Source organism: Empedobacter sedimenti (genome assembly GCF_030005555.1).
Taxonomy (GTDB): Bacteria; Bacteroidota; Bacteroidia; order Flavobacteriales; family Weeksellaceae; genus Empedobacter; species Empedobacter sedimenti.
In genome coordinates this window covers 57,672-115,342 of sequence record NZ_JASCQG010000003.1, presented here as the reverse complement: position 1 = coordinate 115,342, position 57,671 = coordinate 57,672, and the positions used below count along the sequence as shown (strand labels likewise).

Genomic DNA, 57,671 nt, shown 5'->3' with positions numbered 1-57,671 from the left:
AACATGGAAAATCAAGTGAATTGGTTTTACTTAATCCTTTGGTTGATGTTTCGTTGAAATATGAAGATAATTTTCCTGAAAATCTTTCTCATTATTTAGTAGACATGAATAGATTTGAACATACAAAAGTATTTATAAGTGTACACGATGAGGTTTTAGATGCAGAAAAATCAAAACAGTTTTTTGAGATTCAGCAAAAGATTTTTCCTGATCAGATAGAGCTTATTGAAGTTGATGATAATCACCGTATAGCGAATTTTGAATCATTGTTAACGTTAATTTAATTTATAGTTTACAATTATTTAATTTAAATCAACGCATTTTTGCACACGAATCAAGAAACAAACAAACATGAGGCAAATTTTAACTTTATTACTTATTGTATTTTCTTTCAATTCGTATGCACAAGTTAAAGATTCGACAGAATCTAAAAAGAAAACTGTACAAGAGTTTAAAAATATGATGTCGCCATATTATAGTTATGGTAATGGATTGGGAATTACTTCGCCCGATAGTCTTTATCAGGTAAACATCAGATTTCGTATGCAGAATCGCATCAGTTATAATCACAATGACGGAGAAGAAGATAATATAGATGGACAAATACGTCGTTTAAGACTACGTTTTGATGGTTATATCGGTGATCCAAAATTTGGATATTCGATGCAATTATCTTTCGCAGCAGGTGATGTAGGAAAAGCAGAAGAAGGGAAGAATACGAATATTATACGTGACGCGATGATTTTCTATTATCCAAATAAACACTGGAGTTTAGGATTTGGTCAAACAAAACTTCCTGGAAATAGACAACGCGTAAACTCATCTGGAGCTTTACAGCTTACAGATCGTTCTATTAATAATGCAGATTTTAATATTGATCGTGATTTTGGATTTCAGGTTTTATACAATAAAAGAAATGGAGATAAATTCTCATATGTTTTGAGAGGAGCTGTTTCTACTGGTGAAGGACGAAATTGGACAAATTTTAAAGATACAGGATTAGCATATACAGGTAAAGTAGAATTGTTTCCTTTGGGAGAATTTACGAAAGGAGGAAGCAATTACGAAGGAGATTTAGTTCACGAACAAACGCCTAAATTAATGCTTTCTGGTGCGTATAGTTACAACGACAGAGCGCATAGAACGGCAGGAATGTTAGGAGATGATATTGTAGGAGGTAAGACTGCAAATATTAGATCTTTATTTTTGGACGCAATGTTAAAATACCGTGGTTGGAATGTGATGTATTCTTATATGAATCGTAATTCTGATAATGTCTTGTTTTATAATCCAACAGATGTTTCTGATTTTAATTATATCTATAATGGAGAAGGAATGGATTTCCAAGGTTCATATACATTCCCGAAACATTGGGAAGTAATTGGTCGCTATTCTACTCAAAAAGTAGACAAAGATATTTTTGAATTTACGCCAAATACAAATCAATATACACTAGGATTGACAAAATACATTTGGGAACACGCTTTCAAGTTACAAGCAGAATTTACCTATGAGCAACAAAAATTCTATAACTTAGAAAAGAAAAATAATTGGTACGCTCGTTTACAAATAGAAATCGGAATTTAAGATATCTTATTGTAGATTAAATATTTTACAATTAAATAATGGTTTGATATTTGATAAATTTATATAAATTTGCAGTACAAATATCTACTCATGCAAGCCAATAAAAAAAGAAAAAGTTTAAACCGAAATGTTGAATTCGGAACAAAAAAAATTCAGTTCAAAGATGTAATAGTAGTAATTGCAATACTATTTATTGTTGTGCTGATTATTTTAAAAACGATAAATTAAAAACGAAGATAAATTAAAAAGCCACTCAAATTTGAGTGGCTTTCTTTATTTTTTAATGATCGAAACTAATTTTGAATCTTCTTTACAAACATCAAAAGTAAATTCGTAGTTCTTTGTTTTATCTTTACTCTCGTAAGTAGCAAAATACTCTCTACACGGAACTTGATCTTTTTTCGATTTATCAAAATCAACTTTACTTTTTGCAAATAATTCTTTTTTTAAGAAAGTTGAATCTAAATTCTCTGCAGTCAAAAAAGCTTGTGCTTCAGGCGAAAATGATAGCCTTTTTGAATGTGCTTCATCTAAAACTCTCGCATTTGGGAAATAATTACAAGAAAAAGCTCTTGGTCCGAATGCCATTGCTATAAAAACCATTCCGATCCCAACACCCATTCCAAATTTTATAAATCTTTGCGTTAATGTCATATAATCAATAAATTAATATCGTGAAAAGGTAAATCAAACCAATCACATAAATTCTTTTTTACAATTCTACCTTTGTACAAATATACACCATTTCTTACAGATTTATCAGATTGTACCACATTTGCAAAGCCTGATTCTTCTGAAATTTGAAGTAAGTATGATAAAAAATAATTACTTAACGCTTTGGTAGACGTACGTGCAACGCGAGAAGTGATGTTAGAAACGGCATAATGAATTATATCATTCTTTATAATTATTGGATGATCATGTGTTGTTAGTTCAGAAGTTTCGAAACAACCACCCTGATCAATACTTACATCAATAATAACAGCACCAGGTTTCATATTTTGCACCATTACTTCTGTTACAACACATGGTGTTCTTGTTTCCCCACGTAAAGCACCGATGGCTAAATCACAACGACGTAATGCTTTTCCTAACTCTTTAGGGTCTATTGTAGAAGTAGAAACGCGTTGCCCTATATTTTGTTGCAAACGTCTTAATCTTGTTAATGAATTATCAAAAACACGAACCGAAGCTCCTAAGCCTAATGCTGTTCTTGTAGCATTTTCGGCAACAGTTCCAGCACCAAGAATAACAACTTCTGTAGGACGTACACCTGTTACACCACCCATCAAAATTCCGTTACCACCATTTGAAGAAGACATTAATTCGCTTGCAACTAATATTGCAGTTGTGCCAGCAATTTCACTTAATAAACGAACAACTGGTAAGTGATTTTGTTCATCTCTAATGAATTCAAAACCAACAGCATCTACACGTTTTGTAATTAATTTTTGAAAATATTCACGTTTTAATGTGTTTGTGGGAACAGAAGAAATAATTAGAGCATTTGGTTTTATCCAATCTATTTCATCCAAAGTTAATGGACCAACTTTTAGAATGACTGGTTTCTCAAAAACAGCTTGTGTGTTATAAGAAATTTGTGCACCTGCTTCTGAATATTCTTTATCTGTATAGTTTGCACCTTCTCCAGCTCCAGTCTCAATCGTCACTAAATGACCATTGTTTACCAAAATTTCTACTGCATCTGGAGAAAGACAAACCCTTTTTTCTTGATTATTTGTTTCTTTTGGAATACCAATATCAAAGCGTTCTTTTTTTCGAGGAATCTCTAATCGTTCTGGTTGAGGGATTAAATCTTCCTGTGAAAAAGGCGTGAAAATATTTTTTCCTTCCATATTGTTAATTGAAATTTAAATGACGAACGCCATCTACATTTTCGATTGTGATGGTATGGTGCTCGTCTGGTATAAAGTTAGCAATTTTATTTGGCCATTCCATTAAACAATATTGATTTGAATATAAATACTCTTCAATTCCGAAGTCTAAAGCTTCTTCTTCATGGTTTAAACGATAAAAATCGAAATGATATACTTTTCCGTTATCTGTTTCGTATTCATTTACAATCGAAAAAGTAGGGCTTGAAACTTCATCATTTGTTCCTAATGCTTTTACAAACTCTTTAATAAAAGTTGTTTTTCCAGCGCCCATTTCTCCTTCAAAAGTGATTAATTTATACTGAAGTTGATTGATTATTTTGTTGGCAACTTCTGGTAATTCGTCTAAACTATTGATGATAAATTCCATTAATTTTTTGGTGTTAATACAACCATCGGAATTATTACTTCTTCTAATGAAATTCCACCATGTTGGTAAGTGTTTTTGTAATAATTAACGAAATGATTGTAATTTTTTGGATACGTTAAAAATAAATTTTCTTTTGCAAAGATATACTTTGACGTAACATTAACCTTAGGTAAAAGGAACTTTTCTGGCTGATCAACAGCTAATACATCTTTCGGGTCATATTGCAATTGTTTTCCTAATTTGTATCGCAAATTTGTACTTGCTTCTTTGTCGCCAATTACACGTGTAGGCTCTTTTACGTAAATAGTTCCGTGATCGGTTGTTAACACTATTTTCATACCTTCTTGTGCTGCTTTTTTTACGATTTCCATTAAGTAAGAATTTTCAAACCAATGTTTAGTAATTGAGCGATATGTTTTATCATCACGAATTATTTCTCCAACAATTTTGTTGTCAGTTTTGGCGTGCGAAAGAATATCAATAAAGTTGTAAACAATTACATTTAAGTTATTGTTTTTGTAATTATTAAAATCGTCCGCAATTTTTTTCTCAAAATCAGAGTTTAAAATCTTGAAATAGTTGTAAGATAAATGTCCTAATCCAAGTCTTTTCAATTGTTCGCCTAACAATTCTTTTTCGTGCATGTTTTTATTTCCTTCATCAGTATCATTTAACCAATATTGAGGATATTTTTTTTCTATTTCTAAAGGCATTAAACCTGAGAAAAAAGCATTACGAGCATACTGTGTTGCAGATGGTAAGATACTGTAATATAAATTTTCGTTTTCTGAATTATAATAACGATTGAAAATCGGTTCGATCACTTTCCATTGATCAAAACGTAAATTATCTACCAAAATTAATAATACTTTTTCGTCTTTAGAAAGTAGGGGTTTTACTAATTCTCTGAAAATAGTATGCGATAATATAGGGCGATCTTCCTCATTATGTAACCAATCTTCGTAATTACGTTCAATAAATTTGAAGAAAGCTGCATTTGCTTCACTTTTCTGATTTTCAATAATTTCAGATAGTGCTGTGTCTTCTATGTTCTCAAGTTCTAATTCCCAAAAAACTAATTTTTTATAAATTTCTTGCCAATCTTCAAAATCTCTTGCGTTCATCATTTCCATTGCAATATTTCTGAACTCTTGTTGATAGTTGATGACCGTTTTTTCTGAAATAATTTTAGAGGAGTCTAAAATCTTTTTCAAACTCAATAATATTTGATTAGGATTAACAGGTTTAATCAAATAATCAGCAATATGAGAACCAATTGCGTCTTCCATAATGTGTTCTTCTTCACTTTTAGTAACCATAATTACAGGAAGATTAGGACGCAATTCTTTAATCTTTGGTAGCGCTTCTAAGCCACTAAGACCAGGCATATTTTCGTCAATTAAAACAGCTGAAAAGTTTTCTTTTTCTATTTCTTCTAATGCGTCAGTAGCATTATTGATCATTGTTGTAGTGTAGCCTTTTTTTTCTAAAAAAAGTTGATGTGGTTTTAATAAATCGATTTCGTCATCAATCCATAATATTTTTATTGCCATGTAGTTTGTTTTTTATAATGATGCTTCTTGTTTTAAAGCCTATTTCAAATATAGCGATAACAAAAATGTTAAAATCTAAATTGTATGTTAAACAAAAATTTGAGAAATGCTAAAAATTTTCTGCCATTAAATAGCATAAATAATTCCAAAAATTTGAAATCAACTAAATAATTTGAATTTAACAGCGCTTTTCTTTGTTTCTGAAGTATTTTAATTACTATATTTCGTATCTTTGTAGTCAAAATAGAACGTTTGAATTCATTAAACAATAATAAGTTAAAGATAGTAAATGATCCAGTACATGGATTTGTAACTATACCTAACGAGCTTATTTACCAAATTATTCAACATCCTTACTTTCAGCGTTTACGTCGAATTTCTCAAACAGGATTGACGGAAATGGTTTACCCAGGTGCGCGACATTCAAGATTTCATCATGCTTTGGGATGCATGCATTTGATGCATAAAGCATTGAATATCCTGAAGCGAAAAAATGTAGAAATAACTCCGGAAGAAGAAAATGGAGCTTTAATTGCAATACTTTTGCATGACTTAGGTCACGGACCATTTTCGCATTCATTAGAACATTCTATTATTAATGGATCTCATCATGAAGAGATTTCGTTGCAATTGATGGAAGAGTTAAATCAAATTTTTGGTCAAAAATTATCTCTTGCTATTCAGATTTTTAAAGGAGAATATTCGAAAAAATTTTTATCTCAATTAGTATCTAGTCAGTTAGATGTAGATCGGATGGATTATTTGAAACGAGATAGTTTCTATACTGGAGTTGTTGAAGGAAATATTAATCCAGAACGAATCATTTCGATGATGAATGTAGCTGATAACGAATTAGTGATTGAAGCTAAAGGAATTCCTTCTGTAGAAAAGTTTTTGATGGCGCGTATGTTTATGTATATGCAAGTGTATATGCACAAAAAGTCTTTTACAGCAGAAAATTTTTTGATGAGTGTTTTGAGAAGAGCAAAAGAATTAACACAGCAAGGTGAAAATTTATTTGCAACTTCTGCGTTTAGTTATTTTCTGAATGACAATGAAAAAGGGAGTTTGTCTAAGAAAGGATTAGAGATTTTTACACGTTTGGATGATTCGGATGTTTTATCGGCAATCAAAGAATGGCAGTTTCATGATGATTTTATTCTAAGTAAATTATCAAGAAATATTATTCAGCGCGAATTACCAAAATCATTTTTGATGGATAAATCGTTGTCAGTTGATGAAATTATTGTTGAGAAAGCAAGAGTTCAAGAGTTATTTAATATAGATGATGCAAGTTATTTTGTTGAGCAAACTCCGATAAAGATTGTACCATATGAAAAGTCAAAAAGTCCAATCAAAGTTTTGTTCAAAAATGGAGAAGTAAAAGAGATTTCTTGTTCAGACAAAAGTTTGTTGACACAGTTTTTACAACAAGAAATTACAAAATATCATTACCATAGTATATAAATTGGATAGACAGAATTTGACAAAAAAGTTAAATTACTTAAATATTCATTTTAAAAATTTAAGAATAATTATTAGTTTTGCAGACTATGAAATTTAAAGCTGCGGAGATAGCGCAATTATTGCAAGGTACCGTAAAAGGTGATGCAAATGTAGAGGTTTCGACTTTGTCGAAAATAGAAGAGGGTACAGCAGGAACGATTTCGTTTTTGGCTAATCCTAAGTATGAACAATATATCTATACAACAAAAGCATCTATTGTTATTGTAAGTAAAGATTTTGTGGCTACAGATTCTATTTCGTCTACATTAATAGTTGTAGAAGATGCTTATCAAGCATTTACGCAGTTATTGCAACATTATAATACAATAAAAAATAATAAAGTTGGGATAGAAGAATATGCGAAAGTAGATTCTACAGCTCAACTTGGTGATAATGTATATATTGGAAGTTTTTCTTATATTGGAGCTAATGTAACAATAGGGAATAATGTAAAAATATATCCTAATGTAACAATTTCTGATCATGTAAAGATTGGAGATAATACAATTCTATTTTCTGGCGCTCAGGTATATAATGAGTGTGAGATTGGTAAAAACTGTATTATCCATTCTAATGTAGTCATTGGAGCTGACGGATTTGGTTTTGCACCAACTGCAGATGGATCTTTCGAGAAAATTCCTCAAATAGGAAATGTTTTGATCGAGGATAATGTAGAAATAGGAGCAGGATCAACAATAGATAGAGCAACAATGGGATCTACAATAATTCGTAAAGGAGTTAAGTTAGATAACCAAATTCAGGTTGCGCACAATGTTCAAATAGGAGAGAATACTGTAATCGCTTCTCAAACAGGAGTTGCAGGTTCTACTAAAATTGGACGAAATTGTATGATTGGAGGTCAAGTAGGTATCGTTGGTCATCTTACAATTGGAGATTTTGTACAGATTCAAGCACAAAGTGGTGTAAATAGTGATGTGCAAAGCAACGTACAATTGTATGGTTCGCCAGCAATGAATGCAGGTGATTTCAAAAAATCATATGTGTATTTTAGAAAGTTTCCTGAAATAATGAAACGTATCGATCAATTAGAAAAAGATAATAAACAAAAGTAAAAGTTAATGTCTGATAAACAAAAAACTTTAGCGAATGAAGTGGTTCTGAAAGGTGTTGGTTTGCATACAGGTAATTATGTTACCTTAACGTTTAAACCTGCCGATGCAGATACAGGTTTTGTATTTGTAAGAACAGATTTAGAAGGTCAACCTCAAGTAGAAGCTGATGCACAGTATGTTGTGAGTACAGCTAGAGGGACAACTTTGGAGAAGAAAGGAGTTAGAGTGCATACAACAGAGCATGTTTTGGCAGCTTTAGTTGGTATGGATATCGATAACTGTTATATAGAAATTGACAATGCAGAACCACCAATTATGGACGGTTCTTCTAAGTTTTTTGTTGAAGCAATAGAAAACGCAGGTATTGTTGAGCAAGATAAAGAAAGAGAATATTACAGAATTAAAGAAATTGTAACGTATGTAGACCCAGAAACAGGATCTGAGATTACTGCAATTCCTGCTGATGATTATCAAGTAACAGCAATGGTAGATTTCGGAACGAAAGTTTTAGGAACTCAAAATGCAACTTTATCATCAATCAAAAATTTTAAAGAAGATATTTCTGAGGCTCGTACATTTTGTTTCTTACACGAATTAGAACAGTTGTTAGAAGCTGGTCTTGTGAAAGGTGGTGATTTAGACAATGCAATTGTTTATGTTGACAAAGAAATTACACCAGAAACAAAAGATAAATTATGCAAAGCATTTAACCGTGATAATGTATCAATTCGTCCAAATGGTATTTTAGATCATTTGACATTGCATTATCCAAACGAAGCTGCTCGTCACAAATTATTAGATGTTGTAGGAGATTTAGCCTTGGTTGGTAAAAAACTGAAAGCAAAAATTATTGCAACAAAACCAGGTCACCATACCAATACTAATTTCGCAAAAAAATTGAGCAAACAAATTAAATTAGCACAACGCAATAAAGTGCCAGAATTCGATTTGACTGTCGATCCAGTTTATGATATCAATGATATTATGAAACTGTTACCACATCGTCCTCCGTTTTTGTTAATTGATAAAGTCATTTCAAAAACACCAACAGGACTTGTAGGAGTGAAAAATGTAACGATGAACGAACCTTATTTTGTTGGTCATTTCCCGAAAGAACCTGTAATGCCAGGTGTTTTACAGATTGAAGCAATGGCGCAATTAGGAGGTTTATTAATCTTAGGAGAATTAGAAAACCCACAAGATTATTCTACTTATTTCATGAAAATTGAAAGTGCTAAATTTAAACGAAAAATTATTCCAGGAGATACAATCGTTTTCAAATTAGAGTTAGTAGAACCAATAAGAAGAGGAATTGTACACATGAATGGCTACGGATATGTAAATAGCCAACTTGCAGTAGAAGCTGAAATGATGGCTGTCGTACAAAAGAATAATTAAAGAAATGGAAGTTATGAATTACCCGATGGCATACGTTCATCCAACTGCAATTATAGGTGAAAATGTTACGATTAGTCCTTTTTCTTCAGTATACGAAGATGTAGAGATTGGCGATGGGACTTGGATTGGTCCTAACGTAACAATTATGCCAGGTGCACGTATTGGAAAAAATTGTAAAATTTATCCAGGTACAGTAATTTCTGGTGAACCTCAAGATTTGAAGTACGAAGGTGAAAAAACTTTAACATATATTGGTAACAATACCACAATTAGAGAATGTGTTACCGTAAACAAAGGAACTAATGCTTTAGGTTATACTAAAATTGGTGACAATTGTTTAATTATGGCAACAGCGCACATTGCACACGATTGTGTAGTAGGTAATAATGTAGTTATTGTAAATGCAGTAGGTTTAGCTGGACATATAGAAGTAGGAGATTATGCTTTTATTGGTGGTTATAGTGCTGTACATCAGTTTACGAAAATTGGAGAACACGCGTTTGTAGCAGGAGCTACTCAAATTCGGAAAGATGTTCCTCCTTATGTAAAAGCTGCTAAAAATCCGGTAGCATATGCTGGTGTAAATGCAATTGGTTTGAGAAGAAAAGGTTTCTCTTCAGAAGAAATTTTTGAAATTCAAGGTATTTATAGAATTTTATATCAACAAAAAAATAATGTCTCTCAAGCTGTAGAACAAATCTTAGAAAAATTTCCAGAATCACATTACCGTGAGGTAATTCTTGATTTTATCAATACAAGCGATCGTGGAATTATGAAAGGGTATAGCTCGGGAGTTTAATAAAATAACAATAGAATAAATGGCAACAACTTCTGATATCAGAAAAGGTTTATGTATTATTTTTAATAATGATACGTATAAAATTATCGAATTTTTACACGTAAAACCAGGTAAAGGACCTGCTTTCGTTCGTACAAAATTAAAATCATTAACAAACGGAAAAGTATTAGATAATACATTTTCTGCTGGTCATAAAATTGAAGAAGTTCGTGTAGAAACGCGTAACTACCAATATTTATATGAAGATGATAATGGTTTCCACTTCATGAATAATGATGATTTCTCTCAAGTTTATTTAAACAAAGATTTGATTGATAATTCTCAATTTATGAAAGCTGGTGACGAAGTAAAAATCTTGTTCCGTGCTTCTGATGAAACAGCTTTAGCAGCTGAGTTACCAACTACTGTTGTAATGGAAATTACATACACAGAACCAGGTCTTAAAGGTGATACAGCTACAAATGCTACAAAACCTGCAACAACAGAAACTGGTGCTGAAATTCGTGTTCCTTTATTCATCAACGAAGGTGATAAAGTGAAAATCAACACAGAAGATGGTTCTTATGTAGAAAGAATTAAAGAATAATATATTCTGAATAATTATAAAGTAAAGTAGCTAATTTAGCTACTTTTTTTATTGGGTTAAATCAAGTTAATCATGTATTTTAGCTAAATATCAACCCAATTATTTTATGAAAACCAAAGCTAAAAATATCATCAAAAAAACATTTCTTTACGGAACAATTATAGGTGTTGTAAGCCTTTTATTCACAGCTTTTGCAAATTATAAAATAGAAAATTCGACTAAAGACTTTGTCACAGATAAATTAGAAATTTTACCCAAAACTAAAGTTGCGGTTGTATTAGGAACTGCGCCAAATTTAGTCAATGGTTATCAGAATTATTATTTTACATATCGTATTGATGCTGCAACAAAATTGTATCAATCTGGGAAAGTAACTCATTTTATTTTGAGTGGCGATCATGGTAAAAAAAATTACAACGAACCCGAAGCGATGAAACAAGCGTTGATAAAAAATGGAATTCCAGAAAATGTAATTTATTTAGATTATGCAGGTTTTAGAACATTAGATTCGATGATACGAGCAAAAGAAATTTTTGGTCAGAAAGAATTTATTGTTGTTTCGCAAGAATTTCACAATCAACGAGCGGTTTATGTTGCTCGTCAAAACGGAATTAACGCGTTTGGATATAATGCGAAAGATGTCAATAAAAATGCTGGATTAAAAACAAATATTCGCGAATATTTTGCTCGTGCTAAAGTTTTTATTGATAGCTTTTTTGGTATTCAACCAAAGTTTTTAGGAGAGAAAATTGAGATAATATGAGAAGGTTTTTGATTATATTTTCTGTAATATTTTACTCAAATTTATTTGCTCAAGAATTGATTGATACTGATGGAGATGGAATTACTGATATTGAAGATCATTGTCCGACTGTAAAAGGTCCAAAAGAAAATAATGGATGTCAGTGGCAAGAAATGATTTGTTATTCGACTCCGACAATTTATTTTGAGAAAGATAAAACTAATATTAATGAATCTGAATTAAAACAACTTGATAATTATATTTCATCATTTTTAAATTCTTTAAAAAAAGAAGAACTTGAACAATTATCAATTATTAGTTATACAAGTTTAGATTCAGATAAAAATAAGTTGAAAAAATTAGCAAAGAAAAGAGCTGAAAATGTCAAAAAAATTATGATTAAGAAGAATAAGATTTTTAGAAAAGTAACTATAGAGCTTAAAATTGATTCTGATTTAAGATGGAAAGAATGTGCTGATGAAGAATGTCCAGAATGGAAAATTAATGAAGAAAATAGAATTTCATTTGGAATTAAAAAGAGAAACCAAACGAATTGATTTCTCTTGTAATATTTTTACTTCAAACTACTAAAATATCCTCTTAAAATAGCATCGTTAGAAGAATTTCGTGTATCAATTTCTAAAATTTTCGGACGATTACTTTCTGCATAAAAATCGTTGAAACAACTTTCTAAATCTGTTAAATTTGAAACTACGTTATACTCAAAATCATACATTTTAGCTAAATGTTCGGCAGTAAAATGATGTTTTGTTTCAAAATAATCTTCAACAACATCTGTTTCAGATGGACCAGGAATAAATTTGAAAATATTTCCTCCACCATTATTAATCAAAATAATTCTGAAATTATTCGGCATATTCACATTCCATAACGCATTCGAATCATAGAAAAATGAAATATCTCCTGTAATCATCACCGTATTTTGCTCAGAAGCGATGCAAGCCCCAATCGCTGTAGACGTAGAACCATCAATTCCGCTTGTTCCGCGATTACAGAAAACAGGATTCGAATTGTTATGATCGAACAATAATCCATATCGAATAACGGTAGAATTTCCGTACTGAATTTGCCAATTTTCTGGATAATTTTTGATAATAGAATCAAATGCTTTCAAATCACAAAACGGAATCACATTAATGTAATTTTTGTGTTTGATATTATTCGCTTCACGTATCGAATTCCATGTGTTGTAATATTCAGATTCTTTTGGATTAATAAACGGAACAAACTGTTCTAAAAACAATTCAGGTTTTGTTTCAATTTTATCTGTTAACGCTTGAAAAGTGTCTGGTTGCCAATATTCATCTAAATGCCAATGTTGCGTTTGTTTTTGATCACGTAAGAATTTTTTAATCTTTTTCGAAACGACATTTTGCCCAATTGTCAATAAAATATCAGGTTTCAACGCTTCTAATTCTTCTTCTGAATAAGGGAAAATAACTTGATCAATTTTATTGAAAAATCGTTCATCATGAATATTTGACGTTACTTCTGTCAATACAACTACCGAATCATCTTGCGCCAATTGTTTTACAAAATGATCAAATTTGGCATCAGGATGATGTAATCCGACCAATATCATTTTACGCGAAGAAGTATTCCAACGTTTCATCAAATCAATTACATCAATTTCTGGATAATCTTTTGCAGGAATTGTAATTGTGTCAATTTCAATATCTGGCGTTGTTACAGATTCGTACAAAGGTTCAGAAAAAGGCATGTTGATGTGTATTGGCGCAGATTTTTGCATACAATCAATCAACGCATATTTCGTCAACAACATATTTCGCGTTAAATCATCTGTTTCTTCACTTTCAGAAAGCTGAACATTATGAACCGAATGTTTCTCAAAAATATCTTTTTGGCGAATGGTTTGTCCATCAAAATTATCAACTAAATGTTCGGGACGATCTGCAGAAAGGACGATTACAGGAATATTTTGAAAAAAAGCTTCTGTAATTGCAGGATAATAATTTGCCGTTGCCGAACCAGAAGTACAACAAACCACAACAGGTTTCTGAATTTGTTGAGCCATTCCCAAAGCGACAAATCCAGCCGAACGCTCGTCGATTACACTATAAGTTTTGAAACGTTTGTCATTCGCAAATTGCATGGTTAATGCTCCATTTCGAGATCCTGGCGATAATACGATATGGTCAATTCCGAAAGCCAAAAAAGTTTCGGCAATCAATTGAACATTTAATTTATTTGATATTTTTCTCAACGTAGTTGTCTTAAATTATAAAAGGTTTTGATTAGCAAATTTACTAAACAAAACCTTTCAAAAAGTATGATATTTTTAAGAATTAAGTATGTAAACCACCGTCTACACTCAAAACTTGTCCTGTTACATAACTTGATAAATCTGAAGCTAAGAATAAACATGCATTTGCAACGTCTTCTGGCTGTCCCCCACGTTTTAATGGAATACCATTGCGCCATTCTTCAACTACTTTTTGATCTAAAACTTCTGTCATTTCAGTTTCGATAAAGCCTGGTGCAATTGCATTACAACGAATGTTTCGAGAACCTAATTCTAATGCAACAGACTTAGAAAAACCAATTAAACCAGCTTTAGAAGCTGCATAATTTGCTTGTCCAGCGTTTCCTTTGATTCCAACAATAGAAGACATGTTCACGATAGATCCAGAACGTTGTTTCATCATTGGTTTGATCACTGCTTTTGTTAAGTTGAAAGCCGAATTTAAGTTTGTTTGAATTACATTTTCGAAATCTTCAGCAGACATTCTCATTAATAAATTATCCTTTGTAATTCCTGCATTATTGATTACAATATCAATTTGTCCAAACTCAGCCAAAACATCTTCCACTAATTTTTGAGCAGCTTCATAATTTGAAGCATCAGATTGATATCCTTTTACTTTTCCGAATTGACCTAGTTCTTCTTCCAAAGCATTTGCTTTTTCTACAGAAGAAGCATAAGTAAAGGCAACGTTAGCGCCATTTTTTACAAAAACTTCTGCAATACTTTTTCCAATACCGCGTGTTGCGCCTGTTACGATTGCTGTTTTACCTTGCAATAAATTCATGTTTATAGCTATTTATTTATCTTCAAAAATACGATTTTTTGCGAGAGTTAAAAATGTTAAAATTTATTTGATAGATATTAATTAACAATTTGTGGTATTATAATTGAAAATATCGATTATATAACCAATAAAAAAATAGAAAACATGAAGAATTTATTAAAATTTTTGGCAGTAACTTTTTTTGCATTATTTGTATTTACAGCTTGTAGCAACGATGATGATCCAGCAAACAACGATTTTTTTGCAGGGACATACAAAGGAAGTGTAAGTTATGTTGATGGAGATAAAACAGTTTCTAATGATAATGGAAGTGTATTTGTTACAAAAATTGCAAGTGGAACAAAGTATAATTTTGCTTTTTCTGATAAAATTCCAGATTTGAATGGTATTGAGTTTGAGAAAAAAGGTGATAACTCTTTAGTTAGTGTAGGATCTAGTGCTTCGTCTTTTATTACAATTGATAGCAAAAAGCTTACAATTCTTTACACAAAAGATGGTAAAACTTGGAGAGCAAACGCTACAAGATAATAGTATAGATTTTAAGATTGATAAATTTAAGGCGCTATTTATAGCGCTTTTTTTATGCAATAAAAGGAGTATTTTATTAGTTATTATTAAAACCTAAGCCATGAAGTATGTTTTATTATTCGTTTCAATTTTTTGTGTTTTATTTTCATGTAATAATGAAGATGATGCAGAGAATTCTGTTTATAGTTCAGAATATCAACGTCATATTATTTACAAAGATTCGATTTCTAGTTATGAAGGAAATGGAGTCGTAAAAATTTCGCAGAAGAATAACTCGTATAATTTTGATTTTGAAGTTCAAAATGGAAAAGTCGCTTCAATAAAGGATATTAAGATGGAAATGACGGGTGCAAATACATTAAGAAATATTGATTGGACACCAACAAGGTTAATTATGATGACAAAAGATAGTCTTAATATTTCGTATAATTTATCTAATCAAACTTGGAGAGTAAATGGGTTGGTTAAATGATTTTTGATAACAATAGTTCAACAAAAAAGTCGCTTTTTAGCGACTTTTTTATTATGATGTATTTCAGATTATAATCCGAAAGCTTCTTTTACTTTGTCTACGAAATCTAATTTCTCCCAAGTAAATAACTCAACTTCAACTTCTACAACGTCTTGTCCATTTGCAGATTCAAAACGTTTTGTTACAGTTTCTGGTTGACGTCCTAGGTGTCCGTAAGATGCAGTTTCTTTGTAAATAGGATTTCTTAATTTTAATCTTTGCTCGATAGCGAAAGGTTTCATATCAAAAATCTCAGAAACTTTTTTCGAAATTTCACCTTCAGTTAAATTAACTTTTTGTGTTCCGAATGTATTTACTAATAAAGAGACAGGAGCAGCAACACCAATTGCATACGAAACTTGTACTAAAACTTCGTCAGCTAAACCAGCTGCAACTAAGTTTTTTGCAATGTGACGAGCAGCATAAGCAGCAGAACGGTCTACTTTTGAAGGATCTTTTCCAGAAAATGCTCCACCTCCGTGTGCACCTTTTCCTCCATAAGTATCTACAATAATTTTACGACCTGTTAAACCTGTATCTCCGTGAGGTCCTCCAATTACGAATTTTCCTGTTGGATTAATGTGATATTTAATATCATCAGTAAATAAATCACGAATATGAACAGGTAACTGAGCTTTAACTCGAGGAATTAAAATGTTAATTAAATCATTTGTAATTTTATCACGCATCGCTTCTTCGTTAGCGAAGTCATCATGTTGCGTAGAAATAACGATTGTATCAATACGAACAGGTTTATTGTCATTATCATATTCAATTGTAACCTGAGATTTTGCATCAGGACGTAAATAAGGTAATAATTCAATTTCGTTTTTACGAATATTAGATAATTCTTTTAAGATTTTGTGAGATAAATCTAATGCTAAAGGCATGTAGTTTTCTGTTTCGCTAGTAGCGTAACCAAACATCATTCCTTGATCACCAGCTCCTTGTTCTTCGTCAGAAGTACGAACAACACCTTGGTTGATTTCTGGAGATTGCTCGTGAATAGCTGATAAAATTCCACAAGAATTAGCATCAAACATATATTCACTTTTTGTGTAACCAATTTCAGCGATTGTTTCTCTAGCCACACGTTGTAAATCGATATAAGCGTTAGATTTTACTTCTCCAGCTAATACAACTTGTCCCGTAGTAACTAAAGTTTCACAAGCCACTTTACTTTTTGCGTCAAATGCTAAAAAGTGATCTAAGATAGAGTCAGAAATTTGGTCGGCAAGTTTATCTGGATGCCCTTCAGATACTGATTCTGATGTAAATAAATATGACATTATATAATTATTTTAAAAATATAAAATAGGGAAGAAGTCAACTGAAGTCCTGCTTTAGCAATTGTTTTATGAGGTTGCAATCAGTCAAATCTTTCCTCTACGATTTTTCGAGCTCAAATATACAATGATATAATGAAACTGAAAAGTATTTTGGTTTATTTATATTTTAATTTGCTATTTCATCTGTTAAATCAATTAATTTTACTGATTAATCTACTCTTGTTAATCATTGGATATTAGCAAGTTTTTAATATTAATTTCTGTATAGTATTAAAAAAATGTTTTTAAATAGATAAATATTCAAAAAAAAGTTATTACTTTAGAAAAAAATTAATATTCATGAAATTTGACACTCTCGACCAACAACTACTAATGTACTTACAAGAAAACAGTAAAATAACTTATAAGGAATTATCTGATAAGTTGAATCTTTCTTCAACTGCAATCCATGAGCGAATTAAGAAATTAGAAAAATCTGGAATTATTTCTAAATATGTAGCTCTTGTAAATAGAAGACTTATTAATAAAGAACTTTTGGTGTTTAGTCACATTAAATTACAACAGCATTCTGCTGATAACATTAAGATTTTTGAGAATGAAATTGTAACTTTAAAAGAAGTTCAGGCTAGTTACCATGTAAGTGGTGATTATGATTATATTATCAAAATGTCCTTTGAAAATATGGATGAATACCGTGATTTTATGGTAAATAAATTGACTACAATCAAGGTTATCGGAAGTACACATAGTACATTTGTAATTGGTGATGTAAAAGATGATACAGCATATCAATTATTATAAAAAAATAACAAAAAAGGTTCTCATTTGAGAACCTTTTTTGTTTAACTTGCATAAAAATATTAGGGAAAATGAGTAAAGAAATTGCAGTTTTAGGAGCTGGTTGTTTTTGGTGTTCAGAAGGAATTTTCAATTCTATTAATGGAGTAGAAAGTGCAATTTCTGGATTTACAGGTGGAGATGTGGACAATCCAACATATCGACAAGTTTGTGATACAGATACAAAACATGCCGAAGTAGTTGAAATTACATTTGATAATGAAGTGATTTCATATCCAGAGTTATTAGAAATTTTTTGGAATATTCATAATCCAACACAACTAAATAGACAAGGAAATGATGTTGGTACACAATATCGTTCGAGTATTTTTTACACATCTGAAGAACAAAAAAATCAAGCAGAAGAATCTTTAAAAGAGTTTGATAACGGAACTTTGTATGACGATAAATTCGTAACAACAATAGAGTCTTTAGATAAATTTTGGCCAGCCGAAGATTATCATCAAGGTTATTATAACGAAAATCCTGATCAACCTTATTGTTCAGCAGTAGTTGGACCAAAAATTGCAAAATTCAAATCTAAATTCAAGCAGATTTTAAAATAAACTTGTAATTGATAATATAACAAAAAAACACTCCAAATTTGGAGTGTTTTTTTGTTATGATTTTCCTTTTTTGCGGGCTTTTTGTTTCTGTTGTCCACGATTTTTAGGTTTAGATTTTGGTGGTTTACGTTTTGTTGGACCTCCTAGATTCACCTTTTTATTTTTATCTTTTTTCTCATGAAATGCAGCACCACGCTCTTCAATTTTTACAGTTGTAAGTGCTTTCATTTTGATGACATCTTTTTCAAATTCTCTTTTAACAGGATTAATTTGAACATCGTCAAGAGGAAAAGGTTCTTGTACCATTTCTCTGTTCATCAACTCTTCAATAGCGTCAATGCGTTCAATCTCTTTTTCAGTGAAATAAGAAATTGCATCACCTTTTTTGTCTGCTCGACCGGTACGTCCAATGCGGTGAATATATTGCTCAGGAATTTCAGGAATCTCAAAGTTGATAACATGCGTAACATCCGGAATATCCAAACCACGCGCCATAATATCAGTTGTTATTATTCCTCGATATTCATCTCTTGTAAAAGCTTCCATTGTTCTTAATCGGAAGTTTTGAGATTTATTTGAGTGAATTACACCAAACTCGTCAGGATAAATTTCATCTAAATGATTGAAAATTAAATCTGCGTGTTTTTTATTATTAGCAAAAATTAAGACTTTCTCATATTTAGCTTTGTCCTCTAATTGATGAACGATTAAATTCAATTTTGTATTGAAATTTTCAACGGGAATTGAAGTTTGAGAAATTTTTTCAAGTGGAGTTCCAGAACGAGCTAACGAAATTTCAATTGGATTCTTGAAATATTCGTGTAACATATCATCTACTTGATCCGTCATTGTTGCAGAGAACAAAATGTTTTGACGCTTGTCACTCATCATTGTAAATAAATGAGAAAGTTGAGATTTGAATCCTAAACTCAACATTTCATCAAATTCATCTACAACTAATTTCTTCATTTCTTTGAAAGAAAGAACATTGTCGATTGCTAAATCTAAAACTCGACCAGGTGTACCAACTAAAATATCAACACCTTCGTATACCAATAATTTTTGAGTGTTGATATTTACTCCTCCATAAATTCCTAAAATACGAACGTTGATAAATTCGGCTAAGTTTTCTAAAATTTCAGTTACCTGAACGACCAATTCACGTGTAGGAACTAATATAACAATCTTAGGTTGATTGGTTTTAGAATATTGATATGTTTTTAGCAAAGGCAACAGATAAGCTAATGTTTTTCCTGTTCCTGTTTGCGCAATACCCATAATGTCTCTACCAGAAAGAATCGGTTTAAATGATTTTTCTTGAATAGGAGTTGGGTTTGTGATCTTCAACTTTTCTAAAGCCGAATCCAATTGTTTTGTTAATTCGAAATCCGCGAATGTAGCTTTCATTTTGCAAAGATAAGTTTTCTTAGCGAAAACTTAAAAACTGAAGCATCAATCTATTCAAATTCATTGAAACTTTGTACTTTTGCAGTTCGATTAATAAATAGGAAAACATGAATTTAAAACAACACATTACCCAAAATGTTTTGGAGGTAATCCAAAATGTTTATCAAATCACACCTGAATCTGTTGAAATTCAGTTTACAAGGAAAGAGTTTGATGGTGAGTACACTTTGGTTGTTTTTCCATTAATTAGAACATTAAAAGGTAAACCAGAAGAAATCGGTACTAAAATCGGTGAAAATTTGGTTGAAAACAATAAAATTTCAGCATTCAATGTTGTAAAAGGATTCTTGAATATGAGTCTTCATTCTGCAGATTTCTTAGTTGATTTTGCTGAAAACGCTCAAAATAATCATTTCGGGATTACAAAAGTTGATGAAAATTCGCGTACTGTAATGGTCGAATATTCATCTCCAAATACCAACAAACCTTTACATTTAGGTCACGTTCGTAATAATTTATTAGGATTTTCTGTTTCTCAAATTGTTGAGGCTGCAGGAAACAATGTAATTAAGACGCAAATTATTAATGATCGTGGTATTCATATTTGTAAATCGATGATTGCTTGGGAGAAATTTGGAAACTTAGAAACGCCTCAATCTTCTGGCCTTAAAGGCGATCATTTAGTTGGTAAATATTATGTAGAATTTGACAAACATTACCGCGAACAAATCAAAGCATTGATTGAAGAAGGTAAAACGGAAGATGAAGCAAAAAAACAAGCGCCAATTTTCTTAGAAGCGCAAGAAATGTTGCGTAAATGGGAAGCAAACGATACTGAAGTAATCGAATTGTGGAAAGTGATGAATGGTTGGGTTTACGAAGGTTTTGCCAAAACATACAAACGTCTTGGAGTTGCTTTTGACGAATATCTATACGAATCGAATACCTATATTTTAGGAAAAGATATTGTTGAAGAAGGTTTAAATAAAGGTGTTTTCTTTAAAAAAGAAGATGGTTCTGTTTGGATTGATTTAACTGCAGAAGGTTTGGACGAAAAATTAGTTTTACGTTCGGACGGAACTTCAGTTTACATTACGCAAGATTTAGGAACAGCTGTAGAGCGTTTCAAAAATAATCCAACTTTAGAAGAATTGACTTATGTGGTTGGTAACGAGCAGGATTACCACTTCAAAGTTTTATTCTTAATCTTAAAAAAATTAGGTTATTCTTGGGCTGATGCTTTACATCACTTGTCTTACGGAATGGTTGATTTACCGAATGGTAAAATGAAATCTCGTGAAGGAACTGTTGTAGATGCAGACGAATTGATGGAAGATGTATATGCAACTGCAAAAGAAATTTCGGAAGAATTAGGAAAACTTGATGGTTTATCTGATGAAGAGAAATCTGAGTTATACGAAACTATTGCAATGGGAGCTTTGAAATACTATATTTTGAAAGTTGATCCTAAGAAACGTATATTGTTTGATCCAAAAGAATCTGTTGATTTTAATGGTAATACAGGTCCATTTATTCAATATACATTTGCACGTATTCAGTCGTTATTAAGAAAAGAATCGCCAAAAGCATTTGATTTAACTTCAATTGAATTGAATGATACTGAAAAAGAAATTATTCGTGCATTATATGATTTTGAAGATACAATTGCAAAAGCAGCGACAGAAATGAGTCCAGCTTTGATTGCAAATTATGTGTACGAAATCGTGAAATTATTTAACTCATTCTATCAAAATAATCCAATTTTGAAAAATGAAGATGAAAATGTGAAAAATTTCCGTCTTTATTTATCGCAATGGGTTGCCAATACAATTCAATCATCATTAAAATTATTAGGAATTGGCGTACCAGAAAGAATGTAATTAATAATATAAATCTTACAATGCCTCATCATTTTGGTGAGGTATTTTTTTAATAGAAAAGATGAAAATAGGAGATTTACTGAAACAAAAAGATCCAAATGATAAGTTTAATTTAAAACGTTTTCATGATGCGCAAAGTTTTGTCTATGACGAAATCTTGATGGAAGTGCATGCAGGAAAAAAACAAACCAATTGGATGGTGTTTATGTTTCCGCAAGTAGAAGGATTAGGATCGAGTGATTCGTCAAAAGAATTTGCCATTTCGTCAAAGGAAGAGGCAAGAGCTTTTGTGAAAGATGAAGAACTTTGGGCAAATTATTTGGAAGTATTATCAGTGTTGTTAATGCGACATAAAGGAGTGATTCCGCAATTAATTTTCGGAAAAAATGATGCAATGAAACTAAAATCAAGTTTGACTTTGTTCAATTTCATCGTTCCAAAAGAAAAGATTATCAAAGATGTTTTGAAGTTTTTTTATGCAGATCAAGTAGATAAAAAAACACTTTCTATACTGAAACAAATGAATAAGTAAAAAAATCTCGAGTGTTTGCTCGAGATTTTTTTATGTTTTAGAATTTATTTTTAATCCATCTTGCAACGGGTTTTTCAAAATATTCAAAGATCAAAGCACTTAAGATTAAAGCAACAATAAAATAAATTCCAATTTTTGAGAAATCATTCAACTTCGGTAAATATTGATTTCCATATTTTATCACAATCATGTGAATCATATAAAATGCAAAACTAATTTCGCCTAAGTAAATTAAGCCTTTATTTTGCAATATCTTCGAAAAAAAACCTTTTTGCATTGCAAAAACTAAAACAATTGCAACCATGGGAATCCAATAGTAAATACCATAACGAAAAGCACGTGCAACATCATTATGAAAATAGAAAAAGATACCCAAAAGTAGGAGAGAACCTAACTCAATCAATGTTCCTTTAGAGAAATTGATGTTAGTATCTTTTACCTTTCGATAGAATTGACATGTTATAATTCCTAAAATAAAATCGAAACTACGAACAATCGGATTGATGTAAAATATTCCTTTCTCAAGTTTTAAATCAGTCTTAAAATATGGTTCTGCAACTATGATAATCGGAATGATTATTAGTGAAATATATTTCAGTTTCGGAAATTTATGTAACCAAATGGCGAAAAAAGGAAACATTAGATAAAAGAAAAACTCAGTCGATATACTCCACGAAACGTTATTAATAGAAAAGTAAAAATCTTTTATCGGAATATAAGATTGTAATAAAAATAAGTTTGCACCTCCAATATCCCAATGAAAATAACCTTGCCAAACATTAATCACAACAAAGGGTAACATAATACAAAATGTTAGGACATGAAGTGGATAAATACGTGCAATACGAGCGATGTAAAACTTCTTTTTATCAAAACTTGGATTGTCAATTACTTTCTTTTCATAATTAAGTGCCAAAACAAATCCGCTCAAAATAAAGAAAAAACCAACGCCGAGATAACCCTCAAAAAAAACATTGAATTTTAACCAATTATACCATTCCAAATCTGTTTTGACAAAAGTTAAATGACTTAAGAAAACAGCAAATGCAAAGAAAAATCGTAAGGAAGTTAAACTGTTTAGCATTAATCTAAGATTTTGATTTCCATTTGATAATATTCGTCAAACATACGAATAAATTCGTCCAATTTACTTTCTCTTACCGAAATTGTAAACATACATTTATCCGAAAAGTGTTTGTCTTTTATTTCTCCGTCAATTCGATCTACATTACGTTCTACAATTCCTTGTTGATCGTAATTAAAAACCATTTTTACACGTTTAGAAACAAATTTTTCTACAATATTTGCTTCTTCCAACACAACTTGCGCGGCATATTTATATGCTTTTACCAAACCAGGAATTCCTAATTTTGTTCCGCCAAAATAACGAACCGAAACAATCAGAACATTGGTGATTTCACTTGATAAAATTTGATTGTAAATTGGTAAACCGGCAGAACCACTTGGTTCGCCATCATCATTTGCACGATGATTTTTACAATCAATTCCTAGTGCATACGCGTAACAATGATGATTTGCATCAGGATGAATTTCGCGCAATTGATCCAAATAAATTTTGATGTCATCTTCATTTTCAACTGGATAAGCAAAATTGATAAACTTACTACCCAATTCTTTGAAAATTACATCTTCCACCGCTTTCTCGATTGTACGATAATTGTCCGTCATGTTGTATTGAAAAGTACCGCAAAGATAGTTTAAATAGTACTTTTAAAGAAAAAAGGTTTTATATTTATGAGTGATGAAATGATTTATTAATGAATTTGAATGATAAAGTAATTTTAAATACTTTTTTAGGAAAAAAGAATACAAATGATTTAAGAGATGAAAATCATTATTGGATTTTAATTGGAGAAAGTGGAAAAGTTATTGAAATAAATAATGATTTATTTGAAGGAAGAGTTTTAGTGTTATTTGATAAAGATTTAGATGAATTAAATCTTAATAATCATAATCTTATTAAAAATTCTCTTTGGATATTAGAAACTGATTTAATAATTGATAAAAGGTAATATAAAAAGAACCCTATCACTAAGGTTCTTCAATTTCTATTCTATTTTCGAAAATATTTAATTCATCATTCAAAAAGCGATGTTTTTCAGTTCGAGTTCCTTTCAGTCGAGGAGCTAAAATTCCTTCGTTCCAAATAGTATCCGAACTCAAAATTCGTGCTTCATCCCACAAATCGATATCAATAAAATGTTGTATTGTATCGCTACCACCTTCCACAATAAGCGATTGTATATCGTGTTTGTACAAATAATCCATCACTTGTGGTATAATAGGTTGAGTGTAATCTACTTTTACTAATTTCAGATTTTCTTCTACTACATTTTCTAACGAATTAAAAATGATTGTAGGTTGAGATTTATCGTATAAATGGAAACTTGTAGGTATAGCTAAATTCTTGTCAATCGCCATTCTAAGAGGATTATTCCCTTCCCATAATCTAGCATTGAGCTGTGGATTATCGATAAGAGCAGTGTTTTTTCCAACCAAAATGGCTTGTTCTTCTGTTCGCCATTTGTGTACCAATTGTTTAGAGTATTGGTTTGTAATCCACAATTGTACATCATCACGTCCCATGTATCCATCTTCGGTTTGCGCCCATTTTAGGATGATGTAAGGGCGTTTTTTTTCATGAAAAGTAATAAAACGTTTATTAAGATTTGCACACTCTTTTTCTAAAACATTTAGCGTTACATCAACGCCATTTTTTAGTAAACGCAAATAACCCTGACCATTTACTTTTGCAAAGGGATCTAACATGCCGATTACTACTCGCGGAATCTCTTTTTTGATGATTAAATCTGCACAAGGTGGTGTTTTACCAAAATGCGAACAAGGTTCTAAGGTTACATAAAGTGTAGATTCTCTTAGTAAATCTTGATTTTTTACCGAATTGATCGCATTCACTTCTGCGTGCGGACCTCCGTAAGCAGAAGTAAAACCTTCTCCAATAATTTGATTGTTATGTACAATTACAGAACCAACAAACGGATTAGGATATGTTGTTCCTAACCCGTTTGTAGCTATTTGTATGCAACGAGCCATAAATTGCTCATCGAAAATTTGTTGTGTCATTTTAAATTTTAGGCTTTAAAATCGATGTTGAATAATGTTTTCAATTTGATTTCTGCTTCCGTTAATTTTTTACGTTTTTCGTCAATTTGTTTGTAAACATCTTTCAATAAAGGACTGTTTGCATCTGCATTAGAGAAGAAATGAACGTTATTATCTAATTGATTAATTTCTTTTTCAAGGTCATCAATTATTTTTCGTGTTTTTCTAATTTCTTCATCTAATAGACCTCCATTGTTATCTGCTTTCACTTTATTTACAAAAGACTGAAGTTTGAAATCATTTAACTCTGTTTTAGATAAGTTTAATGCTTCCAATCTATTATTGTATGCATTTGAGAAATCTTGATTAATAGATAATTTATCATTTGGCACTTTACCTAATGTATTCCATTGTGCATGTAAATCATCCAACTGTTTTAGCGCTTGTTCCTTATCATCTGATAACGGATAGGCTATAAAACCTTCAACAAAAGCTTGTTTTTTCTCAAAGTTTTCTTCAAGTTTTTGATTATTCTGTTCGTGACGTTTTTTGTAACGATCAAAAAATTTGTTACATGTTTCTTTAAATTCTTTCCAGATTTTGTCTGAGTTTTTTCTAGGAACATGTCCTATGTTTTTCCAATCGTTCTGAATTTTTTTAATCACTTGGACAGAAGCGTTCCAATCAGTACTCTCAGTATGTTGTTTAGCAATTTCTAAAAGAGCTAATTTTTTCTCTAAGTTAACTTGTTGTTCTGTTTTTAGATTTTTATAAAAATCATTTTTGATGTGATTAAATTCTCTTGTAACTTCTTTAAAAGCATCCCAAGTAGCGGTGTTTTTATCTTTCGGAACTCGTCCTAACCCGATAAACTCTTCGCGTAGCGTATTGATTTCTTTAATAGCTTTCTGCCAATCGCTATGCGATTTGTTTGAAGCCTTTGTCGAAATGTCTTTTATTTGAGCAATAATTTGATTCTTTTTTTCCAAATTATCTTTTTGGTCTTGTTTTATTTTTTCGTTTAATTCACCCTTACGATCGTGAATTTTATTCGTTAATTCTTTAAATTTTTGCCACGTAGGTTCGCGCAAATCTTCTTGTACAGGAACAGCTTCTTCTTTCCATAAACGGTGAAGATATTGTAACTCATTTAACGCTTTTTGTACATTTTGCTCTTCAATTAATTCTTCAGCACGTTTGATGATAGAATAACGAACTTCAAGATTATGAGCATAATCAAGAGTTTGCAATTCTTTATTCATATCCAAATAAGTGTAGAAATTATCTAAATGAAAGAAATAATTTTTGAAAACATTTTCTGCATTTTTACTAGGAATACGCCCAGCATTGTGCCAACGCGTTTTAAGTTCACGGAATTTTTTGAACATTGTAGAAGAAGATTCACTTGATTCTTGGTACAATGCTTTTAATTCGTCAATAATTGCTAAACGCTCAGTTAAGTTGTCAGTTTCTTTCTTTTCGTTTTCTTTATGATAAACAGCTAATTGATTCTTGAAATCGTTATAAATAGCATTGAATTTTGAACGATAAGAAGTCTCGTATTTAAAATCCAATTCGTTACCACCTTCGTTTAAGAAAGCTTCTTTTTTAGATGCCTCGTCCAAATCTAGTTTTTGTTTGAAAGCGTCTTTTATTTGATTAAAATGCTCACGAATGTCTTGAACAGAATGTTTGCTCAAAAGATTCTTTGCTTCGTTAATCAATACATCAAAACTAAAAGTTTCGTAATCTTTGAACGAAATATCACTAATTTTTTCTTGATTTACAGTTTCTTCTGTTTTGTAAGATTCTGTATTAAAGTCGTTTGTAGAGACCGATTTTGATTGTTGTTCTCCATCTGCATTTTGCAGGTTATCCAATTCCGTGTTCATAAGTAAATATGTTTTGTTCCTCAAATCTAATAAATCTAAAGAACAAAATCAAGTGATTTACTCTACTTTATTCCATATTTCCCAAGCTTTTTCGGCTTGTAAAACTAACATTTCGTGTCCATTTTTAATTTTTGCTCCATTATTTTGACCATTTTCTAAGAATTTAGTTACTGGAGGATTGTAAATTAAGTCGTACAATAAATGATTTTTTGTTATAAATTGATAGGGAAGAAGTGGTGCGTTTTCTATATTAGGAAAAGTACCGACGGGCGAACAATTGATTAATATCGGAAATTCTGTTACAATTTTTTCGTTCAAATTTTCATAAGAAAGTTGTTCCTCAGTCGGATTTCTTGAAACTATTCTATAGTCAATATTTAATTCGTCCAAAATATAAAATACAGCTTTTGCAGCACCACCATCTCCTAAAACCAATGCTTTTTTGTGATGAGGCTCTAAAAGTGGTAGAATTGAATGATGAAAACCGTAACAATCCGTATTATGACCAATTCGTTTTCCATCTTTGATTAAAACAGTATTAACAGCACCAATTTTTTTAGCTTCTGGCGATAGTTCGTCCAAAAATGGAATAATTTCTTGTTTGTAAGGAATTGTGACGTTAAAACCTACTAAACCTTCTGTTGCAAATATTTTTTCTACTTCATCTATTTGCTGTAAATCAAAAACATTGTAGACAGCGTCTACAATGTTTTCGTTTATAAATTTCTCAGCAAAATAAGATTTAGAAAATGAATAAGAAATATTTCGTCCTATTAATCCAAATTGTCTCATCCTTCTGTTTTCTTTTTATTAAATTGAGCTTTTATAATACGGATAATCAATGGCATATTAGCCAATAATATAATTCCGAAAATAAATTTTTCTAAATTATGTTTTACAATATCAAATTGCCCTAATGTATATCCAAGTAGCGAAATTACACCAACCCAAAGTACAGCACCAATAAAACTATAGGTAATAAAGGTTTTGTAATTAAGATTTGTAACACCACAAATAAATGGAATAATGGTACGAACAACAGGCATAAAACGTGCTATAATAATGGCTTTTTTTCCATTTTCGTTAAAAAAATCTGTTGCTTTTTCGATATGTTTCTTTTTCAGGAACCAAGAATCAGGTCTATTCAAAATCCATCCTCCAAATTTCTTTCCAACATAATAGTTTACGTTATCACCTAATATCGCTGCAACCATCAGTAGTGGAATGATATATTCGATATGTAAATGATTCTGTTCATCGTTTGCAGCAATCATTCCGATTGAGAAAATTAATGCATCTCCAGGTAAGAATGGCATTAAGAATGACATAATGATTAGTCCTGTTTCTGCAAAAATAATCACGAATAAAATAACATATATCCAATAACCGTAGTTATTGATTATGTCCATTAATACTTTATCCGGACGTTGAACAAAATTGGTGATAAACTCAATTATAGATTCCATTTTTTATATTTTACGCTCTGATAATATCAGCGCCAATTGCACGCAAACGAGTGTCAATATCTTCGTAACCGCGATCAATTTGATCGATATTATGAATGATTGTTTTACCTTTTGCAGATAAAGCTGCAATTAATAAAGACATACCAGCACGAATATCAGGCGAAGTTAATTCTGCACCTTTTAATGGTGTTTCGTGATTAAGACCAATGACTGTTGCTCGGTGTGGATCGCATAGAATAATTTGTGCGCCCATTTCGATTAATTTATCCACAAAGAATAGTCGAGATTCGAACATTTTTTGGTGAATCAAAACGCTTCCTTTTGCTTGTGTTGCTATAACTAAGATGATAGACAACAAATCTGGCGTGAAACCTGGCCAAGGAGCATCAGAAATAGTTAAAATAGATCCGTCAATAAAACGTTCAATTTCATAATTTTCTTGAGCTGGAATGTAAATATCATCATCACGACGTTCTAATTTTATTCCTAATTTTTTAAAAACGTCTGGAATAACACCTAAATTTTCCCACGATACATTTTTGATCGTCAACTCAGACTTTGTCATAGCCGCTAATCCAATCCAAGACCCAATTTCGATCATATCTGGTAAGCAAGTATGTTCTGTTCCACCTAAAGCTTCGACTCCTTCAATTGTTAAAAGATTAGAAGATATTCCTGAAATCTTTGCTCCCATACGATTCAACATTTTACATAATTGTTGAATATATGGTTCGCAGGCAGCGTTATATATAGTTGTTGTTCCTTTTGCTAAAACGGCTGCCATAATAATGTTGGCAGTCCCAGTTACAGAAGCTTCTTCTAATAACATATAAGCACCGTGCAGTCCATTTTCGTCTACTTCTACACCATAGAAATCTTCGTCTGGATTGAAACGGTATTTAGCTCCTAAAGCAAAAAAACCTTCGAAATGCGTATCTAAACGACGGCGTCCAATTTTATCTCCTCCTGGTTTTGGCATAAAAGCTTCACCGAAACGAGCTAAAAGTGGTCCCATTAACATGATAGATCCACGTAATGCAGCACCATCTTTACGAAACTGTTTCCCTTTTAAATAATCTAAACGTAAATCATCAGCTTGGAAAGTGAAATCTCCTTTTCCATTTTTTTGTGTTTTAACGCCTAAATCTCCCAAAATTTCAATCAAACGATTAACATCTCGGATATCAGGTATATTTTTTACACGAACTTGTTCGTTGGTCAATAAAACCGCACATAATATTTGTAGTACTTCATTTTTAGCACCTTGAGGAGTAATTTCTCCTTTCAAAGGTTTTCCTCCCTTTATTTGAAATGTAGCCATTTAGTTGTATTAAATAGTTTTGTTTTAACCTTTATTGTTTCGAACGTTTTGGTTACGATGATTATTATTCTGGTTATTATTGTTTCGGTTATTGTTGTTATTTCTATTATTCGAATTCTGATTGTTATTTCGATTCGAATTTTGGTTGTTATTGTTGTAAGAACGGGTATTGTTCTGGTTGCGATTGTTGTTATTTTGATGATTGTTTGAATGATTGTTATTGTTATTCAAACGATCTGGAGAAACCAATTGATCGTCAACTTTACGTAAATCTATTTTACCATCAGAAAGTTCGTACAAGTGATCAAAAATAACTTGATCATCAACCGTATCCTTGTTCCAAAGCAAATAACATTTCTTCATGTGATTAGCTATAGCAAAGTATAAACCTTCACGTTTTTCGCCTTCTTCCCAAGTTACAGCAACATCAATCATTTTGCGAATGTTATTACCGTAATATCTGTATTTATAAATACTTTTTGGATATTCTACCTTGTTTGGTTTACTATTTACTGTATCTTTTTTTGTTGGAATTGGATAGGGAGATTTTACATCCAAATCAAATTCTGCCATGATAAATAACTGATCCCAAAGTTTGTGTTGAAAGTCAGGAACATCCCGTAAGTGAGGATTTAATTCGCCCATAACTTCGATAATAATTTCGGCAAAACCATTGCGTTCAGTATCATCTGTGATTGTTTTACAGTGATCAACCATTTCTTGAATATGACGACCATATTCTGGAATGATTAATTGTGTACGTAGTGTATTATATTCCATTAATTTTTCTACTGTATTGGTTACAAATTTACAAATTTCTATCCTAAAAAAAGGATGAATTGGTAGTTTTGAATGATAAAATTTTATTAAATTATTTTGCTAAAAGAACACCAGAAACGTTCCAATAACTAAAGCTGTTTCCTTCTGGTTTTCCTTGAGGTATACTTACTCTTATAGTGTGTTTTCCGGCTTTTAAATCGCCTAATTGTATAAAGTAAGGATTAGTAATAGTACCAGGACACCAATTAGAACGGCTATAATCCGAAGAAGATAAGCCATTGTCAAAGTTTCCTGATGCCGGATTGTATGCTCTGTAAGAACCACAATCTTGACGCCAAGGAATTGTGCTAAAAACCTTTTGATTATCAACAAATATAGTGTTTTCTTTCGGAACAAATTCATCTCCATTTTCCCACCCACCATGTCCAGTTGTTGTAAAACGTAGTTTAGCATTATTGTAATCCTCTTTTAGAGTAAATTCTACTGTAAATCCGTTAGGATCATCAAATAAAGAAGGATATTCTTGTCCTGCCATTTCCATGACATTGACTGTATTAAATAAAGGTAATATTTTTTGATTCGGCAAAGTAGATTCTCCCGAAGGATGTACAGTGATATTTGCAGAGATGGTATGTCCACCTTGATCATAATTTCCGATAAAGAAACCAATTAAAACTTCTTGATTAGATAAAATAGATTGAAATTCAGATATTTCCTGACGATATTTTGCTTCAGTTTCCCATGTTTGATTTTTTAATTGAATATGATTGAATTTGTTAATTCCGAAAGGAGTAAAGAATCTCATCAATTCAATAGTTGGATTGTATTGTGCTGTAGGAAAATAACCTTGATATTTTTTGCCATTTCCATTCGTGTAAATTGGTAATTGATTGACTCCTTTTTGTAAAGCATCCATAAACGTTAGTTCAGAATTTTTCTGAATCAAGAAAACAGAACCAGTTCTATCATATGCATCTCCATTTGATTGTTGTTTAACATTCAAGAAAATTTGACTTCCTTTTTTTATTAATGGTAATTTTATTTTTCTGACTACTACTGTTCCGTTTGCAAAACGATAAATAGAATCATTTGACGAAAAATCTTTACTAAAATTAATTTGTTGATTGTTTAGTAACGGGATGTCAACAAATTTACTTTTCCAAATAATATCTTTATACGTTAGCAAATCAACTCGATTTTGAAGTAATTCTTTCTGGATGAATTGACTTGGAATCAAATCTTTTTCTCGTTCAATTTTTGAAGCACGAATGGTTGAATTATTATTTCGTGTAATTTCTAAAACAAATCCCAAATTCATTCCAACCATCGTTGGCGAAGCGTTTAAATCCATATTATCTACAAACCAAACATCCACAGTATTAGAATTGATATTTGTTGTAGCTTTTTTACAACGTAAACCTAAAATTCGTTTTGTTTCTTTAGAAATGGTAAAAATAGATTTGTTAAAAGCAACAGAATCGTTTGTTATGATAGAATTTATCGAATCAAATTGTGTAATTAACGAGATAATTGATGGATTTGTTTTAGTGTAATAAAACATTTCATCAGGATAACTTGTTGTGTGATTAAAGCTTTGTTGCTTTCCAATAACGGTTTCTTTCGCATTAGCAAGAACTTGTATTGGATTATTTTCTTCTACTTTCTTTCCGTTAGAAAATCGTTCATAGGTAATTTTATAAGTTTCTTGTGCATCAAGAACAATAGCTTGAATACAGAAAATGATTAGTAGAATTGATTTCAATTTCATGTGATAAATAAAAAAGGTTTACAAACGAATTGTAAACCTATAAAATTATCTGATTGTATGAAAAAATATCTTACACAAAAGCATTAATTCCTGTTACATCAGCGCCAGTAATCAATAAATGTACATCGTGCGTTCCTTCGTAAGTAATCACAGATTCAAGATTAGCTGCATGTCGCATCATAGGGAAATCACCTACAATTCCCATAGCGCCGATAATTTGACGAGATTCTCTCGCAATATCAATAGCCATTTTTACATTGTTGCGTTTTGCCATCGAAATTTGTTCAGGTGTTGCTTTATTTTCGTTTTTCAATGTTCCTAATCGCCAACATAACAGCTGAGCTTTCGTAATTTCTGTAATAAATTCAGCTAGTTTTTTCTGTTGCAATTGATAGGAAGCAATCGGTTTTCCAAATTGTGTTCGTTCTAATGAATATTTCAAAGCTGATTCATAACAATCAATTGCAGCTCCAATTACACCCCAAGAAATTCCGTATCGAGCAGAGTTTAAACAAGATAATGGTCCGCGTAAACTCTTTACGTCTGGTAAAATCTGAGATTCTTCAATCTTTACATTTTCGAAAACTAATTCACCTGTTTTTGAAGCTCTTAATGACCATTTATTCAAAGTTTCTGGTGTTGTAAAACCTTGCATTCCTCGTTCTACTATAACACCACGAATTTTTCCTTCTTCATCTCTAGCCCAAACAACTGCAATATCACAAATTGGTGAATTTGTAATCCACATTTTTGCACCATTTAAAACATAATGATCATCTTTTTTAGTTAAACGAGTTTCCATTCCACCTGGATTTGATCCATGATTTGGTTCAGTTAATCCAAAACTTCCAACGAATTCTCCTGAAGCTAATTTTGGTAAATATTTTCGTTTTTGTTCTTCAGATCCAAAAGAAAAAATAGGATACATAACCAATGAAGATTGTACAGATGCAGCAGAACGAACAGCCGAATCGCCGCGTTCTAATTCTTGCATGATTAATCCATACGACATTTGATCTAAACCAGCGCCTCCATATTCTTCTGGAATATAAGGTCCTAAAGCGCCGATTGCGCCTAATTTTTTCATTAAATCAGGAATGTCTTTGTGATGTTGCGCAGCATCATCTATCACAGGTTTTATTTCGTTGTCCACAAAATCTCGAACAGATTGACGAATTAATTTATGTTCTTCGGTTAATAAATCATCAATCTTAAAATAATCTGTAGTTGAATTCATTTTATGCGGTTTTATTTTATTAAATCTAACGATTATTCATTAAATTAAAAATTATTCTGAATAATATTTATTAAAAATTTTAATTTATGAAACTTTTGACTAATTTAGGTAAAAGTTAAAACCACAAAATAACACAAAAAATGATAGAAAACGAATTAAAAGAATTAGGTATTTCTTCCGAAAATCTCGGAACATCGACAGGAAATACTTGGTTTGGAAAAGGTGAAGAGCTTTCTTCTTACTCGCCAGTAGACGGAAAATTGATTGGAAAAGTAAAATCATCAACCAAAGATGATTATGAAGAAGTGATAAAAAAAGCACAAACAGCTTTCAAAGAATGGAGAATGATTCCTGCACCGAAGCGAGGAGAGATTGTGCGTCAATTTGGTGATAAACTTCGTGATAAAAAGGCTTCTTTGGGAAAATTGGTTTCATATGAAATGGGAAAATCTTATCAAGAAGGTTTAGGTGAAGTGCAAGAAATGATTGATATATGTGATTTTGCTGTTGGATTATCGCGCCAATTATATGGTTCGACAATTCATTCGGAAAGACCTTTGCATCGCATGTACGATCAATATCATCCGCTTGGAATTGTTGGTGTGATTTCAGCTTTTAATTTTCCAGTTGCAGTTTGGGCTTGGAATACGTGTTTAGCGATGGTTTGCGGAGATGTTGTAGTTTGGAAACCAAGTGAAAAAACACCTTTGTGTGCAGTCGCATGTCAACATATTTTAGCAGAAGTTTTAAAAGTAAATAATATCTCGGAAGGAGTTTCTTCTTTGGTGATGGGCGATAAAACAATTGGTGAATTAATTGCGCAAGATCAACGTGTAGCTTTGGTTTCTGCAACAGGTGCTACGCGAATGGGTATTGAAGTGAATAAAGTTGTTGCGGCTCGTTTGGGGAAAACAATTTTAGAATTAGGTGGAAATAATGCGATCATTGTTACGCCGGATGCTGATTTAAAAATTATGTTGACTTCAGCTGTTTTTGGTGCGGTTGGTACGGCTGGACAGCGTTGTACAACAACAAGACGTTTGATTGTTCACGAAACGATTTATGATAAAGTAAAAGAATCGTTGATAAATGCTTACAAACAAATAAGTATAGGTAATCCGTTAGATATAGCAAATCATGTTGGTCCGTTGATTGATAAACATGCAGTTGAATTGTATTTGAATGCTTTAGATAAAATCAATCAAGAAGGAGGAAGTATTATTGTTGAAGGAGGAGTTTTAGAAGGAAATGGTTTTGAAAGTGGTTGTTACGTAAAGCCTGTTATTGCTGAGGTTGAGAATCATTATGATATTGTTCAGCACGAAACTTTTGCTCCAATTTTATATTTAATCAAATATTCTGGAGATGTGTTAAATGCAATCGAAATTCAGAATAATGTAGCGCAAGGTTTATCGTCTTCTATTATGACAAATAATCTTCGCGAAGCTGAATTATTTTTAAGTCAACAAGGTTCTGATTGTGGAATTGCAAATGTTAATATCGGAACTTCTGGTGCTGAAATTGGTGGTGCTTTCGGTGGAGAAAAGGAAACTGGAGGTGGTCGTGAGTCGGGTTCGGATGCTTGGAAAGCTTATATGCGACGACAAACGAATACAATTAATTATTCAACAGAAGTGCCATTGGCGCAAGGAATTAAGTTTGATTTTTAAAAATTTACACAGATGAGTACAGTACACGAAAGATTAGCAAAACATATATTGGCAGATGGATATCCGATTGTTATGGATATGGATAAGTCGCATGGTTCCTATGTTGTAGACGAAAATGGAGTTGAATATTTGGATTTATTTTCGATGTTTGCTTCAACGGCGATTGGTTATAATCATCCACATTTGATGGCTAAAATTGATTTTTTAGGTCGAAATGCAGTCAATAAACCTGCTATGTCAGACATTTATACAAAAGATTACGCCGATTTAATTGATACTTTTGAGCGTGTTGCAATGCCAAAAGAATTACAATATTTATTCTTTATTTCTGGTGGAACATTGGCGGTTGAAAATGCTCTGAAAACTGCTTTTGATTGGAAAACAAGATTAAATTTTTCGAAAGGAATTGAAAAAGAAGCAAGTGATGTGATTCATTTTAAGCAAGCGTTTCATGGACGTTCTGGTTATACATTATCGCTGACGAATACGAAAGATCCCCGTAAATACGAATATTTTCCAAAATTTGATTGGCCAAGAATTGAAAATCCAAAACGAATTTATCCTGTTACAGAAGATAATTTATGCAAGGTTGTTGAGGCTGAAAAACGAGCGATTGAACAAATAGAAAATGCTTTAGAAACACGAAAAAATAAAGTTGCTTGTATTATTATTGAGCCGATTCAAGGTGAAGGAGGAGATAATTATTTTCGAAAAGAATTTTTTCAGAAATTGAGAGAAATTTGTGATCGAGAAGAGATTTTATTAATCTTTGATGAGGTACAAACAGGAATGGGAATGACGGGTAAAATGTGGGCTTTTCAGCATTATGATGTGATTCCTGATGTTGTTTCGTTTGGAAAGAAAACACAAGTTTGCGGAATTTTAGCAAACAAAGAAAAGTTAGATCAAATTCCGAATAATGTTTTCAAGGAATCAAGCCGAATTAATTCGACTTTTGGTGGAAATTATATTGATATGTTGCGTTTCAAATTAATTTTAGAAGTGATTGAACAAGAAAAATTAGTAGAAAATGCGGCAGAAAAAGGAAAATATATTTTATCAAAATTGAATGAAATTGCAAAAGAAACTAAGAAAATTCATTCGGTTCGTGGTTTGGGATTATTCATTGCGTTTGATTTTTCATCAGATTTGGATCGTTCAGAATTCATTAAAACGTGTTTCGAAAATCACATGATTATTCTTCCTTGCGGTGAAAACTCGGTGCGAATGCGCCCTCATCTCAATATTTCCGAAGAAGATACCAATAAAGCAATAGAAATTATTAAATTAGCATTAAAATAAACAGCAAAAGCAACCAAAGAAAGGTTGCTTTTTTAATTTTGTAAAAGATAAAACTAAAGTATGATAGATTCTTTTTTCTTTGATTTTGACGGAACATTGCAAGGTTTTGAAAACCACGAAATCAGTGATTCGACAATCGAAGCGTTGAAATTATTGAAACACAAAAACAAAAAAATATACATCGCAACTGGACGAAATATGGTGGATATGCCCGAGTATATTTTTGATTACGGTTTTGATGGTTATATCAATAATAATGGTGGAATGTGCTAAGATGAAAATCGTCAATCATTTTTTGTAGATTACATCAATCCTAATGATATAGAAGCTTTGTTGCAATATGATGATGAAAATCCTTTTTCATTTTCGTATATGACGAAAGAAGCGTTTAGTATCAATCGTGTGAATGAGAATGTAGAAAAATCGTTTGCTTATTTCGGAATGCAAGTCCCAGAAGTGGTTGATCCTCGAACTTTACCGAAAGATAATATCATGCAAATGAACTTTTTTGTGAACGAAGAACAAGAAGATTATTTGATGAAAAATGTGTTGACAAACAGTGTAGGAACACGTTGGATAGAATATTTTGCCGATATAAATCCGAAAGATATTAGTAAAATGCGCGGAATAGAGCGTATGGCTGAACGTGATAATCTAGATTTATCTAAAACAATGGCTTTTGGTGATGGCGGTAACGATATTAGTATGTTGAAAGGCTGCAAAATTGGTGTAGCAATGGGCGATGCGAAGGAGAATGTTCGCGAAGCCGCTGATTATTATACAACTTCTGCGGATAATCACGGAATATGGAATGCGCTGAAACACTTTGAGATAATTTAGAAACTTATTTTAATCTATATAGAAAAAATCCAACTTCGGTTGGATTTTTTTTTCTTTCACAATGTTGTGTTAATTATTAATTCTATTATTGTAGAATTGAAAAAATAAAATTATTTTAGATTAACAATTGAACTACAACAAATGAAACATTTATTATTTTCTGGTTTTTTGCTTTTTACGAGTTTAGGTTTTGCGCAACATGGGATTGAAATAGAATACGAAGAAGTTTCAATTCCTCGTATTATAGGTAAAGATGGAAAAGAAGAAAAGCTTTCGGGAGATTTTTTAGCTGCACTTTCTGTTCCTAAAAATTATGTTTTACAAATCAAGAACAATCAAAGTGTTTTTACGAAATTGGATAAGATTAATAATTCTCAAAGCGAGAATACTGTTATTATGCTTGGCGTAATTCCTTATAATATTTTGATAGATTTTAATCAAAATTTGAAGAAACAAGAATGGTTAATAGAGCACAAGAAATTTATTGTTACAGATACAATTTCTTCTCCTTTTAAATATGAGTTGACACAAGAAAAGGCTACTTATTTAGGTTTTTCTGTCAAACAAGCAATCATAAAATATGATGAAGATAATAAGACAATTATTTGGTATGCTCCAGATTTGCCAAAACGATTTGGACCAAAAGAATACATCAATCTTCCTGGTTTGGTTCTTAAAATTGAAGGTTTTCAGAAAGGTAAAACAGAACCAAGTTATTATATGAAAGCAACTTCTGTAATTACGAAAGATAATTTAGAATTTAAAAAATTATTTAAAGCCAAAGAAATCACGAAACAAGATTTCAAAAAGTTAGAGATCGAGTATGAAAAGAATAACGAAAATCAACATCAAGGAGTTGATACGCAATAATTAATTATATATTCAAAATAAATTAACACTAATATGAAAAAAGTATTACTATTTGCTTTATGTTTTGCAACAAATCTTTTTGCGCAAGAAAAATTTGTAATCGAGTACAAACAAAAAACTGAAGTTAATGAGGATAAAGTAAAAGAGATTGAACGTGAGCAAAAGCAAAACGGAAAAGGTTTTATGAAAATTGGTTCTGGTAAGGATTTGTATCATCAATTAGAATATAATGGTGAAATTTCAAATTTTGATCGTATACAAACAGTAGATAATAATCAAGCAAACGGTTCGGCTGGAGCCTTTTCTATTTCTATTGGTGGAGAAACGAAAGCTTTGATTGGTGACCAAACAAACAAAAAATATACACAAGAGGTTAAGTTAGACGGAGTAAATTATTTAGTCAATTATCCTTTTAAAGATTATCAATGGAATATTACGGACGAAGAAACAACAATTTTGGGTCATAGAGTAATAAAAGCAATATCTGAAAAGGAAAATGTAGAAGCATGGTTTGCTCCAGATATGAAGGCTAATGTTGGTCCTGCACAAGTAAATGGTTTACCAGGAACGGTTCTGAAAGCGATTGTACAATTAAAAAGTAAGTTAGAAACCAAATTAATTTATGAAGCTGTTAAGATCAATACAAATCCAAAACGATTTACAAAACTAAAAGAATCAACAAATAAAGTGATTACAGAAGCGGAATTGAAAGTTTTGAGAGAAGAATCAAGAAAGAAGATGATGAGTGCTTTTGGACAAGGTGTTGATAAAAATTAATTGTTGATATGAAAAAATATTTATTAATTTTAGTGATGTTTCTGTGTTGTTTTGTAAATGCGCAAGATGTTTTAGAAGTAGAATATGATGTGTATACTGTTTATGATGCAAATAAATCAGAAGGTTTTAATGTAACAATGAATGGACACAAATTAAGTAGGGAAGAAGCAATTCGTTATTTTACGGATCGTATGAAAATTCCTACTCCATTTATTTTAACAACAGATAAAAATGCATCAAACTACATCGAAAAATCAACTTTAACAGGAGGTACTTCCTACAGTTACAGTTCAACACAAGGTAATGGTTTGTATTATAAAAATTTGAATGAAAATTATTATATGCATGAATCTGTAGGGTTTGGTATGGATCGAATTATAAAAGATTCTATTCCAAAAATTAATTGGACAATTACTAGAGATAGAAGAAAAGTATTAGGATTTGATGTTCGTAAAGCAACAGCTCAAGTTAATAAAGAAGAAATAACTGCTTGGTTTGCATCTTCTTTACCTTATCCCTCAGGTCCAAATAAGTATAGCGGATTACCAGGTTTGATTTTGGAACTAGAAAGAAAATTAAATGACAAAGTTGATATGGTTGTCACTTACAAAGCGATGTCTGTAAAGGAAGCAAAGAAAAATACAACAATTAACCAACCCAAAAAAGGAAAAATAGTTGATTTCAATACCTATAAAGCTGAAATGGAAGCCTTTTTTAAAAAACAACAAGAAATGAACAGTCAAGGAGTTGATACTAAATAGAAACACAATTAAATACATGAGAACAAAACATCAGTTTTTATATTTACTAAGCTTTTTTGCTTCAAGTTTTATAAACGCGCAACAAACCAAAACCTATGACATCCCATTAATTGGTAATGCTTTTGAAGTCGGACACAAAGAAGGATCTTCATCAACAATTACAAAAGTAAATGCCTTAATTTCACCACAAACTAAAAATGTAACAAAAGCTTATTTCAAAGTTTTAGGAACAGGAAATGTTACGATTCAATTGAAGGGTGAAGCTAAAAATGACGCTCAACTAAATGTTGGCTTTAACAAGAAAACAAAAAAATATACTTGGAAATCTACTGATAAATCGATTTCTGTTGGAACGTTTACCATTTCAAAACCAGGTTATGTTTCTGTTGATTTAAGCGGATCAAAAGGTGAAATTGCAATTACAGATTTAGTTGTAAGCGGAACTGCAGTAGAAAACGGAATCATTTACAGCAACGATCCTCAATACTATTATTGGTCTCGTCGTGGTCCTTCTTGCCATTTGGCTTACGAAGTCCCTACAGAGAAAAATGTTTCTTATTATTACAATGAAATCATTGTTCCGAAAGAAGGTGATGTTATCGGTTCTTATTATATGGCAAATGGTTTTGGTGAAGGGTATTTTGGAATTCAAAACAATTCTGAAACTGAGAGACGTATTTTATTTTCAGTATGGAGTCCTTTCGTTACGGATGATCCTAAAAGTATTCCAGATGATGAAAAAATCGTTTTACTAAAGAAAGGGGAAAATGTGAAAACGGGAGAATTCGGAAATGAAGGTTCTGGTGGACAGAGTTATATGAAGTACAATTGGAAAGCTGACACAACATATAAATTCTTGTTGAAAGGTGTCCCGAATGGAGATAATTCTACCACTTATACAGCTTGGTTTTTTATGCCAGAAACAAATAATTGGCAAATTATCGCAAGTTTCAAACGACCTAAAACCAATACTTATTTGAAAAGATTTCATTCTTTCTTAGAGAATTTTATGCCTACTCAAGGATATTTAACAAGAAAAGTAAACTTCAATAATCAATGGGTTTATGATGGTGAATGGAAAAAAGTAAATGCAACGAAATTAACTGTTGACGCTACTTACAAAGCAAATCAACGTGTTGATGCAATTGGAGGAACAACTTCTACAGGATATTTCCTAAAAATGGGAGGTTTTTTTAATGAAATTGAACAACCAGGAACAGCTTTCAAGTTTGATAACAAAAAAACTGCACCGCAAATTGATTTCTCAAAATTACCTTAATTTTTTTACAATTATAATACTTGATATAATTTAGAATGATCGGAAAAACTTCCGGTCATTTTTAGTTGAATAAAGTCAAATAAAATTCAATCAGTTGTTATTGGTATAGTTTATGAATTAACTTTATGAAATCAAGAAAATATGAAAAAAATAATTACTCTTGCATTACTTATTTTCGTTTCAAATGTGTTTGCACAAGAAATTGGAAAAGCGGGTGTTTTATTAGAAAATGAGGCAACTTCTGCTGAAATGAAGAAACAGAATCCTCAAATTTCAACTTTAGATAGAAGTTCTCAAATAAAAGAAAATCCAACCATTAATTCTAACAATAGAGAGAGTCGAGAAAACAATAATCGAACAAATCGTAGAACTACAAATTACCGTTGGAATAATAATTTAGGTTATGCAGAGGTTTTTCTTAGAATACCAGATTATGGTTATTATACCGTTCAGTTAAATGAACAAGAAATAAGCTCGGGTTCAGGGAAATTTAGATTTTTTGATTTGTCCTCAGGCAGAAATACACTTTCTATTTTTGAGAATGGTTATTTAATTTACCGCGCTCCGGTTACAATTAAGAATAATACTCGTTTGGTTTTAGATTTTTTTCCTAATTATGGATTATATCTTTTGGATAGTTATTCTGTTAAAAATCAAAATTATGGAGTTAATGAATGGGATGATATTTGGAATAATCCGTATAGAAACGGAAACTCAATTCAATATGGAAGAGTTATGCAAGATAAAGACTTTTCTAATTTTGTAAATGAAGTCAAAAAATATAATGCTTTTGATGAAAATAGAATAGATTTAATACTTCAGCAAAAGGAAGTAACAAGTTTTACTTCTCAACAGATAAAAACATTACTTTCTATTCTAAATTTTGATAAAAATAAAGTGATTTTAGGAAAGAGTTTATATGGGAAATGTATTGATCCTGAGAACTTTTATGTCGTTTATGATGCAATTAACTTCAACTCTGATAAAAAGGAGTTGATGAATTATATTTCACAAAGTAATAGATAATTTTACAATTGCATTTAAGTTACGTCTAATCTTAAACAATCATTAAACTAAGAGAACAATACCTCCATCTTTTTCCGATATTTTTTTGTTTAACCCAATTTCATATCACCGTCTTTTATCCAGTTTTTCTTTCTCATAAAATAGTAAATTATGTAAGAAATTACAGCTGGAGCAATGATTTGTAAGATTAATATTGAGGTTAAAATATAGGTTGAATCATATTTAGATTTCATTGCATTGAAAGTCCCTATTTGTCCAACTAAACCACAGGAACCCATCCCGGATTCTAAAGCTGTATTTTCCATCTTGAAATAAATAATTGCAATTGGTGCAATAATCGCTGAAGCTAACGTCGGTGGAATCCAAATTTTCCAATTTTTAAAAATATTCGGAACTTGTAACATACTTGTACCTAGTCCTTGTGCCAAAACACCTTTTAAACCATTGTCTCTGAAACTAATTGTTGCAAAACCTATCATTTGTGCACAACAACCTATTGTTGCAGCGCCAGCAGCTAAACCATCTAACTCTAACATAAGACAAAGAGCAGCAGAAGAAATAGGTAAAGTCAAAACCATACCGACAATTACAGCAATTACAATTCCCATTATTAGTGGGTTTGAATCTGTTGATAACATAATAATTTCACCAATCCATTTCATCATTTGTTGTACAGATGGACCAATGATTTGTGCTAAAATTACTCCAACCAAAACAGTAATAATTGGTGTAATGACAATATCGATGCGTGTTTCTCCCGCAGCCATTTTTCCTACTTCTACTGCAACTATTGTTGCTATAAAAACGCCCAAAGGTCCACCTAATTTGTAAGCTGCAATTCCTACAACTGCAGATGAAAATAACACCAATTGCGGCGCTCGTAAACTATACGCAATAGCCAACGCTATTGCTGGTCCTGTGGCTTGATTCGCAACTGGCCAAACAATATTTGTTAAAAAAGATATATTAAACTCGTCTCCAATTGTTTTTAAAATTGTACCAACCAATAAAGTTGCAAACAAACCATAAGCCATTGCGCCCATTGCATCGATAAAATATCGTTTAGCAGAAATTTGAATATCTTTTTTAAGTAGGAAATCTTTCATGTTTGAAATTTACAAATTAATTAAAATAAATAAGCCTTGTCGAAATACAAGGCTTAAAATAATATTGAAATCACATTTTTACATATTTCTACGGTACTGTCCGCCCACTTCGAATAAGGCAGAAGTAATTTGTCCTAACGAACAAACTTTGGTTGCTTCCATTAACACTTCAAAGATATTTTGATTGTTAACAGCTGCTTGTTGTGCTTTTTCTAAAGCTTTTTCAACTTGTTGTTCGTTTATTTTATTTAGGTTTTCTTTCGTTTTAATTTGGAATTGTTTTTCTTCCTCTGTTGCACGAATCACTTCCGCAGGCACCACTGTTGGCGAACCTTTTGAACTTAAGAATGTATTTACACCAATAATTGGGAATGTTCCGTTATGCTTCAAAGTTTCGTAATACAATGATTCTTCCTGAATTTTAGAACGCTGATACATCGTTTCCATCGCTCCTAAAACGCCTCCACGCTCAGTAATACGATCAAATTCTTGTAAAACAGCTTCTTCAACCAAATCTGTTAATTCTTCGATAATGAACGAACCTTGAATTGGATTTTCATTTTTCGCTAAACCTAATTCTTTATTGATAATCAACTGGATAGCCATTGCACGACGAACCGATTCTTCTGTTGGTGTTGTAATCGCTTCATCATACGCATTGGTATGTAATGAGTTACAGTTATCGTAAATTGCGTATAAGGCTTGTAACGTAGTACGAATATCATTAAAATCAATTTCTTGCGCATGTAACGAACGACCAGAAGTTTGAATATGATATTTCAACATTTGTGCACGCTCATTAGCACCGTATTTATTTTTCAAGGCTTTTGCCCAAATTTTACGCGCCACACGACCAATTACAGAATATTCTGGATCGATACCATTTGAGAAGAAAAACGATAAGTTTGGTCCAAATGCATTGATATCCATTCCACGAGATAAATAATACTCAACATACGTAAATCCGTTTGCCAAAGTAAACGCCAACTGCGAAATAGGATTTGCACCAGCCTCTGCAATATGGTAACCAGAAATTGATACTGAATAGAAATTACGAACATTTTGATTGATGAAATATTCTTGCACATCACCCATCAAACGCAACGCAAATTCAGTTGAGAAAATACATGTATTTTGAGCTTGATCTTCTTTCAAAATATCTGCCTGAACCGTTCCACGAACTTGCGCCAAGGTATTTTTCTTGATTTCAGCATATACATCAGCAGGTAAAACCTGATCTCCCGTTACACCTAAAAGCATCAATCCTAAACCATCATTTCCTTCTGGTAAATCGCCATTGTAACGAGGTCTTTCCAAACCTTTATCTTCGTAAATAGCTTTGGTTTTTGCTTCAATTTCAGCTTCTAAACCATTTTCTTTGATGTATTTTTCACAATTTTGATCAATTGCGGCATTCATAAAGAAACCTAATAACATAGGCGCTGGCCCGTTAATCGTCATTGAAACCGAAGTTGCTGCATGCGATAAATCGAAACCAGAATATAATTTCTTCGCATCATCTAAACAACAAATCGAAACTCCAGCATTACCAATTTTTCCGTAAATATCAGGACGATGACCTGGATCATTTCCATATAAAGTTACCGAGTCAAAAGCTGTAGACAAACGTTTTGCAGGCATTCCTTTCGATACATAATGGAAACGACGATTGGTACGCTCTGGACCTCCTTCACCCGCAAACATACGCGTTGGATCTTCTCCTTCACGTTTGAAAGGATACAATCCTGAAGTAAATGGAAACTCGCCTGGAACATTTTCTTGCAACACCCAACGTAAAATATCGCCCCAAGCTTCGTACTTAGGTAACGCAATTTTAGGGATTTGTAAGTGCGATAAAGACTCAGAATGTGTCTGAATTTTTATTTCTTTATCACGCACTTTAAATGTGTAAACCGGATTTTTATATTTATTTACCTTTTCGTCCCAAGTCGTGATTACTTCCCAGTTGAAAGGATCTAAATTCATTTTTAATTTGTCAAATTCAGCTAAAAGAACTTTAACTAAATCAGCATTTTCTGTTCCAGAAATATCGATTCCGTGTTGAGAAATCGTTGGCGTTTTTCCAGAAAGTGTTTCAATTGTTTTAAAGAAACCATATAGTTTTTGCGCAACATCTTTCTGTGCATTTGCACGAACATCATATCCACGATTATTTTCTGCAATCTCTGATAAATAACGCGTTCTTGACGGTGGAATCACGAAGATTTTCTCTGACATCTCTTTTGTAATTTCAAAAGAAGATTTCAAATCAGCACCTGCTTTCTCAACCACTTTATCAATGATTGACTTGTATAATTGATTAGTTCCTGGATCGTTAAATTGAGAAGCAATCGTACCAAAAACTGGCATTTCATCAGGGTTTACATCCCAAAGATTATGATTGCGTTGGTATTGTTTTTTCACATCGCGCAATGCATCTAAAGCGCCACGTTTATCGAATTTGTTAATCGCAACAATATCAGCAAAATCTAACATATCAATCTTTTCCAATTGCGTTGCAGCACCAAATTCTGGCGTCATAATGTACAATGAAGCATCCGAATGATCTAAAATTTCGGTATCAGACTGTCCAATTCCAGAAGTTTCTAAAATAATCAAATCGTATTTCGCCGCTTTCAATACTTGAATTGCTTCCTCTACATATTTCGATAACGCTAAATTTGATTGACGAGTTGCCAATGAACGCATATATACGCGCGGATTATTAATCGAATTCATACGAATACGATCTCCTAACAAAGCGCCACCTGTTTTCTTTTTCGATGGATCGACAGAAACCAAAGCAATCGATTTTTCTGGAAAATCAATCAAGAAACGACGTACTAATTCGTCAACCATTGACGATTTTCCTGCTCCACCTGTTCCTGTTATTCCTAAAACTGGCGCAGATTTATCAGCAACTTTATCAAAATCAAATGCTTTCAAAAAGTCTTCTTCACGGTTTTCTGCCAACGAAATTAATCGTGCAATCGTCGTGATATCTTTATCTTGTAATGATTGATACACATCTTTTCCTTCTGGTAATTCTAATGATCCTGTCGGAAAATCTGCTTTCTCCACCATATCATTAATCATTCCTTGTAAACCCAATTCGCGACCATCATCAGGAGAGTATAAACGCGTAATTCCGTAATCCATCAATTCTTTGATTTCCGATGGTAAAATTACTCCACCACCACCACCAACGATGCGGATATGACCAGCTCCTTTTTCTTGAAGCAAATCGTACATATATTTGAAATATTCGTTGTGACCACCTTGGTAAGACGTCATTGCAATTGCATTTGCATCTTCCTGAATAGCTGTGTTTACTACATCTTCAACAGACTTATCGTGACCTAAATGAATAACCTCACATCCAGTTGATTGAATGATACGGCGCATGATGTTGATTGCGGCATCGTGCCCATCAAATAGAGCTGCTGCAGTAACAATTCTAATTTTATTTTTTGGATGATAAACTTCTTGTACAGGATGTACAAATTTTTCTTTTTTCTCTTCTTGTGTTATTTGTGACATTTATTTGTGCTTTTGATTTCTATGACTATTGCTAAGATAGTTATTTTTTGTACTAAAAAAATAAGACATTATTATCATATTAAGCACAAGTAGGATGATTTATTAATAATATACCAAAAAAAAATATTTTTTATTTACAATATATCATTAACTTTATTATGGTATTAGTATATAGAAATCTCTACAATGTATAGTTACACACTTAAAAATTTAGTTCAGTTTTCTGGATTAGATGAACAAATGATTGTTTTATGGAATAAAAAATTTAAAATATTTAGAGAAGAAAAAATAGATCGAAACTCAATTTTTAATCAAGATGATTTAAAGAAATTAATTATTATTTCATTTTTAATTAATTCTAATAGTAAGTATACTGTAGAAAAGCTTAGTACAAACTTATTACAAGAATTACAGATTAAAACAGAGTTTGAGATTCAGAATTATCTTCAAAAAAGTAAAGATTATAAACCTTTAATTCATTTACTTATTTACTCTTGTTTTTCATTTGATTCAAAATTTTTTGATACAATTCTTACCATTTGTTTCAAGAAAGAAGGTATTCAAAAATGTTGTTTAGAAATAGTTTTTCCTTTTATTAGTACAATGTCAGAGATTCTTGAAATGCATACAGTTCAAGAATCAATCAAGTCATTTTCTAAAAACTTAATTAGAAAACATTTATTCTATCTAATCAAGTCAACACAGTTTATCGAAAATGCAGATCGAAAATGGTTGTTATTTTTACCAAAGACAGAATTTCATGATATAGAATTGTTGTATACTTATCTTTTGTTAAAAGCTAATAGTGAAAAATGTATTTATTTGGGCGAAAATCAAGAATTAAGCATCATTAACGAATGTTTAGAAAATATCAATATCACTCATGTTTTTACCTATATAAGTAAACAAACTGATCTTGATATTTTGAAAGATTATTTGATCTTAATTAAAAAACATTTACCTGAAGCTACCATTTTTGTTGCTACTTATGAAAAATTGAAAGAGAAAATTACAGACGAAGTAGCTTATATCAATGTTAATAATCCGAAAGAAATTAACGATTATCTACATCGAGTAATGGTAATGTGATAATTTATTGTATCTGCCAATCAATCTCCGAAATTTTTTTTGATTCAAGAAATTGATTGGTTGTAGAAAAAGGTTTACTGCCCCAAAAACCTCGGTAAGCTCCTAATGGAGAAGGATGAGCAGTTTCTATAACTAAATGTTTCGTTCGATCAATTTTTGCACCTTTCTTTTGTGCGTAAGCACCCCATAGTATAAAAACTATGTTCTCTTTTTTGTCAGATAGTTTTTGTATTACAGCATCTGTAAACTTTTCCCAACCTTTCTTTTGATGAGAACCCGCTTTAGTCGCTTCTACAGTTAAGGTGGCATTCAGTAGTAAAACGCCTTGTTTTGCCCAAGCTTCAAGATTACCAGAAGTTGAAATTTCTATTCCCAAATCATCATTCAATTCTTTGTAAATATTACGCAAACTTGGTGGTAGTTTTACTCCGTCTGCAACAGAAAAAGATAAACCATTTGCTTGACCTTCTCCATGATAAGGATCTTGTCCTAAAATAACGACTTTTACATCTTCAAAATCTGTATAATGAAATGCTGCAAAAATTTCTGATTGTGGAGGATAAATTGTCTTTGTGTTGTATTCATTTTGCACAAATTCAATCAAATTTTTAAAATAATTTTCATCAAATTCACTCTTTAAAACTTCTTTCCAAGAAGTATCTAATGCTAAATCCATTTTCTGATTTTTGAGACAATAAATTTATCCGTAATTTTGCATTAATGCAAATATCAGAACAAACTTTAAAAGATTTAGAATTTAATGCGATTCAGAAAGAAATCGCAGAATTTGCTTATACAGAAAAGGTTGAAGAATTTATTTTCAACTTAAAACCATACGAAAATTATGAATTATTAATTCAAGATCTTCAAACTACAAATGAATTTTTAACAAGTTTTGAAACTGGAAATCGTGTTCCTTTTTCAGAATATTATATTTTAGATGAAAATCTAAGCCGATTAGAAATCGAAAATTACTATTTACCTGCAGAAGAGTTCTTCAAAATAAAGGCAAATGCGCTTCAGGTAAAAGAAATCTTGAAATATCTGACGACTTTCAACGAATATGCGCCTGTTTTATTTGAAAAAGCGTCAACGGTTACATACGAGAAGAATATCGTTAAATTAATCGATCAAGTGTTCAATAAATTTGGAGAAATAAAAGACGATGCAAGTCCAGAACTGAAAATTGTACGAGATCGTTTACGTCATTTGAATGGAAAAATCACTGAATTGTTCAATAAATCGATGTCATATCATTCGGATTATTTAGATGATATCAGAGAATCTGTTGTCGGTAATCGTCGCGTTTTGGCAGTAAAGTCTGCTTTGAGAAAACGTGTTAAAGGACAATTTTTAGGAACTTCAAAAACTGGATCAATTACGTTTATAGAGCCAGAAAGTGTTCAGAATCCTCGTCGCGAATGGGAAGAATTGAAGGAAGAAGAAAAACATTTGATTATTCAGATTTTGTTGGATTTAACAGCTCAAATTGCTGAATACAAGCCAAATCTTGAAGAATATCAAACATTTTTGGAATACATCGATTTTACGCAAGCTAAGGCAAATTATGCTTTTTTAATCAATGGAGTTTTACCACAACTTTCGGAAAATAGAATCATTAAATTAGTTGATGCATTTCATCCTGTTTTATATCTTAACAATAAACGAAAAGAACAAAAAACGATTCCGCAAAGTTTAGAAATTAATGAAGATTGTCGAATTATCATTATTTCTGGTCCAAATGCTGGAGGAAAATCAATTACACTGAAAACAATTGGTTTACTTCAAATTATGATTCAGAGTGGAATTTTAGTTCCAGTAAAAGATGAAAGTCAGTTTGGTTTCTTTAATCAAATTTTTACAGATATTGGCGATAATCAATCTATCGAAAATCATTTATCAACCTACAGCTATCGTCTAAAACAGATGTCGTATTTCTTGAAGAATGCTGACGAAAAAACTTTGTTGTTAGTTGATGAATTTGGTACAGGTTCTGATCCTGAATTGGGTGGAGCATTGGCTGAAGTTTTCTTTGAAGAATTTTATGAACGTAATTCGTTCGGTGTTTTCACAACACATTACACAAACATCAAATTGAGTGCAGAAAGTTTACCAGAAGCGATAAATGCATGTATGTTGTTTGATAAAAAATCATTAGAGCCACTTTATCGTTTGGAAATTGGACAAGCTGGAAGTTCGTTTACATTTGAGGTTGCGGAAAAAAATAAAATTCCGTTTCGTTTGATTAATCGTGCAAAGAAAAAGGTTGAAAGTGATAAAGTTAGTTTAGACAAAACGATTTTGAAACTTCAACAAGAAAAATTTGAAATTCAGAAGACAAAAGATCATGTTGAAGAATTGCGCGAAACGAATATTGAACATAATGAAAAATTAGAACAAACAAACGAGAAAATTCAACAAAAACTATATGATTTTCAGCAATTATATGATCGTGAACAAAAACGTTTGAAGCTCGGAGAACGTATTTCGGATATGGCGGATTCTTATCTTAAAACAAAGAATAAAAAGCAAATGATTGCTAATTTTTTGAAATTAATTGAAATGGAGAATTCGAAAAAAACGAAAGAAGTTCAGCAATTAAAGAAAATTGAAAAAATTGTAGAGAAAGAAGTAAAGCGTGAATTAAAAGAAAATTCTGAAACGATTTTTCAACAAAAAGAAGTTATCGAAAAGAAAGAAAAAGCGGCTACTCAAAAGAAAATTGATGCATTAAAAGTGGGTGACCGAGTAAAAATACATGGATCATCAAGTGTCGGGACAATTGATAAGCTAAAGAAAGATATTGTTTTTGTAAATTACGGCTTATTTACAACTCAAATCAACGTTAATGAAGTATATAAAATATAGTTTCTTAGTCTTTTTATTCAGTTTTCAATCTTGTCTTTGGCAAGAAGATAATGATACTAACTATTTATCTTGCTCGATGATTGTAGCGGTTTCTGGTTGGAATAAAACTTTGAATAATTGTAATTATACCATTACTTACGATAACCAAGGTTTGTTGAATGAGAAAGGATATTTTGAGTTTAAATTTAAAAGCTCTACCAAAACTTATATCATTCATTCAGAATTATACACGGCTACTCCTGGAAAAAAAACGATTACACTAAATTTGTCTAATTGCAAGTTTAATGACGAAGTGATAGAAGTTTGCTTTGCGCAATATAATTAATACAAAAGGATTTCTAAAACAGAAATCCTTTTTTAATCTTTCTCTACACCAGAATAAATTCCAGAAAACTTACTCGATTTTTTTTCTATTTCTTGATTAAACTCTTCTTTACTTACTTTTATTGCCTTCTTTGGTAATTCAATTACACCATTATATGGTTTAACATCAATTGCGGTAAAGCTAACATTTGATACAAAGTTAACTGCCATCGTTACTTCAAAATTAATTTGTAGAATAAGACCCGGCAAACCATTGAAACGAGAAGGACCATCTCGAAAAGGTAAATCTGGTGCATACCATGCTTCTACGGTTTGCGTCGGATTGGTATAAGTTGCTTTTCTAACTCTATAACCTAATATTGTTGTTTCTTCCTTGCTCAAAACCCACGGAAATGTTTGAATTGAATCCTTTATAAACAACTTAGGTTTCATCTCATTATTTTCATATAATTCTTTCGATTTAAAATCTTTGTAAATATCTGAACTAATTATAGTTGGTAATCCTATGGCTGATGTAGCTCGATTTTGTGCATTATTTATTTGATCTATTTTATGAAAATTTGAGTTATTGTTATTTGCAAATAGTTCATAATAATATCGTTTATCATCCGAATTATTAAGCATTTCTGTCACTTTTGATGTAGGTTGTTTTATAACAGACCTATCAAATTTTTGATATACTTCATATTCTACTCTTACAGCTTTTTGTGAAAAACCAATAATGGGAAGAATTAAGAAAAAGTATTTTAGCATAAAGTGTTAATTTAATATTTTAAATATACATTTTTAATCTTTCTCTACACCAGAATAAATTCCAGAAAACTTACTCGATTTTTTCTCCATTTCTTTGTCATATTCTTCTTTGGTTACTTTCTTTGATTTATTTGGTAATTCAATTTTTCCTGTGTACGGTTTTACATCAATTGCAGTAAAACTTACATTTGTATCCATGTCACTTACAAATGGTAATTTGAATTTAATTTTTAAAATCAACCCAGGTAAACCATTGAAACGAGAAGGGCCGTCACGAAATGGTAAATCAGATGCATACCATGCTTCTACAGTTTGTGTAGGATTTGTATAAGTTGCTTTTCTCACTTTATAACCCAAAATTGTTGATTCTTCTTTACTTAACACCCAAGGAAAAGTCTGAATAGAATCTTTGATAAATAGTTTGGGATTCATTTGACTATTTTCATATAATTCTTTCGATTTAAAATCTTTGTAAATATTAGAACTCACATTACTACTTAAGCCAAAAGCAGTTCCACGACGTTGGTCATTATTAATACGTTCTATTTTTACAAAATTTGAATTTGTAGAATTTACAAATAACTCATAATAAGATCTTAAATTCTCCGAGTTGACAAGCATTTCTTCCATTTTAGCAGAAGTTTGATTTAAATTACTTCGATCAAATTCTTGACGAACTTCATATTCTACACGAACCGCATCTTGAGAAAAAGTGATAATAGGAAGTAGTAGCAATAATAATTTTAGCATATCATGTGTTTTTTTAGTTCTACTAATATAGAAATAAAAATTTAATCAGTTTAAATTATTGTGAACATAAGAGAAATCATACTTTCTTGCTTAAGAAGTTTGTAAATTAGCAGTAATAGTAGATCAAGATATATTATCTAGAATAATTATAATTAATTTAACTAATAGATAATATTTATAGTTTGATCTATAATAGAAATAGAAAATCTATTGACAAATGGAGTTATAGGACTAAATTTGCAGTAGTAAAAGAGATAAAAACTTAAGTAGTTTTATCAAATTGAGAATTATAAAACAAAATATAAAAATTAAAATTATGTCATTAGTAGGAAAAAAAGCGCCTTTATTCACAGCGCCAGCAGTAATTGATGGAGACGAAATTGTAGAAAATTTTTCTTTACCAATTGGTGAGAAAAACATTGTATTATTCTTTTATCCAAAAGATTTTACATTCGTTTGTCCAACAGAATTACACGCATTCCAAGCTAAATTAGCTGAATTCGAAAAAAGAGATGCTGTTGTTATTGCTGCTTCTGTAGATTCAGAAGAAACGCACTTAGCATGGTTAAACACTGCAAAAGATAACGGAGGTATCGAAGGTGTAACTTACCCAATTGTTGCAGATTTCGCAAAAACTATCGCTATGGATTACGGAGTTTTAGCAGGTGAGTACGTTTACAATGAAGAAAACGATTCTTTAAAATTTGAAGGAGCTCCAGTGGCTTACCGTGGAACATTCATCATCGATAAAAACGGTGTTGTTCGTCACGAAACAATCAACGATTTACCATTAGGACGTAACATTGATGAGTATGTACGTTTATTAGACGCTATTTTACACGTAGAAAAATACGGTGAAGTTTGTCCAGCTAACTGGGAAGAAGGTAAAGAAGCAATGAATGCTACTAAGGATGGTGTAGCAACTTACTTATCTAACAACTAAGATAAAAAAGGGTGAATCTTCTAAGATTCCCAAAATAAACAAAAAGGCTGTCTAATTTACTTGACAGGAGATTTTTAAAGAATTAATTCTCAGTAAAAATCACTAAGTTCATATCTTAGACAGCCTTTATTATATCCAATTTTTAACGCTTAAAAATTATTAAAATGTTTGCAGAATTAGAACAAGATAACTTAGCTCAGGTTGTAGCTGATAACAACTTAGTAATTGTACAATATGGTGCTGGATGGTGCGGAAACTGTCGTTTGGTAAAACCAAAATTCAAAAAATTAGCAGCTGAATACGAAGGTCAAGCGGAGTTTTTATACGTTGATGCTGAAAAATTAGTAGAATCAAGAAAATTAGCTGATGTTCCGAATTTACCAACTTTCGCAGTTTTTAAAGGAGGAGAAAATGTAGGACAAGTAACTGCATCTAAAATTGATGCTGTAAAAGAATTGATCAATGAAACTGCCGGTATTTAAGAATTTAGCAAAAAACCTTTCTGTTGAAGCAATGGAAACGGCTTTAGAAGTTTTGGAAGTTTATGCTGATTCTCCAGCTGTAAAAGAGCCAGAACAAGAAGTAATAGGAGAGATGATCTCTAACATTTGTGGAGCAATAGAAATGAAACAAATGATGGATGACGAAGGTATGGACGAGCGTACTGCTGCCAATACTTTTATGCAACGTGTAATGGGATCTATTGATAAATAATTTTATCAATTAGTTTATATAAAAAAAAGGACTTCACATTAATGTGAAATCCTTTTTTTTATCTATCCCAACCAGTTTCTGTAACTACTTTCTTTGGTGGTTTTATAACATTTGTTTTATTGTTCTCCTTTTGTGGTGGAGTAGGTTGTATAGGTTCTTCATTTACCACTTGCGGCTGAGTAGTATCTATTTCTTGCTGTACATTTGTAATTGGTGTTACAGAATTATTTTTTTCTTCTGTTGTTACTGCTGATTTCGGAGCTCTTAACTTATCTAACAAACGTTTAGCTTGTTTTGCTTCATCAGTTCCTTCATAAGCTGTGGCTACGATTTCTAAAGCTTGTTCAAAATCAGCTTGTGTAGCAGTTTGTTTAATAACATAGGCATTAAGCAGAGCAAATTTTGCAATGAGAATTTCTGTCGGAAATTTTATAATTGCCTCTTGTACTTTCTTTTTTACATCTGCATATTTTTCAGCTTTATATAAATCGTAAGCTTCTTTGTAAGCAGCTATAGCTTCTTTTGTTTCAGCAGTAATATATTCTACTTCTAGGTTTAAAATGTATCCAGCATAAATTGTATTCGGATAATTGGTTAGAATATCATTTTTATATTGCTCTTCTAATTTTTTATCGCGATCCTTGTAAATTCTATACAATTGATAGGTTGCTTTTAGTTTTACATCCTCAGATTTTGGAGGAGATGTAACCAAAGCTTTTAACTCTTTACCAGCTAAATCTACATTATTAAAGGTTTCATAATAGCCTACGCCAAGAGATAGCTGTGTTGTGTCACGTTCAACTTTCAAATTATTCAACGTTGTTTGCGAGGTCGGAATTTGCTCCAAATAATAGTCAACTTCAAATCGTCTGGGATCTCCCGCTGCAATTTGTCCAGTTAATTCAGCTTGTTTATCTTCTATAGTAGTATTTATAGCATTAGAATTTCGCCAATTATCTTTCAATGAAATTCCTCCCCAAACACTCTGAAACTCTTGTTGTCCTGATGTTCGTAAATTTTGATTATAAAAATAGAATTTTCCCTTATCTATATCATCTTTAAAACTTGAGCTAAAACTAGCCATTTTAGTTTCTAATTGAAAGGTTTCTATTTCTTTTTTCTCTTCTTCGGCTTTCTTTTCTTCCTTCTTCTTTAAAGTCTCTATGTAAGATGTAAAGAATTTAGATTGATCTTCTTTTGGAAGTGCAGCAATTTTTAAAATAGAATCATTTTTCTGAACCAAATAATGTTTCTCCATCAACTTTTTCAGCGCATCATTTCGAAATTTAATTCGATCTTGATCTTCTTTCAAATTGTAACTTGATTGTGCCGAATCATAATAAGCAGAGGCAAAAACATAATCATTCTGCTTGAATTTGATGTTTCCATAATTTTCAAATGCACGACCACGAATGTAAGGATCTGACATTGGTTCTGCTAAACTCAATTTAGCATATTCTACTGCATCATCCATTTTATCCGATCTATACGCCATTTCAGAAATTCCGTAATACAACTCGTTTTTCTTCGAGGAATAGATTCCTTTGTTTGATATGTCTAATAAATTCTGTTTATAGTTAGAATAATTATTAATCTTAGGATCAAAATTGGCTGCAATTGCTAACTGAGATTTAATTTCGAGATCAAATCCTGGACTCATTTTATAAACTTGTGTAAATGCTTCACCAGCTTCTTGTTGTTTACCAAGTTTTGAGTAAACTTGTCCTAGAGTATAAAACAAACGAACACGTTCATCTTTATTTGTCGAATAATATTCAGCTTTTTGTAAAGGCTCTAAAGACTCTTCGTATTTTTTTTGATCGATTAAGAACTGTGCATAAGTACGCGCAATCATTGTTCTTAATTCTTTGCTTTTGTAAGGATCACTATCGTACAGATCTTTTAGAGTCTCTGCTCCATCAAAGTAATTTCCTCCTTTTATTTCAGCAACTGTTTTATATACATTAGCTTCTTCAGCATATTTAGATCCTTTAAAATTTTTGAAAACATAGTTTAATGCATCTAATGCTTCAAAATATTTTTTCTGATAAAACAACGATTTACCAATTAGTAAATACGCTCGTCCCATCATTTTGTTTCGTTCTTGTCCTTTAATTAACATCGAGTGCTTCTCAATAACTTTAGAAGCCTTTGTTTCTACGGCTGCAAAACCAACAGGTTTTTCAACCTTATCTTTATTATCTGTGTTTGAGTTGAAACCAAAACTTGGCGTGTTTTGTCCACTAAAATTGGTAGAATCTGAAATAGAATAATACTCAATTCCGACAGGTAATATTTTTGAGTAATTCTCGATGTAATTTGCTTTTAATTCATCGTTCTTTTTCTCTAACTCTTCTTCAGCATTGAAAACTCCATTAAACCACGATGTCATTTTATGATATTGTCGGTTTTGGAAGTTATCTTTTTGTGTAGAACAGCCGATTAAAAAACTTGCGGCGAATATACTCAGTACAATCTTTTTCATGTTAGCGAATAAAAACAAATCTACAATAAAACGCTCGATTACAAAAAATCTTGTACGCCATCTGGTTTTTAGATAGAAATATATTGAAGAGAGTTTTTGAGGTCATATTTGAATAAAATGATTGTTAACAATTTAGATTTAATCCGTTTATCATAATGACTAAGAAAAATCATCGAAAATTTGATTAATTATTGATAATATTCAAGTAAATTCGAGCAATAATAATGTTTTAAACAAAGAGCATGAAAGCTTTTTTAGCGAAAATTTTTGCCAAACGCATTGTCAAAAAAGAACAAAAATGGATTGATCGTCCAATCCAAACACAAGACAGAATTCTGAAAGAATTAATAGCTTCTGCAAGAAATACGCAATTTGGTAAAGATCATCATTTTGATCAGATTAATTCTTATGAAGAATTTAAGCAACAGGTTTCTGTAAATGACTACGAAGGTTTGAAACATTATTTTGATGAGGTTGTTGCAGGAAAAGCTGATATTCTTTGGCCCGGAAAACCTTTGTATTTAGCTAAAACATCTGGTACAACTTCTGGTGCAAAATTTATTCCGCTTACCAAAGAATCAATACCTTATCATATTAACTCTGCGAGAAATGCGCTATTGTACTATATTCACGAAACGCAAAATTCAAGCTTTGTTAATGGAAAAATGATTTTTTTGCAAGGAAGTCCAATTCTTGAAGATAAAAATGGACTGAAAGTTGGTCGACTTTCTGGTATTAGTGCGCATTTTGTACCTAATTATTTACAAAAAAATCGCTTACCATCTTACGAAACAAATGTTATAGAAGATTGGGAAACAAAAGTAGATAAAGTTGTAGAGGAGACAGTAAATGCAGATATGACCTTAATTTCTGGTATTCCGCCATGGTTAATCATG

General features: G+C 31.5%; 54 protein-coding genes and 1 pseudogene (2 of these 55 cut by a window edge). 31 read left to right on the top strand and 24 right to left on the bottom strand.

Annotated features, from left to right (window positions below):
* Together QHG34_RS04330 and QHG34_RS04325 are read left to right on the top strand one after the other, a co-directional pair.
* On the top strand, positions 1-284 hold the 3' portion of the coding sequence (locus QHG34_RS04330; protein WP_282628961.1) for a YqiA/YcfP family alpha/beta fold hydrolase. It extends 247 nt beyond the left edge of the window; only the last 284 of its 531 coding nucleotides appear in the window; its start codon lies beyond the left edge, outside the window; its stop codon occupies positions 282-284.
* 67 nt (positions 285-351) lie between these two features.
* Positions 352-1,587, top strand: coding sequence for a porin (locus QHG34_RS04325; protein ID WP_282628960.1), 1,236 nt, complete (start codon positions 352-354; stop codon positions 1,585-1,587).
* A gap of 273 nt (positions 1,588-1,860) precedes the next feature.
* On the opposite strand, the gene QHG34_RS04320 is transcribed toward QHG34_RS04325, so the two are convergent.
* From QHG34_RS04320 to porX, 4 genes are read right to left on the bottom strand one after another with little or no spacing between them, the layout of a single operon-like run.
* Positions 1,861-2,241, bottom strand: coding sequence for a hypothetical protein (locus QHG34_RS04320; protein ID WP_282628959.1), 381 nt, complete (start codon positions 2,239-2,241; stop codon positions 1,861-1,863).
* Positions 2,238-3,443, bottom strand: coding sequence for an alanine dehydrogenase (locus QHG34_RS04315; RefSeq protein WP_282628958.1), 1,206 nt, complete (start codon positions 3,441-3,443; stop codon positions 2,238-2,240). The genes QHG34_RS04320 and QHG34_RS04315 overlap by 4 nt, the downstream gene beginning before the upstream one ends.
* Positions 3,444-3,447: 4 nt before the next feature.
* Positions 3,448-3,852, bottom strand: coding sequence for a tRNA (adenosine(37)-N6)-threonylcarbamoyltransferase complex ATPase subunit type 1 TsaE (tsaE, locus tag QHG34_RS04310; RefSeq protein ID WP_282628957.1), 405 nt, complete (start codon positions 3,850-3,852; stop codon positions 3,448-3,450).
* The gene (porX, locus tag QHG34_RS04305) at positions 3,852-5,405 is read right to left on the bottom strand and encodes a T9SS response regulator signal transducer PorX (protein WP_282628956.1); all 1,554 of its coding nucleotides are present in this window, start codon (positions 5,403-5,405) and stop codon (positions 3,852-3,854) included. The genes tsaE and porX overlap by 1 nt, the downstream gene beginning before the upstream one ends.
* A gap of 252 nt (positions 5,406-5,657) precedes the next feature.
* Here porX and QHG34_RS04300 point away from each other — a divergent pair, with 252 nt between their 5' ends.
* The 7 genes from QHG34_RS04300 to QHG34_RS04270 all read left to right on the top strand — a co-directional run bounded on the left by QHG34_RS04300 (position 5,658) and on the right by QHG34_RS04270 (position 12,066).
* The gene (locus QHG34_RS04300) at positions 5,658-6,872 is read left to right on the top strand and encodes an HD domain-containing protein (protein ID WP_282628955.1); all 1,215 of its coding nucleotides are present in this window, start codon (positions 5,658-5,660) and stop codon (positions 6,870-6,872) included.
* An 86-nt stretch (positions 6,873-6,958) separates the two neighbouring features.
* Positions 6,959-7,984, top strand: a complete 1,026-nt coding sequence (gene lpxD / locus QHG34_RS04295) for a UDP-3-O-(3-hydroxymyristoyl)glucosamine N-acyltransferase (protein ID WP_282628954.1) — start codon at positions 6,959-6,961, stop codon at positions 7,982-7,984.
* Positions 7,985-7,990: 6 nt separating this feature from the next.
* Positions 7,991-9,382, top strand: coding sequence for a bifunctional UDP-3-O-[3-hydroxymyristoyl] N-acetylglucosamine deacetylase/3-hydroxyacyl-ACP dehydratase (locus QHG34_RS04290; protein ID WP_282628953.1), 1,392 nt, complete (start codon positions 7,991-7,993; stop codon positions 9,380-9,382).
* 13 nt (positions 9,383-9,395) lie between these two features.
* Positions 9,396-10,181, top strand: coding sequence for an acyl-ACP--UDP-N-acetylglucosamine O-acyltransferase (lpxA, locus tag QHG34_RS04285; protein WP_282628952.1), 786 nt, complete (start codon positions 9,396-9,398; stop codon positions 10,179-10,181).
* A gap of 19 nt (positions 10,182-10,200) precedes the next feature.
* Complete coding sequence (gene efp / locus QHG34_RS04280) at positions 10,201-10,767, top strand: elongation factor P (RefSeq protein ID WP_038336113.1); 567 nt, start codon at positions 10,201-10,203, stop codon at positions 10,765-10,767.
* A 106-nt stretch (positions 10,768-10,873) separates the two neighbouring features.
* Positions 10,874-11,530 (top strand): SanA/YdcF family protein, encoded by a 657-nt coding sequence (locus QHG34_RS04275; protein ID WP_282628951.1) that lies wholly within the window; start codon positions 10,874-10,876, stop codon positions 11,528-11,530.
* Complete coding sequence (locus QHG34_RS04270; protein WP_282628950.1) at positions 11,527-12,066, top strand: OmpA family protein; 540 nt, start codon at positions 11,527-11,529, stop codon at positions 12,064-12,066. The genes QHG34_RS04275 and QHG34_RS04270 overlap by 4 nt, the downstream gene beginning before the upstream one ends.
* A gap of 17 nt (positions 12,067-12,083) precedes the next feature.
* Here the strand turns inward: QHG34_RS04270 and menD are convergent, their stop codons facing one another.
* Both menD and fabG read right to left on the bottom strand, forming a co-directional pair.
* Positions 12,084-13,754 (bottom strand): 2-succinyl-5-enolpyruvyl-6-hydroxy-3-cyclohexene-1-carboxylic-acid synthase, encoded by a 1,671-nt coding sequence (gene menD / locus QHG34_RS04265; protein ID WP_282628949.1) that lies wholly within the window; start codon positions 13,752-13,754, stop codon positions 12,084-12,086.
* Between the two features lie 82 nt (positions 13,755-13,836).
* A complete protein-coding gene (fabG, locus tag QHG34_RS04260) occupies positions 13,837-14,580 on the bottom strand; it encodes a 3-oxoacyl-[acyl-carrier-protein] reductase (protein WP_282628948.1) in 744 nt (247 codons plus the stop codon).
* 144 nt (positions 14,581-14,724) lie between these two features.
* Between fabG and QHG34_RS04255 the strand changes: the two genes are divergently transcribed.
* Together QHG34_RS04255 and QHG34_RS04250 are read left to right on the top strand one after the other, a co-directional pair.
* Positions 14,725-15,108, top strand: coding sequence for a hypothetical protein (locus tag QHG34_RS04255; RefSeq protein WP_282628947.1), 384 nt, complete (start codon positions 14,725-14,727; stop codon positions 15,106-15,108).
* Positions 15,109-15,208: 100 nt separating this feature from the next.
* Positions 15,209-15,580: a hypothetical protein gene (locus QHG34_RS04250; protein ID WP_282628946.1), complete on the top strand. Its 372-nt coding sequence runs from the start codon at positions 15,209-15,211 to the stop codon at positions 15,578-15,580.
* 68 nt (positions 15,581-15,648) lie between these two features.
* On the opposite strand, the gene metK is transcribed toward QHG34_RS04250, so the two are convergent.
* Positions 15,649-16,908, bottom strand: coding sequence for a methionine adenosyltransferase (gene metK, locus QHG34_RS04245; RefSeq protein ID WP_282628945.1), 1,260 nt, complete (start codon positions 16,906-16,908; stop codon positions 15,649-15,651).
* 339 nt (positions 16,909-17,247) lie between these two features.
* Between metK and QHG34_RS04240 the strand changes: the two genes are divergently transcribed.
* On the top strand, positions 17,248-17,709 hold the full coding sequence (locus QHG34_RS04240; protein WP_282628944.1) for an Lrp/AsnC family transcriptional regulator: 462 nt from the start codon (positions 17,248-17,250) through the stop codon (positions 17,707-17,709).
* Positions 17,710-17,777: 68 nt separating this feature from the next.
* Positions 17,778-18,311 carry a peptide-methionine (S)-S-oxide reductase MsrA gene (gene msrA / locus QHG34_RS04235; protein ID WP_282628943.1) on the top strand — a complete coding sequence of 178 codons (534 nt, stop codon included), beginning with the start codon at positions 17,778-17,780 and terminating at the stop codon, positions 18,309-18,311.
* 54 nt (positions 18,312-18,365) lie between these two features.
* Here msrA and QHG34_RS04230 read toward each other — a convergent pair whose 3' ends face one another.
* Positions 18,366-19,718 carry a DEAD/DEAH box helicase gene (locus QHG34_RS04230; RefSeq protein ID WP_282628942.1) on the bottom strand — a complete coding sequence of 451 codons (1,353 nt, stop codon included), beginning with the start codon at positions 19,716-19,718 and terminating at the stop codon, positions 18,366-18,368.
* Between the two features lie 107 nt (positions 19,719-19,825).
* Between QHG34_RS04230 and argS the strand changes: the two genes are divergently transcribed.
* Positions 19,826-21,598: an arginine--tRNA ligase gene (gene argS / locus QHG34_RS04225; protein ID WP_282628941.1), complete on the top strand. Its 1,773-nt coding sequence runs from the start codon at positions 19,826-19,828 to the stop codon at positions 21,596-21,598.
* A 61-nt stretch (positions 21,599-21,659) separates the two neighbouring features.
* Positions 21,660-22,130: a DUF1810 domain-containing protein gene (locus tag QHG34_RS04220; RefSeq protein WP_282628940.1), complete on the top strand. Its 471-nt coding sequence runs from the start codon at positions 21,660-21,662 to the stop codon at positions 22,128-22,130.
* A gap of 37 nt (positions 22,131-22,167) precedes the next feature.
* Here QHG34_RS04220 and QHG34_RS04215 read toward each other — a convergent pair whose 3' ends face one another.
* Positions 22,168-23,214 (bottom strand): acyltransferase family protein, encoded by a 1,047-nt coding sequence (locus QHG34_RS04215; protein WP_282628939.1) that lies wholly within the window; start codon positions 23,212-23,214, stop codon positions 22,168-22,170.
* Positions 23,214-23,819, bottom strand: coding sequence for an IMPACT family protein (locus QHG34_RS04210; RefSeq protein ID WP_282628938.1), 606 nt, complete (start codon positions 23,817-23,819; stop codon positions 23,214-23,216). Before QHG34_RS04210 ends, QHG34_RS04215 begins: the two co-directional genes overlap by 1 nt.
* An 89-nt stretch (positions 23,820-23,908) precedes the next feature.
* On the opposite strand from QHG34_RS04210, the gene QHG34_RS04205 reads away from it, so the two are divergent.
* Positions 23,909-24,163, top strand: coding sequence for a hypothetical protein (locus QHG34_RS04205; RefSeq protein ID WP_282628936.1), 255 nt, complete (start codon positions 23,909-23,911; stop codon positions 24,161-24,163).
* Between the two features lie 19 nt (positions 24,164-24,182).
* On the opposite strand, the gene ribD is transcribed toward QHG34_RS04205, so the two are convergent.
* The 8 genes from ribD to QHG34_RS04165 all read right to left on the bottom strand — a co-directional run bounded on the left by ribD (position 24,183) and on the right by QHG34_RS04165 (position 33,678).
* Positions 24,183-25,235 carry a bifunctional diaminohydroxyphosphoribosylaminopyrimidine deaminase/5-amino-6-(5-phosphoribosylamino)uracil reductase RibD gene (gene ribD / locus QHG34_RS04200; protein WP_282628934.1) on the bottom strand — a complete coding sequence of 351 codons (1,053 nt, stop codon included), beginning with the start codon at positions 25,233-25,235 and terminating at the stop codon, positions 24,183-24,185.
* Positions 25,236-25,243: 8 nt separating this feature from the next.
* On the bottom strand, positions 25,244-27,106 hold the full coding sequence (locus tag QHG34_RS04195) for a DUF349 domain-containing protein (protein WP_282628933.1): 1,863 nt from the start codon (positions 27,104-27,106) through the stop codon (positions 25,244-25,246).
* A gap of 57 nt (positions 27,107-27,163) precedes the next feature.
* A complete protein-coding gene (locus tag QHG34_RS04190) occupies positions 27,164-27,898 on the bottom strand; it encodes a shikimate dehydrogenase family protein (RefSeq protein ID WP_282628932.1) in 735 nt (244 codons plus the stop codon).
* A complete protein-coding gene (locus QHG34_RS04185) occupies positions 27,895-28,572 on the bottom strand; it encodes a DedA family protein (RefSeq protein ID WP_282628930.1) in 678 nt (225 codons plus the stop codon). The genes QHG34_RS04190 and QHG34_RS04185 overlap by 4 nt, the downstream gene beginning before the upstream one ends.
* Positions 28,573-28,582: 10 nt before the next feature.
* Positions 28,583-29,893 (bottom strand): UDP-N-acetylglucosamine 1-carboxyvinyltransferase, encoded by a 1,311-nt coding sequence (gene murA, locus QHG34_RS04180; RefSeq protein WP_282628929.1) that lies wholly within the window; start codon positions 29,891-29,893, stop codon positions 28,583-28,585.
* 24 nt (positions 29,894-29,917) lie between these two features.
* Positions 29,918-30,673 carry a DUF4290 domain-containing protein gene (locus QHG34_RS04175; protein WP_282628927.1) on the bottom strand — a complete coding sequence of 252 codons (756 nt, stop codon included), beginning with the start codon at positions 30,671-30,673 and terminating at the stop codon, positions 29,918-29,920.
* Between the two features lie 91 nt (positions 30,674-30,764).
* Positions 30,765-32,441, bottom strand: coding sequence for a PNGase F N-terminal domain-containing protein (locus QHG34_RS04170; RefSeq protein ID WP_282628926.1), 1,677 nt, complete (start codon positions 32,439-32,441; stop codon positions 30,765-30,767).
* Between the two features lie 70 nt (positions 32,442-32,511).
* On the bottom strand, positions 32,512-33,678 hold the full coding sequence (locus QHG34_RS04165; RefSeq protein WP_282628924.1) for an acyl-CoA dehydrogenase family protein: 1,167 nt from the start codon (positions 33,676-33,678) through the stop codon (positions 32,512-32,514).
* A 140-nt stretch (positions 33,679-33,818) separates the two neighbouring features.
* Between QHG34_RS04165 and amaB the strand changes: the two genes are divergently transcribed.
* From amaB to QHG34_RS04125, 8 genes and pseudogenes are all read left to right on the top strand, one after another.
* Positions 33,819-35,348, top strand: a complete 1,530-nt coding sequence (gene amaB, locus QHG34_RS04160) for an L-piperidine-6-carboxylate dehydrogenase (protein WP_282628923.1) — start codon at positions 33,819-33,821, stop codon at positions 35,346-35,348.
* Positions 35,349-35,360: 12 nt separating this feature from the next.
* Positions 35,361-36,650 (top strand): L-lysine 6-transaminase, encoded by a 1,290-nt coding sequence (gene lat, locus QHG34_RS04155; protein ID WP_282628922.1) that lies wholly within the window; start codon positions 35,361-35,363, stop codon positions 36,648-36,650.
* A gap of 60 nt (positions 36,651-36,710) precedes the next feature.
* Positions 36,711-37,490: pseudogene (locus QHG34_RS04150) on the top strand (HAD family hydrolase).
* Positions 37,491-37,631: 141 nt separating this feature from the next.
* Positions 37,632-38,360 carry a GLPGLI family protein gene (locus QHG34_RS04145; RefSeq protein ID WP_282628921.1) on the top strand — a complete coding sequence of 243 codons (729 nt, stop codon included), beginning with the start codon at positions 37,632-37,634 and terminating at the stop codon, positions 38,358-38,360.
* A 33-nt stretch (positions 38,361-38,393) separates the two neighbouring features.
* On the top strand, positions 38,394-39,137 hold the full coding sequence (locus QHG34_RS04140; protein WP_282628920.1) for a GLPGLI family protein: 744 nt from the start codon (positions 38,394-38,396) through the stop codon (positions 39,135-39,137).
* Between the two features lie 8 nt (positions 39,138-39,145).
* Positions 39,146-39,898 (top strand): GLPGLI family protein, encoded by a 753-nt coding sequence (locus tag QHG34_RS04135; RefSeq protein WP_282628919.1) that lies wholly within the window; start codon positions 39,146-39,148, stop codon positions 39,896-39,898.
* A gap of 16 nt (positions 39,899-39,914) precedes the next feature.
* On the top strand, positions 39,915-41,177 hold the full coding sequence (locus QHG34_RS04130; RefSeq protein WP_282628918.1) for a DUF3472 domain-containing protein: 1,263 nt from the start codon (positions 39,915-39,917) through the stop codon (positions 41,175-41,177).
* Positions 41,178-41,318: 141 nt separating this feature from the next.
* Positions 41,319-42,203, top strand: a complete 885-nt coding sequence (locus QHG34_RS04125) for a DUF4476 domain-containing protein (RefSeq protein ID WP_282628917.1) — start codon at positions 41,319-41,321, stop codon at positions 42,201-42,203.
* 89 nt (positions 42,204-42,292) lie between these two features.
* Here QHG34_RS04125 and QHG34_RS04120 read toward each other — a convergent pair whose 3' ends face one another.
* Entirely contained in the window at positions 42,293-43,309 is a 1,017-nt protein-coding gene (locus QHG34_RS04120) for a PTS transporter subunit IIC (RefSeq protein ID WP_282628916.1), read from the bottom strand.
* 78 nt (positions 43,310-43,387) lie between these two features.
* The gene (locus tag QHG34_RS04115; RefSeq protein WP_282628914.1) at positions 43,388-46,849 is read right to left on the bottom strand and encodes a methylmalonyl-CoA mutase family protein; all 3,462 of its coding nucleotides are present in this window, start codon (positions 46,847-46,849) and stop codon (positions 43,388-43,390) included.
* A gap of 186 nt (positions 46,850-47,035) precedes the next feature.
* Between QHG34_RS04115 and QHG34_RS04110 the strand changes: the two genes are divergently transcribed.
* Complete coding sequence (locus QHG34_RS04110) at positions 47,036-47,938, top strand: hypothetical protein (protein WP_282628913.1); 903 nt, start codon at positions 47,036-47,038, stop codon at positions 47,936-47,938.
* Positions 47,939-47,942: 4 nt separating this feature from the next.
* Here the strand turns inward: QHG34_RS04110 and QHG34_RS04105 are convergent, their stop codons facing one another.
* The gene (locus QHG34_RS04105; RefSeq protein WP_282628912.1) at positions 47,943-48,614 is read right to left on the bottom strand and encodes a uracil-DNA glycosylase; all 672 of its coding nucleotides are present in this window, start codon (positions 48,612-48,614) and stop codon (positions 47,943-47,945) included.
* A 44-nt stretch (positions 48,615-48,658) separates the two neighbouring features.
* Between QHG34_RS04105 and QHG34_RS04100 the strand changes: the two genes are divergently transcribed.
* Both QHG34_RS04100 and QHG34_RS04095 read left to right on the top strand, forming a co-directional pair.
* Positions 48,659-50,806: an endonuclease MutS2 gene (locus tag QHG34_RS04100; RefSeq protein WP_282628910.1), complete on the top strand. Its 2,148-nt coding sequence runs from the start codon at positions 48,659-48,661 to the stop codon at positions 50,804-50,806.
* Positions 50,787-51,131, top strand: a complete 345-nt coding sequence (locus QHG34_RS04095) for a hypothetical protein (RefSeq protein WP_282628909.1) — start codon at positions 50,787-50,789, stop codon at positions 51,129-51,131. The genes QHG34_RS04100 and QHG34_RS04095 overlap by 20 nt, the downstream gene beginning before the upstream one ends.
* Positions 51,132-51,163: 32 nt before the next feature.
* Here the strand turns inward: QHG34_RS04095 and QHG34_RS04090 are convergent, their stop codons facing one another.
* Positions 51,164-51,883 carry a GLPGLI family protein gene (locus QHG34_RS04090; RefSeq protein WP_282628908.1) on the bottom strand — a complete coding sequence of 240 codons (720 nt, stop codon included), beginning with the start codon at positions 51,881-51,883 and terminating at the stop codon, positions 51,164-51,166.
* A gap of 33 nt (positions 51,884-51,916) precedes the next feature.
* Positions 51,917-52,633 carry a GLPGLI family protein gene (locus tag QHG34_RS04085; protein WP_282628907.1) on the bottom strand — a complete coding sequence of 239 codons (717 nt, stop codon included), beginning with the start codon at positions 52,631-52,633 and terminating at the stop codon, positions 51,917-51,919.
* A 316-nt stretch (positions 52,634-52,949) separates the two neighbouring features.
* Here QHG34_RS04085 and QHG34_RS04080 point away from each other — a divergent pair, with 316 nt between their 5' ends.
* From QHG34_RS04080 to QHG34_RS04070, 3 genes are all read left to right on the top strand, one after another.
* Positions 52,950-53,576: a peroxiredoxin gene (locus tag QHG34_RS04080; protein ID WP_282628906.1), complete on the top strand. Its 627-nt coding sequence runs from the start codon at positions 52,950-52,952 to the stop codon at positions 53,574-53,576.
* A gap of 164 nt (positions 53,577-53,740) precedes the next feature.
* Positions 53,741-54,058: a thioredoxin family protein gene (locus QHG34_RS04075; RefSeq protein ID WP_282628904.1), complete on the top strand. Its 318-nt coding sequence runs from the start codon at positions 53,741-53,743 to the stop codon at positions 54,056-54,058.
* A complete protein-coding gene (locus tag QHG34_RS04070; RefSeq protein WP_282628903.1) occupies positions 54,039-54,290 on the top strand; it encodes a DUF6952 family protein in 252 nt (83 codons plus the stop codon). Before QHG34_RS04075 ends, QHG34_RS04070 begins: the two co-directional genes overlap by 20 nt.
* A gap of 58 nt (positions 54,291-54,348) precedes the next feature.
* Here QHG34_RS04070 and porW read toward each other — a convergent pair whose 3' ends face one another.
* Positions 54,349-56,775: a type IX secretion system periplasmic lipoprotein PorW/SprE gene (gene porW / locus QHG34_RS04065; protein WP_282628902.1), complete on the bottom strand. Its 2,427-nt coding sequence runs from the start codon at positions 56,773-56,775 to the stop codon at positions 54,349-54,351.
* A gap of 242 nt (positions 56,776-57,017) precedes the next feature.
* On the opposite strand from porW, the gene QHG34_RS04060 reads away from it, so the two are divergent.
* Positions 57,018-57,671, top strand: partial view of a GH3 auxin-responsive promoter family protein gene (locus QHG34_RS04060; protein WP_282628901.1) — the start only. It continues 870 nt past the right edge of the window; only the first 654 of its 1,524 coding nucleotides appear in the window; its start codon is at positions 57,018-57,020; its stop codon lies off the right edge, out of view.

Excerpts from the sequence above, each read along its gene's own strand:
- porW (WP_282628902.1), bottom strand. The coding sequence starts at position 56,775 with ATGAAAAAGATTGTACTGAGTATATTCGCCGCAAGTTTTTTAATCGGC.
- QHG34_RS04210 (WP_282628938.1), bottom strand. The coding sequence starts at position 23,819 with ATGACGGACAATTATCGTACAATCGAGAAAGCGGTGGAAGATGTAATT.
- amaB (WP_282628923.1), top strand. The coding sequence starts at position 33,819 with ATGATAGAAAACGAATTAAAAGAATTAGGTATTTCTTCCGAAAATCTC.
- QHG34_RS04145 (WP_282628921.1), top strand. The coding sequence starts at position 37,632 with ATGAAACATTTATTATTTTCTGGTTTTTTGCTTTTTACGAGTTTAGGT.
- lpxA (WP_282628952.1), top strand. The coding sequence starts at position 9,396 with ATGAATTACCCGATGGCATACGTTCATCCAACTGCAATTATAGGTGAA.
- QHG34_RS04080 (WP_282628906.1), top strand. The coding sequence starts at position 52,950 with ATGTCATTAGTAGGAAAAAAAGCGCCTTTATTCACAGCGCCAGCAGTA.
- QHG34_RS04130 (WP_282628918.1), top strand. The coding sequence starts at position 39,915 with ATGAGAACAAAACATCAGTTTTTATATTTACTAAGCTTTTTTGCTTCA.
- QHG34_RS04230 (WP_282628942.1), bottom strand. The coding sequence starts at position 19,718 with ATGAAAGCTACATTCGCGGATTTCGAATTAACAAAACAATTGGATTCG.
- QHG34_RS04215 (WP_282628939.1), bottom strand. The coding sequence starts at position 23,214 with ATGCTAAACAGTTTAACTTCCTTACGATTTTTCTTTGCATTTGCTGTT.
- QHG34_RS04275 (WP_282628951.1), top strand. The coding sequence starts at position 10,874 with ATGAAAACCAAAGCTAAAAATATCATCAAAAAAACATTTCTTTACGGA.
- tsaE (WP_282628957.1), bottom strand. The coding sequence starts at position 3,852 with ATGGAATTTATCATCAATAGTTTAGACGAATTACCAGAAGTTGCCAAC.
- murA (WP_282628929.1), bottom strand. The coding sequence starts at position 29,893 with ATGGCTACATTTCAAATAAAGGGAGGAAAACCTTTGAAAGGAGAAATT.
- QHG34_RS04085 (WP_282628907.1), bottom strand. The coding sequence starts at position 52,633 with ATGCTAAAATTATTATTGCTACTACTTCCTATTATCACTTTTTCTCAA.
- QHG34_RS04270 (WP_282628950.1), top strand. The coding sequence starts at position 11,527 with ATGAGAAGGTTTTTGATTATATTTTCTGTAATATTTTACTCAAATTTA.
- QHG34_RS04095 (WP_282628909.1), top strand. The coding sequence starts at position 50,787 with ATGAAGTATATAAAATATAGTTTCTTAGTCTTTTTATTCAGTTTTCAA.
- lpxD (WP_282628954.1), top strand. The coding sequence starts at position 6,959 with ATGAAATTTAAAGCTGCGGAGATAGCGCAATTATTGCAAGGTACCGTA.
- QHG34_RS04320 (WP_282628959.1), bottom strand. The coding sequence starts at position 2,241 with ATGACATTAACGCAAAGATTTATAAAATTTGGAATGGGTGTTGGGATC.
- QHG34_RS04220 (WP_282628940.1), top strand. The coding sequence starts at position 21,660 with ATGAAAATAGGAGATTTACTGAAACAAAAAGATCCAAATGATAAGTTT.
- ribD (WP_282628934.1), bottom strand. The coding sequence starts at position 25,235 with ATGACACAACAAATTTTCGATGAGCAATTTATGGCTCGTTGCATACAA.
- QHG34_RS04125 (WP_282628917.1), top strand. The coding sequence starts at position 41,319 with ATGAAAAAAATAATTACTCTTGCATTACTTATTTTCGTTTCAAATGTG.
- QHG34_RS04110 (WP_282628913.1), top strand. The coding sequence starts at position 47,036 with ATGTATAGTTACACACTTAAAAATTTAGTTCAGTTTTCTGGATTAGAT.
- QHG34_RS04070 (WP_282628903.1), top strand. The coding sequence starts at position 54,039 with ATGAAACTGCCGGTATTTAAGAATTTAGCAAAAAACCTTTCTGTTGAA.
- QHG34_RS04100 (WP_282628910.1), top strand. The coding sequence starts at position 48,659 with ATGCAAATATCAGAACAAACTTTAAAAGATTTAGAATTTAATGCGATT.
- efp (WP_038336113.1), top strand. The coding sequence starts at position 10,201 with ATGGCAACAACTTCTGATATCAGAAAAGGTTTATGTATTATTTTTAAT.
- msrA (WP_282628943.1), top strand. The coding sequence starts at position 17,778 with ATGAGTAAAGAAATTGCAGTTTTAGGAGCTGGTTGTTTTTGGTGTTCA.
- QHG34_RS04170 (WP_282628926.1), bottom strand. The coding sequence starts at position 32,441 with ATGAAATTGAAATCAATTCTACTAATCATTTTCTGTATTCAAGCTATT.
- QHG34_RS04190 (WP_282628932.1), bottom strand. The coding sequence starts at position 27,898 with ATGAGACAATTTGGATTAATAGGACGAAATATTTCTTATTCATTTTCT.
- QHG34_RS04240 (WP_282628944.1), top strand. The coding sequence starts at position 17,248 with ATGAAATTTGACACTCTCGACCAACAACTACTAATGTACTTACAAGAA.
- argS (WP_282628941.1), top strand. The coding sequence starts at position 19,826 with ATGAATTTAAAACAACACATTACCCAAAATGTTTTGGAGGTAATCCAA.
- fabG (WP_282628948.1), bottom strand. The coding sequence starts at position 14,580 with ATGAATTTATTGCAAGGTAAAACAGCAATCGTAACAGGCGCAACACGC.
- QHG34_RS04135 (WP_282628919.1), top strand. The coding sequence starts at position 39,146 with ATGAAAAAATATTTATTAATTTTAGTGATGTTTCTGTGTTGTTTTGTA.
- QHG34_RS04205 (WP_282628936.1), top strand. The coding sequence starts at position 23,909 with ATGAATTTGAATGATAAAGTAATTTTAAATACTTTTTTAGGAAAAAAG.
- metK (WP_282628945.1), bottom strand. The coding sequence starts at position 16,908 with ATGTCATATTTATTTACATCAGAATCAGTATCTGAAGGGCATCCAGAT.
- QHG34_RS04115 (WP_282628914.1), bottom strand. The coding sequence starts at position 46,849 with ATGTCACAAATAACACAAGAAGAGAAAAAAGAAAAATTTGTACATCCT.
- QHG34_RS04090 (WP_282628908.1), bottom strand. The coding sequence starts at position 51,883 with ATGCTAAAATACTTTTTCTTAATTCTTCCCATTATTGGTTTTTCACAA.
- lat (WP_282628922.1), top strand. The coding sequence starts at position 35,361 with ATGAGTACAGTACACGAAAGATTAGCAAAACATATATTGGCAGATGGA.
- QHG34_RS04075 (WP_282628904.1), top strand. The coding sequence starts at position 53,741 with ATGTTTGCAGAATTAGAACAAGATAACTTAGCTCAGGTTGTAGCTGAT.
- QHG34_RS04250 (WP_282628946.1), top strand. The coding sequence starts at position 15,209 with ATGAAGTATGTTTTATTATTCGTTTCAATTTTTTGTGTTTTATTTTCA.
- QHG34_RS04165 (WP_282628924.1), bottom strand. The coding sequence starts at position 33,678 with ATGAATTCAACTACAGATTATTTTAAGATTGATGATTTATTAACCGAA.
- QHG34_RS04185 (WP_282628930.1), bottom strand. The coding sequence starts at position 28,572 with ATGGAATCTATAATTGAGTTTATCACCAATTTTGTTCAACGTCCGGAT.
- QHG34_RS04195 (WP_282628933.1), bottom strand. The coding sequence starts at position 27,106 with ATGAACACGGAATTGGATAACCTGCAAAATGCAGATGGAGAACAACAA.
- QHG34_RS04105 (WP_282628912.1), bottom strand. The coding sequence starts at position 48,614 with ATGGATTTAGCATTAGATACTTCTTGGAAAGAAGTTTTAAAGAGTGAA.
- QHG34_RS04290 (WP_282628953.1), top strand. The coding sequence starts at position 7,991 with ATGTCTGATAAACAAAAAACTTTAGCGAATGAAGTGGTTCTGAAAGGT.
- QHG34_RS04255 (WP_282628947.1), top strand. The coding sequence starts at position 14,725 with ATGAAGAATTTATTAAAATTTTTGGCAGTAACTTTTTTTGCATTATTT.
- QHG34_RS04175 (WP_282628927.1), bottom strand. The coding sequence starts at position 30,673 with ATGGAATATAATACACTACGTACACAATTAATCATTCCAGAATATGGT.
- QHG34_RS04120 (WP_282628916.1), bottom strand. The coding sequence starts at position 43,309 with ATGAAAGATTTCCTACTTAAAAAAGATATTCAAATTTCTGCTAAACGA.
- QHG34_RS04315 (WP_282628958.1), bottom strand. The coding sequence starts at position 3,443 with ATGGAAGGAAAAAATATTTTCACGCCTTTTTCACAGGAAGATTTAATC.
- QHG34_RS04140 (WP_282628920.1), top strand. The coding sequence starts at position 38,394 with ATGAAAAAAGTATTACTATTTGCTTTATGTTTTGCAACAAATCTTTTT.
- QHG34_RS04325 (WP_282628960.1), top strand. The coding sequence starts at position 352 with ATGAGGCAAATTTTAACTTTATTACTTATTGTATTTTCTTTCAATTCG.
- porX (WP_282628956.1), bottom strand. The coding sequence starts at position 5,405 with ATGGCAATAAAAATATTATGGATTGATGACGAAATCGATTTATTAAAA.